At 35.2% G+C, this 57671-nt stretch carries 49 protein-coding genes and 8 pseudogenes (1 of these 57 running past the window's edge); 44 read left to right on the plus strand and 13 right to left on the minus strand.

Going from position 1 to position 57671, the window contains the following annotated elements; translation table 11 throughout:
- Nucleotides 1-235: 235 nt before the first annotated feature.
- From AC1MGI_RS14785 to AC1MGI_RS14800, 4 genes are all read left to right on the plus strand, one after another.
- A complete protein-coding gene (locus AC1MGI_RS14785; RefSeq protein ID WP_480345905.1) occupies nucleotides 236-724 on the plus strand; it encodes a VOC family protein in 489 nt (162 codons plus the stop codon).
- A gap of 250 nt (nucleotides 725-974) precedes the next feature.
- The gene (locus tag AC1MGI_RS14790) at nucleotides 975-1400 is read left to right on the plus strand and encodes a YhfM domain-containing protein (RefSeq protein ID WP_480345906.1); all 426 of its coding nucleotides are present in this window, start codon (nucleotides 975-977) and stop codon (nucleotides 1398-1400) included.
- 154 nt (nucleotides 1401-1554) lie between these two features.
- Nucleotides 1555-2295, plus strand: coding sequence for a type I methionyl aminopeptidase (gene map / locus AC1MGI_RS14795; RefSeq protein ID WP_480345907.1), 741 nt, complete (start codon nucleotides 1555-1557; stop codon nucleotides 2293-2295).
- A gap of 711 nt (nucleotides 2296-3006) precedes the next feature.
- Nucleotides 3007-3381, plus strand: a complete 375-nt coding sequence (locus AC1MGI_RS14800; RefSeq protein WP_480345908.1) for a hypothetical protein — start codon at nucleotides 3007-3009, stop codon at nucleotides 3379-3381.
- 817 nt (nucleotides 3382-4198) lie between these two features.
- On the opposite strand, the gene AC1MGI_RS14805 is transcribed toward AC1MGI_RS14800, so the two are convergent.
- Nucleotides 4199-4570 (minus strand): hypothetical protein, encoded by a 372-nt coding sequence (locus AC1MGI_RS14805; protein ID WP_480345909.1) that lies wholly within the window; start codon nucleotides 4568-4570, stop codon nucleotides 4199-4201.
- 101 nt (nucleotides 4571-4671) lie between these two features.
- On the opposite strand from AC1MGI_RS14805, the pseudogene AC1MGI_RS14810 reads away from it, so the two are divergent.
- The 8 genes and pseudogenes from AC1MGI_RS14810 to AC1MGI_RS14845 all read left to right on the plus strand — a co-directional run bounded on the left by AC1MGI_RS14810 (nucleotide 4672) and on the right by AC1MGI_RS14845 (nucleotide 9595).
- Nucleotides 4672-5873 (plus strand): annotated as a pseudogene (locus AC1MGI_RS14810) (IS110 family RNA-guided transposase).
- Nucleotides 5874-5933: 60 nt separating this feature from the next.
- Nucleotides 5934-6319 (plus strand): annotated as a pseudogene (locus AC1MGI_RS14815) (DUF5071 domain-containing protein).
- Nucleotides 6320-6492: 173 nt separating this feature from the next.
- Nucleotides 6493-6705: a hypothetical protein gene (locus AC1MGI_RS14820; protein ID WP_480345910.1), complete on the plus strand. Its 213-nt coding sequence runs from the start codon at nucleotides 6493-6495 to the stop codon at nucleotides 6703-6705.
- Nucleotides 6654-7187 (plus strand): class I SAM-dependent methyltransferase, encoded by a 534-nt coding sequence (locus AC1MGI_RS14825; RefSeq protein ID WP_480345911.1) that lies wholly within the window; start codon nucleotides 6654-6656, stop codon nucleotides 7185-7187. The genes AC1MGI_RS14820 and AC1MGI_RS14825 overlap by 52 nt, the downstream gene beginning before the upstream one ends.
- Before the next feature lie 164 nt (nucleotides 7188-7351).
- Complete coding sequence (locus AC1MGI_RS14830) at nucleotides 7352-7828, plus strand: hypothetical protein (protein ID WP_480345912.1); 477 nt, start codon at nucleotides 7352-7354, stop codon at nucleotides 7826-7828.
- 158 nt (nucleotides 7829-7986) lie between these two features.
- Entirely contained in the window at nucleotides 7987-8499 is a 513-nt protein-coding gene (locus tag AC1MGI_RS14835; RefSeq protein WP_480345913.1) for a hypothetical protein, read from the plus strand.
- 94 nt (nucleotides 8500-8593) lie between these two features.
- On the plus strand, nucleotides 8594-8788 hold the full coding sequence (locus tag AC1MGI_RS14840; protein WP_480345914.1) for a DUF6366 family protein: 195 nt from the start codon (nucleotides 8594-8596) through the stop codon (nucleotides 8786-8788).
- Nucleotides 8789-9058: 270 nt separating this feature from the next.
- Nucleotides 9059-9595, plus strand: a complete 537-nt coding sequence (locus AC1MGI_RS14845) for a glycerophosphodiester phosphodiesterase family protein (protein WP_480345915.1) — start codon at nucleotides 9059-9061, stop codon at nucleotides 9593-9595.
- A 340-nt stretch (nucleotides 9596-9935) separates the two neighbouring features.
- Here AC1MGI_RS14845 and AC1MGI_RS14850 read toward each other — a convergent pair whose 3' ends face one another.
- Entirely contained in the window at nucleotides 9936-10577 is a 642-nt protein-coding gene (locus tag AC1MGI_RS14850; protein WP_480345916.1) for a glycosyltransferase, read from the minus strand.
- A gap of 971 nt (nucleotides 10578-11548) precedes the next feature.
- Between AC1MGI_RS14850 and ltrA the strand changes: the two genes are divergently transcribed.
- From ltrA to AC1MGI_RS14930, 16 genes and pseudogenes are all read left to right on the plus strand, one after another.
- Nucleotides 11549-13345: a group II intron reverse transcriptase/maturase gene (gene ltrA, locus AC1MGI_RS14855; protein WP_480345917.1), complete on the plus strand. Its 1797-nt coding sequence runs from the start codon at nucleotides 11549-11551 to the stop codon at nucleotides 13343-13345.
- A 296-nt stretch (nucleotides 13346-13641) separates the two neighbouring features.
- A complete protein-coding gene (locus AC1MGI_RS14860) occupies nucleotides 13642-13935 on the plus strand; it encodes a hypothetical protein (protein ID WP_480345918.1) in 294 nt (97 codons plus the stop codon).
- Nucleotides 13936-14197: 262 nt separating this feature from the next.
- Nucleotides 14198-14447, plus strand: a pseudogene (locus AC1MGI_RS14865) (NADP-dependent phosphogluconate dehydrogenase); the annotation flags it as partial.
- A 553-nt stretch (nucleotides 14448-15000) separates the two neighbouring features.
- Nucleotides 15001-15906 (plus strand): AEC family transporter, encoded by a 906-nt coding sequence (locus AC1MGI_RS14870; protein ID WP_049684104.1) that lies wholly within the window; start codon nucleotides 15001-15003, stop codon nucleotides 15904-15906.
- A gap of 59 nt (nucleotides 15907-15965) precedes the next feature.
- Nucleotides 15966-16727, plus strand: a complete 762-nt coding sequence (locus tag AC1MGI_RS14875; protein WP_480345919.1) for a sugar phosphate isomerase/epimerase family protein — start codon at nucleotides 15966-15968, stop codon at nucleotides 16725-16727.
- A gap of 465 nt (nucleotides 16728-17192) precedes the next feature.
- Nucleotides 17193-18071: pseudogene (locus AC1MGI_RS14880) on the plus strand (serine/threonine-protein kinase).
- 184 nt (nucleotides 18072-18255) lie between these two features.
- Entirely contained in the window at nucleotides 18256-18453 is a 198-nt protein-coding gene (locus AC1MGI_RS14885; protein WP_480349901.1) for a hypothetical protein, read from the plus strand.
- Nucleotides 18454-18711: 258 nt separating this feature from the next.
- Nucleotides 18712-18825 (plus strand): annotated as a pseudogene (locus tag AC1MGI_RS14890) (IS3-like element ISBce13 family transposase); the annotation flags it as partial.
- 389 nt (nucleotides 18826-19214) lie between these two features.
- Nucleotides 19215-21797 (plus strand): DEAD/DEAH box helicase, encoded by a 2583-nt coding sequence (locus tag AC1MGI_RS14895; protein ID WP_480345920.1) that lies wholly within the window; start codon nucleotides 19215-19217, stop codon nucleotides 21795-21797.
- 407 nt (nucleotides 21798-22204) lie between these two features.
- Nucleotides 22205-23401 (plus strand): M20 metallopeptidase family protein, encoded by a 1197-nt coding sequence (locus tag AC1MGI_RS14900; RefSeq protein ID WP_480345921.1) that lies wholly within the window; start codon nucleotides 22205-22207, stop codon nucleotides 23399-23401.
- 15 nt (nucleotides 23402-23416) lie between these two features.
- Complete coding sequence (locus tag AC1MGI_RS14905; RefSeq protein WP_480345922.1) at nucleotides 23417-24232, plus strand: VOC family protein; 816 nt, start codon at nucleotides 23417-23419, stop codon at nucleotides 24230-24232.
- An 80-nt stretch (nucleotides 24233-24312) separates the two neighbouring features.
- Nucleotides 24313-25305 carry an aliphatic sulfonate ABC transporter substrate-binding protein gene (locus AC1MGI_RS14910; RefSeq protein WP_480345923.1) on the plus strand — a complete coding sequence of 331 codons (993 nt, stop codon included), beginning with the start codon at nucleotides 24313-24315 and terminating at the stop codon, nucleotides 25303-25305.
- A gap of 15 nt (nucleotides 25306-25320) precedes the next feature.
- Entirely contained in the window at nucleotides 25321-26088 is a 768-nt protein-coding gene (locus AC1MGI_RS14915; protein ID WP_480345924.1) for an ABC transporter permease subunit, read from the plus strand.
- Between the two features lie 18 nt (nucleotides 26089-26106).
- Entirely contained in the window at nucleotides 26107-26862 is a 756-nt protein-coding gene (locus tag AC1MGI_RS14920) for an ATP-binding cassette domain-containing protein (protein ID WP_480345925.1), read from the plus strand.
- 335 nt (nucleotides 26863-27197) lie between these two features.
- The gene (locus AC1MGI_RS14925) at nucleotides 27198-27461 is read left to right on the plus strand and encodes a hypothetical protein (protein ID WP_480345926.1); all 264 of its coding nucleotides are present in this window, start codon (nucleotides 27198-27200) and stop codon (nucleotides 27459-27461) included.
- A gap of 137 nt (nucleotides 27462-27598) precedes the next feature.
- Nucleotides 27599-28735: a 5-methyltetrahydropteroyltriglutamate--homocysteine S-methyltransferase gene (locus AC1MGI_RS14930; protein WP_480345927.1), complete on the plus strand. Its 1137-nt coding sequence runs from the start codon at nucleotides 27599-27601 to the stop codon at nucleotides 28733-28735.
- A gap of 236 nt (nucleotides 28736-28971) precedes the next feature.
- Here the strand turns inward: AC1MGI_RS14930 and AC1MGI_RS14935 are convergent, their stop codons facing one another.
- The gene (locus AC1MGI_RS14935; RefSeq protein WP_480345928.1) at nucleotides 28972-29394 is read right to left on the minus strand and encodes a VOC family protein; all 423 of its coding nucleotides are present in this window, start codon (nucleotides 29392-29394) and stop codon (nucleotides 28972-28974) included.
- Nucleotides 29395-29677: 283 nt separating this feature from the next.
- On the opposite strand from AC1MGI_RS14935, the pseudogene AC1MGI_RS14940 reads away from it, so the two are divergent.
- The 4 genes and pseudogenes from AC1MGI_RS14940 (at nucleotide 29678) to AC1MGI_RS14955 (ending at nucleotide 34061) form a co-directional block, all read left to right on the plus strand.
- A pseudogene (locus AC1MGI_RS14940) lies at nucleotides 29678-30678 on the plus strand (PTS sugar transporter subunit IIC).
- Nucleotides 30679-31147: 469 nt separating this feature from the next.
- Complete coding sequence (locus AC1MGI_RS14945) at nucleotides 31148-32500, plus strand: methyl-accepting chemotaxis protein (protein WP_480345929.1); 1353 nt, start codon at nucleotides 31148-31150, stop codon at nucleotides 32498-32500.
- A 45-nt stretch (nucleotides 32501-32545) separates the two neighbouring features.
- Nucleotides 32546-32830 carry a hypothetical protein gene (locus tag AC1MGI_RS14950; RefSeq protein ID WP_480345930.1) on the plus strand — a complete coding sequence of 95 codons (285 nt, stop codon included), beginning with the start codon at nucleotides 32546-32548 and terminating at the stop codon, nucleotides 32828-32830.
- 499 nt (nucleotides 32831-33329) lie between these two features.
- Nucleotides 33330-34061 (plus strand): polysaccharide deacetylase family protein, encoded by a 732-nt coding sequence (locus AC1MGI_RS14955; protein WP_480345931.1) that lies wholly within the window; start codon nucleotides 33330-33332, stop codon nucleotides 34059-34061.
- A 452-nt stretch (nucleotides 34062-34513) separates the two neighbouring features.
- Here the strand turns inward: AC1MGI_RS14955 and AC1MGI_RS14960 are convergent, their stop codons facing one another.
- The gene (locus tag AC1MGI_RS14960; protein WP_480345932.1) at nucleotides 34514-35002 is read right to left on the minus strand and encodes a low molecular weight protein-tyrosine-phosphatase; all 489 of its coding nucleotides are present in this window, start codon (nucleotides 35000-35002) and stop codon (nucleotides 34514-34516) included.
- A 214-nt stretch (nucleotides 35003-35216) separates the two neighbouring features.
- Between AC1MGI_RS14960 and AC1MGI_RS14965 the strand changes: the two genes are divergently transcribed.
- The gene (locus AC1MGI_RS14965) at nucleotides 35217-35375 is read left to right on the plus strand and encodes a hypothetical protein (RefSeq protein WP_480345933.1); all 159 of its coding nucleotides are present in this window, start codon (nucleotides 35217-35219) and stop codon (nucleotides 35373-35375) included.
- A gap of 339 nt (nucleotides 35376-35714) precedes the next feature.
- Here AC1MGI_RS14965 and guaC read toward each other — a convergent pair whose 3' ends face one another.
- A complete protein-coding gene (gene guaC, locus AC1MGI_RS14970; RefSeq protein ID WP_480345934.1) occupies nucleotides 35715-36698 on the minus strand; it encodes a GMP reductase in 984 nt (327 codons plus the stop codon).
- Between the two features lie 182 nt (nucleotides 36699-36880).
- Here guaC and AC1MGI_RS14975 point away from each other — a divergent pair.
- Nucleotides 36881-37015 (plus strand): annotated as a pseudogene (locus AC1MGI_RS14975) (spore photoproduct lyase family protein); the annotation flags it as partial.
- Nucleotides 37016-37276: 261 nt separating this feature from the next.
- Here AC1MGI_RS14975 and guaD read toward each other — a convergent pair.
- Both guaD and AC1MGI_RS14985 read right to left on the minus strand, forming a co-directional pair.
- Nucleotides 37277-38644, minus strand: a complete 1368-nt coding sequence (gene guaD, locus AC1MGI_RS14980) for a guanine deaminase (protein ID WP_480345935.1) — start codon at nucleotides 38642-38644, stop codon at nucleotides 37277-37279.
- Nucleotides 38645-39211: 567 nt separating this feature from the next.
- Nucleotides 39212-41182 carry an alkaline phosphatase family protein gene (locus tag AC1MGI_RS14985; RefSeq protein WP_480345936.1) on the minus strand — a complete coding sequence of 657 codons (1971 nt, stop codon included), beginning with the start codon at nucleotides 41180-41182 and terminating at the stop codon, nucleotides 39212-39214.
- A 432-nt stretch (nucleotides 41183-41614) separates the two neighbouring features.
- Between AC1MGI_RS14985 and AC1MGI_RS14990 the strand changes: the two genes are divergently transcribed.
- Nucleotides 41615-42172, plus strand: a complete 558-nt coding sequence (locus AC1MGI_RS14990) for an integrase (protein WP_480345937.1) — start codon at nucleotides 41615-41617, stop codon at nucleotides 42170-42172.
- Nucleotides 42173-42519: 347 nt separating this feature from the next.
- On the opposite strand, the gene AC1MGI_RS14995 is transcribed toward AC1MGI_RS14990, so the two are convergent.
- Together AC1MGI_RS14995 and AC1MGI_RS15000 are read right to left on the minus strand one after the other, a co-directional pair.
- Nucleotides 42520-43197, minus strand: coding sequence for a DUF421 domain-containing protein (locus AC1MGI_RS14995; RefSeq protein ID WP_480345938.1), 678 nt, complete (start codon nucleotides 43195-43197; stop codon nucleotides 42520-42522).
- 657 nt (nucleotides 43198-43854) lie between these two features.
- On the minus strand, nucleotides 43855-44352 hold the full coding sequence (locus AC1MGI_RS15000) for a YflT domain-containing protein (protein WP_480345939.1): 498 nt from the start codon (nucleotides 44350-44352) through the stop codon (nucleotides 43855-43857).
- A gap of 1442 nt (nucleotides 44353-45794) precedes the next feature.
- On the opposite strand from AC1MGI_RS15000, the gene AC1MGI_RS15005 reads away from it, so the two are divergent.
- The 4 genes and pseudogenes from AC1MGI_RS15005 (at nucleotide 45795) to AC1MGI_RS15020 (ending at nucleotide 49906) form a co-directional block, all read left to right on the plus strand.
- A complete protein-coding gene (locus tag AC1MGI_RS15005; RefSeq protein ID WP_480345940.1) occupies nucleotides 45795-46448 on the plus strand; it encodes a YcnI family copper-binding membrane protein in 654 nt (217 codons plus the stop codon).
- A gap of 230 nt (nucleotides 46449-46678) precedes the next feature.
- Nucleotides 46679-46831 (plus strand): YfhD family protein, encoded by a 153-nt coding sequence (locus AC1MGI_RS15010; protein WP_480345941.1) that lies wholly within the window; start codon nucleotides 46679-46681, stop codon nucleotides 46829-46831.
- Between the two features lie 543 nt (nucleotides 46832-47374).
- Nucleotides 47375-48874, plus strand: coding sequence for a xylulokinase (gene xylB / locus AC1MGI_RS15015; RefSeq protein WP_480345942.1), 1500 nt, complete (start codon nucleotides 47375-47377; stop codon nucleotides 48872-48874).
- A 117-nt stretch (nucleotides 48875-48991) separates the two neighbouring features.
- Nucleotides 48992-49906, plus strand: a pseudogene (locus tag AC1MGI_RS15020) (tetratricopeptide repeat protein).
- 311 nt (nucleotides 49907-50217) lie between these two features.
- On the opposite strand, the gene AC1MGI_RS15025 reads toward AC1MGI_RS15020, so the two are convergent.
- Both AC1MGI_RS15025 and AC1MGI_RS15030 read right to left on the minus strand, forming a co-directional pair.
- Nucleotides 50218-50418, minus strand: coding sequence for an alpha/beta-type small acid-soluble spore protein (locus tag AC1MGI_RS15025; RefSeq protein WP_480345943.1), 201 nt, complete (start codon nucleotides 50416-50418; stop codon nucleotides 50218-50220).
- A 94-nt stretch (nucleotides 50419-50512) separates the two neighbouring features.
- Nucleotides 50513-50728: a helix-turn-helix domain-containing protein gene (locus tag AC1MGI_RS15030; RefSeq protein ID WP_480345944.1), complete on the minus strand. Its 216-nt coding sequence runs from the start codon at nucleotides 50726-50728 to the stop codon at nucleotides 50513-50515.
- Between the two features lie 1152 nt (nucleotides 50729-51880).
- Here AC1MGI_RS15030 and map (AC1MGI_RS15035) point away from each other — a divergent pair.
- From map (AC1MGI_RS15035) to AC1MGI_RS15045, 3 genes are all read left to right on the plus strand, one after another.
- Nucleotides 51881-52630, plus strand: a complete 750-nt coding sequence (map, locus tag AC1MGI_RS15035; protein ID WP_480345945.1) for a type I methionyl aminopeptidase — start codon at nucleotides 51881-51883, stop codon at nucleotides 52628-52630.
- Nucleotides 52631-52782: 152 nt separating this feature from the next.
- The gene (locus AC1MGI_RS15040; RefSeq protein ID WP_480345946.1) at nucleotides 52783-52926 is read left to right on the plus strand and encodes a hypothetical protein; all 144 of its coding nucleotides are present in this window, start codon (nucleotides 52783-52785) and stop codon (nucleotides 52924-52926) included.
- A gap of 179 nt (nucleotides 52927-53105) precedes the next feature.
- Nucleotides 53106-53264 (plus strand): hypothetical protein, encoded by a 159-nt coding sequence (locus AC1MGI_RS15045; RefSeq protein ID WP_480345947.1) that lies wholly within the window; start codon nucleotides 53106-53108, stop codon nucleotides 53262-53264.
- A 479-nt stretch (nucleotides 53265-53743) separates the two neighbouring features.
- Here the strand turns inward: AC1MGI_RS15045 and AC1MGI_RS15050 are convergent, their stop codons facing one another.
- Both AC1MGI_RS15050 and AC1MGI_RS15055 read right to left on the minus strand, forming a co-directional pair.
- Entirely contained in the window at nucleotides 53744-55108 is a 1365-nt protein-coding gene (locus AC1MGI_RS15050; RefSeq protein ID WP_480345948.1) for a cytochrome P450, read from the minus strand.
- A gap of 260 nt (nucleotides 55109-55368) precedes the next feature.
- Entirely contained in the window at nucleotides 55369-56190 is an 822-nt protein-coding gene (locus AC1MGI_RS15055; RefSeq protein WP_480345949.1) for an alpha/beta fold hydrolase, read from the minus strand.
- Nucleotides 56191-56544: 354 nt separating this feature from the next.
- On the opposite strand from AC1MGI_RS15055, the gene AC1MGI_RS15060 reads away from it, so the two are divergent.
- Both AC1MGI_RS15060 and AC1MGI_RS15065 read left to right on the plus strand, forming a co-directional pair.
- Nucleotides 56545-57312 carry a helix-turn-helix transcriptional regulator gene (locus tag AC1MGI_RS15060; protein ID WP_049681480.1) on the plus strand — a complete coding sequence of 256 codons (768 nt, stop codon included), beginning with the start codon at nucleotides 56545-56547 and terminating at the stop codon, nucleotides 57310-57312.
- 4 nt (nucleotides 57313-57316) lie between these two features.
- A protein-coding gene (locus AC1MGI_RS15065; protein WP_480345950.1) for an MBL fold metallo-hydrolase crosses the window boundary here: on the plus strand, nucleotides 57317-57671 show its beginning. The gene runs 572 nt beyond the window's last position; the window shows 355 of its 927 coding nt (coding positions 1-355); it begins with the start codon at nucleotides 57317-57319; the stop codon falls past the right edge of the window.

Raw genomic sequence — 57671 nt, forward strand, 5'->3', positions numbered from 1 at the left:
GTTTGAAATAAAGTCGCGATGCTTTACCTCTTTGGATATGGTTATCTAAAGGGGCATTTTTATAATGAAGGGAAAGAACATCTAAATAAGAGGTGGATTAATGAATTGTTAATTGAAAATAAATTGTTCCGTTAAAGGGACAGTTTGTTGAATAAAGAGGAAAAGCTATTAAGCAATCGAGAAGAAATCTTTAGGAGACATATGTGATAAAATTAGGAAAAAGGAGGTATGAAATATGAAAATCCATAGAATAGATCATGTGGGTATAATCGTCAATGATCTTCCTGCCGCGAAAGCGTTTTTTCTTGACTTTGGCCTTGAAATGCTAGGGGAAGGAAAAGTGGAAGGCGAGTGGGTGGAGCGGATGAAGAGGATAATAGGGCTTCAAGACGTTAAAGAGGAAGTTGCAATGTTGCGAACGTTAGAAGGTGACGCAAATATAGAACTAGTAATGTTGCGAACGCCAGACGGTGACGCAAATATAGAACTAGTAAAATTTCACACGCCATCAGATGAAAATGGCATACAGCGTCCTTTATCAAATACTCTGGGTATCCAGCATATTGCCTTTGCTGTTGAAGATATTGAAGCCCTTGTTACCAAATTGACAAAGAAAGGCGCAGGACTTATTGGTGAGATACAAAACTACGAAAACGCTTATAAATTATGCTACGTTCGTGGGCCAGAAGGAATTATTTTGGAGCTGGCTGAGGAAATTAAATAAAATATCCAATCTTTTTTATCAAAACAGCAAAATCGTTGATAAGAAAAGAAAACACTTTGATCAATCTTTTTTCAAAATGGTTTCTTTTCTTTGGCTGCTAAATAAGGGTTGGTCCAATACTTTTACTCAAACTTTATTCAAAACCTACACATGTTCAATTAAAGGGCCAGATTGCGGAATAAGTGTCAGGGTTATTAAAGATCTATTTTGATTTACATGATTGTCGAATTAGAATGGAAGGAGTAAGATTTTGCCGAGAAGAATTACTTTGTTGCTATTTTTATCTTTCTGCACGTTCCTTTTGTTTGGTTGTCAATCCCAAGATAAAGAAATGACACTATTAGATAATATTTCATCTATTTCTATTTCCGACTCTAATGGTTATCGTGGAATGAATGAAAATTATTTTATGACAATTGATGAAGATACGCGTATATCAAAGATTGAGGAAGTTTTAAAGGATGCAAAAGGCAAAAAACAAAAAGTTGATGTTGTTAAAGAAAAACCAGATTATGATATATTAGTCCGTTATAAAAATGGGGAAATCCACGGATTACATCTTGTACTTGGAAACACAGGGGAGAAAAGCAGTATAATGTATGTTGGACACGAAGACAATGGATTCGATATTTCTTCTGAGGATACAAAAATATTAACGGACATGTTAGATAAATAATATTCCGTAATCGGGCGCTTTTCCCTAATAAGGATTAGCACCAATATCCCATATAAGGGCCATATTGTTGAGGAAAACGCGTTCCTTTTATGCTAGAAACTAAATGGAAAATGGAATACAAATCATAAAATACTTTAAAAAGTGAGGATATACAATGGTTGCAAAGACTGAAGAGGATTTTAATGGATTAAAAGTAATTGGAGAAATTTGTGGAGCGATTCGAGATGAATTAGTCCGTTGTACGAAACCTGGAATTACCACAAAAGAACTCGATGAAATTGCGAGAGAGATGTTTGAAAAAGCAGGAGCCCAATCTGCCCCAAAAGGAGAATACGATTTTCCTGGCTTTACGTGCATTAGCATAAATGAAGAAGTAGCGCACGGGATTCCAAGGAAACGGACCATTCAAGAAGGGGACATTGTAAATATTGATGTTTCAGGTTCAAAAAACGGGTATTTCGCAGATACTGGAATTTCCTTTGTAGTAGGAAAAGGAGAGACAATTTTACAGAAAGTATGTGACGTTGCTAAAGAAGCATTCGACGCTGGACTTAAGAAGGCAAAACCAGGTTCGAAAAAAAGCGCGCTCGGAAAAGCTGCACACAATGTAGCAAAACAGCATGGCTTAACAGTCATAAAAAATCTTACTGGACACGGTATTGGGCGCTCAATTCATGAAGCACCAGAACATATTTTCAATTACTACTCTCGCTGGGATGACGAAATTTTAAAAGATGGTATGGTAATTGCCTTTGAACCTTTTATTTCTACATTTGAAGAGGAAGTTTTCCAATCCAAAGATGGCTGGACCTTCTTAACCAATGAAAGCTTTGTGGCTCAATACGAACATACGATTATTCTTACCAAGGAAGGACCGATTATTACTACATTGTAAGACCATTAATACCACAAACGGACGCTTTAATTTAACAAGCAGCTAAAAGGATCTTCCAACCGAAGATCCTTTTTCAGTACCGATAAGCGTGATTATGGTAACTAGATTTGTATAGAGTATGCATATAATCCTTCGGGATCTTCTTCAACTCCCATGAAAATAAAAAAAGCTCAAAATCCAGAAAAAACCACAACAAAATAAACCCAGTAAAAACGCTTTTTAAAAAAAGGCTGAGCCTTATGAGTGATCAGATTGAGTTTGGTAAATCGTTAAACAAGAACTTCCAATCATAGCAAATTAGGTAGAGGCTAGCGCGACGACCGAAAAAGGATTAATCTCCCATGAGTGCTACCCATAAAGGGCGCGACAGTCGGTGGTACACCGTGGTCGTCGGAGTCAGACTAACGGATGGGCTCAAAGGCACCATAGTTCAACGACCTTCTTCGCCAGCTAATAAAACATTATCGACATAGAGATCAATTTTCATTCTCTGTGGTGAAGCGCTGATTTTTGCGCTTCATGGATGGCTAACGGGGCAGGTTAGTTTAACTAGAATACCTAAGCCTATATTTTAGAAATTCGGAGGGGGCTTGAGCACAAAAAACGTATTATATGGAAAATCATATAGGAATAGTACCTTACTAGATTAAATAAAATGATAATAGGAAGAAATGAGGTGATTTTATATTAGAGAAACTTAGAAAAATTAATATGAAAACTGCTGTATTTATGGGGATTATTTTTTACTCTTTGACTATCTCAATCCATGTTCTAATTATTAGCGGCATTATTCCATTCACATGGGTTAATGGCGGACGCTCTGAATCCTTCGCTACGCAGCTACCAATATCTATTATCAGTATAATTATTTCTATTATTGGAGGAGTGTTTACGCTGATTGTTGGCAGAAATATACTATATACATACAAAAGAGGAATAACCGTTATATGCTGGTTTTTTGTTGTACTTTGGTCTTTTGGGTTTATACAACAATTGTTTGGAACACCTTTTGAAAAAATGGTTTGTTCGTTAATATTGTTCCTTGGAGTCATCTCGAACTTACGTATGGCGATTGTAAAAAGATAGCAGTAACACTAAAATAAAGAATGCACTTAAACTAACGGGAGCTTGTGCGGCCGAGCCTAGGTCGTATCATATAGCGGGTGGGATTCCCGTCGAGTAAGAACTAGCCATTCACTCATAGCGAGTCTTGGAGGGTTAATGGTAACATTAGCCTTTAAGCGTAGACAGTTAGGTGGCGGGCCGAAAGCCAAATGGTTGGAGGGATTGAGCTCCATAATGTTAGTAAATCGAGAGGGCTGATGCCTTAAGCACAGCAGAAAGCTACATTTTATCCATCGTTAAAGGCAAGAAGGATAGAACCTCTCTGGAGTCAGAGACCTTGGCACGTCACACATTGATATGATACGGAGACCCTACCGGTCTTTTCTTTTTTAGAAGAGTATGGTGTACAAGCGATAATAAGCAAGGAAGCCAAATGCCGTTGTAGGGAGTCGGATAGCAGCGTAGTACCAATGAAGTTGGGTAATGCTGATGGAGGAAAGGCTAGCTACCAGTTATCACCCTTATTAGGGACACATTCACTACACGCAGAGGTAGGCATAATAAATGGAAACAAAACTATTAAGGATAGCAGAATTAGCAAAAATCTGAGCGAAAGAGATTAGCTATATTTTGTGAATGGTGACTAGGAGGAGGCGTGTGCGTAAATAGCGCAAGCACGGTTCTGTGAGGGGGGAGGAACACAATCTACCGAAAGGTAGAAAGGTTCCCTTCTACTCGACTACTACAATAAGGAGTAGGACCATTAATGTGTTTCCATCCTAATGGAGAAATATGTTTCAATAATTTTTCATTAGGATGGGAATTAAATAACTATAAACTAATCTTTTTTAACTGTATATCTAACTTGTTTAAAGGTTACTATGTCTCCAGTTTCAGTATCATCTTTAGTTTGCATAAGTTGAACTTTTGGCTTATAGTCCGTCCTATGAGCATCTTTGATACCCTTAATGTTAAGTTTGTAGGATTCATCATTTTTTATTTTTTGTTCAAATACTTTTTTATTGGCAACAACGATAAAGGTCATTTTATTTTCATCAATTCCCTCAGTTATAAATTCTAATTGATTATCTTTTGTTGTAATTGTTGGTGTTAATAATTCAATACTTCCGTTTCCAGTTTCTTGTTTAGTAGCAATTTCATAATCAGCTCTATCACTTGAATCTAAAGAATTTTCTATTTGTAGAAACATGTTTGAGGCTGGTTGGGACGTAGATCTCGTATAACAAGCGAAGCTATGACACTACATGGAGGACTAGGGGTACTGGTTAGTAAGTAGAGGAGGAGAAGACAATGAATCCAGTAGTTGGTCTGAATATGGCAAAGGGAGAAAGCCAAGTTCAGGCATTTTTAGATCAATCAAAACCGTATGGAAAGAGTTTCTCAATGAAGCATACGAGAGAGGAATTAGAACAATTTATAGGCTTTTTAAAAGAGATTGAAGAGGTGACAGGGCAAGTTCCTATGGTCATTTTAGAATCTACAGGCCATTATCATTCCCCCGTTGTTCAATGCATGGAGGAACACGAGATTTTATACATCTTGCTTAATCCTATTATTTCTTATCAGGCAAAGAAGTCCAGTTTACGAAAGGTAAAAACAGACGCGATCGATGCGTATCAGTTGTGTGTGCTCTATTACAAAGAAGATTTTGAACCCCACAAAAATAGAGGGATTCAGCTTTTAAACCTTCGGAATTTGTCAAGACAACAGGAGATTGTAACGAATATGTATGTGGAAGTTAAACTTCATTTTCACACCATTTTAGATCAAGTGTTTCCTGAATACCGGAAGGTTTTTGGAGATCTATATTCAAAGGTTTCTTTATCGATGTTAAAGGAATATCCCACTTCAGAGGCGGTATTAACAGGCGGGGAAAGTAAACTAGTAGAGAGTATTATGGATTTCTGTCCGAGGGGGTCTGGTCAATGGGCGAGGGAAAAAGCCAAAAAAATAATGGACTCTGCATCTCGAAATCCATTTCAAAAAGTCGTGTATGAAAGTCACTTAATCAATCTGCGCATGTATATTGATTTGCTTTTTCATTACCAAGGGCACCTTTCTGATTTGGAAGGTCGTATCGTTGCCTTGGCAAATGAAGTGGAGGAATACAAGATCATCCAATCGATTCCGGGAATCGGAGAAAAAATCGATGCAACGATTATCTCTGCGATTGGTGAAATCGATCGGTTTAATCATCCAAAAAAACTCGTTGCCTTCGCTGGAGTCGATCCTAGTGTTCACTCATCAGGTAAGTTTACGGCAACAATCAATCATATTACTAAAAGAGGTTCGAGCAGACTACGCCATTCCCTATATCTTGCCGTATTATGCGGTATACGGAGTTCAAGAAACAAAAAGCTTAAAGCATTCTATAATAAGAAAAATCAGAAGGAAAGCCCGCAAAAGTGACGATTGTTGCCTGTATGAATAAACTTCTTCATTGGATTTATGCTTTATTAAAGAGAAAAGAAACATTCCTTGATGTAGATTAATTAACGGTTTTGTGAAACAAAGAAAAATGCACGAAAGACAAAAATAAAGGAGTGATAAATATGAAAGGCTTTGAAGGTCTCCTGCCAAGAAATAAATATGATGTCGATAGTGCTGAAAAAATTAAAAAACTGGATAGAAATTTAATATTGCCTTTATTGTCTGACCTACTCATATTTACTCAGGATATGAACTGGCCAGTTGCCCAAGTGTATTGGAAATTCTATTAACTTTCCCCATAGAAATTGTCCCCCATGTACACGATGTTTTATCTTCAGATGATGATAACTGGAAGTGGTTTATTCTGCACTTTTTGGTTATTAAATTGCCAGTAGAGTCAAAAGTTCAGTTTAAAGAGTATTTAACAAAAGTGGCCGAAACACCTACGCAAAATGAACTCGCAGAAGAACTTGATAAAATTGCAAAAAAAAATTTAGAAACAATATAATCTAAAAGCCCTTCTTCAACTAACGAAGCAGTTTAGTTCAAAAGGAAATAGTAAAATATAGGTTGATCGAAGTGGATAAAAATAATAGAATAGACAAAATATTCAAAATTAAAATCAGTTAATTAGGATGATAAGCTTTTCTATTTCTAAACTTTTATTAAGGGGGAGAAAAAATGGAAACAACAACTTGGCAACAACAAGATGTTACACAGCATTATCTTGAACAGGTTCGAGGGGGAATTCCTTTTGGAGCTGAACAAGCCAAAATCATGCTTCAAGTCGTCAATCATTTTACTCGTAAACCGAAAAGAATTTGGGATGTGGAAACGGGTTTTTGGCTGAAATTTTGCTTAAATCTTATCCAGAAGCTTCTGCCGTGTTATTAGACCATTCCGAACCAATGATTGAACATGCACGCGTCCATATGAAAGATTATATGAATCGTTGTGAGATTATACTTGATGATTTTAGTCATGCCATTGGGAAGTATGCTGAACCAGAGACAGTGGACTGCATTGTTTCTGGGTATGCCATTCATCATCTTCCTCATACAAAGAAAAAGGAACTGTATCGAGAAATATACAAAGTTTTAGCACCAGGCGGAGTTTTCATAAATGTTGAGCATACAGCTTCTGCTACTCCTGAAATAGAAAAATTGCATGATAAGCTTTTTATTGACCATCTTTCAATTCATAATAAAAGAGATAGACAAGAAATAGCTAAGGGATATTATAACCGCCCTGATAAAGAAGATAATATACTGGAAAGAGTAGATATACAGGTTAATTGGCTTAGAGAAATTGGCTTTAAGCATTCGGATTGTTATTTTAAGTGGATGGAACTTGCTGTTTTTGGTGGAGTAAAATAAACAGAACTCAAGATTTATTATTACATTAAATGGGTGTTTTAGTTAAAAATCATGGGGTTGCTTAGGCAGCTCTTTTTTCTTATTGAACAAACGGGGCAGTTTAGTGGAAGAAGGGTTGCAATGTATATAATTGAAAATATAGAAAAAAAGAGGAGGTGTGTACAATGAAAATTGCAAAGATTACGCTATTCGTTGTTAGCATCTTAGCATTAGGTGTCTTCCTACTAGTTAACCAAATGACTCCAATTCCAGGAACTTCATCTGGTAACGGTAATCCAGCTTTGTTGATAGCTTGGATTTTAATTCCATTACTCATTTTTATTGTAATATTATGGGTTCGGGTTTTTCGTGTGAATTCGATTAACACCACTGTTTTTATCATCAGTATATTTGTTATTCTCGTTCACTTAACTGTTGCCTTTTTTTATCAAAAAAATAAATTGAATGAATACCGCCAAGTCATAAAAGAGGCGTTAATCAATAGAAATGGTGTTGCAAATGCGGAATATATTCAAAGCATTACTTCAGGATTGAGTATTCATGTGAACAACCAGTATTTTAATATAAATACTTATTTTATGTTTGTAACCTTTTCGATTTTCGTTGCTATTGTATATACTCTTTGGTTGGGACCTTTGTGAAAAGAAAGAGAAAAGCCAGAAGTGTTATCAACGATTTGAATTTACGAAAATATCTAAAATCATACATTCAAAAAAACTTTTTGTTCAACTAAAAAGGTAGGATTGTTAAACAAGGAAATGATAAAATGGAATTATACGGAAAAAGAGGCGACTGATAAATGAAGAAAGTCTTTGCGATTCTTTTCATTCTTTTGCTAACTGGGTGTAATTCAAATGGAGCAGTTGAAAAATTAAAAGAAGAATATCCCAAAACGGTAAAAGAAGTGGCTGAGAAATTACCTGGTAAAATTCAAGAAGAGTTAGCAGCACCGACAGAATTACCTTTTCCTGTTGATAATGTGATTTTACGTTTCTCTGCGAACCCTCCCGAAGACCCAAAAGGAGATATTTTTGATACTGAATTTATGTATGGAGGCGAAGGTATAAATCTTCATATCACTACTTATCACTATAAAAACACAATTTTTTCTTCTGATGATAAACAATTCAAGACAGTAAAATTAAAGAACGACATAAAGGCTCTTATAGAAGACGATGACGAGAATTCAAAAGAAATTCGTTGGAAAAAAGGCGACCTTTATTATTCAATAATGCTTATTAAATCTCCAAAAATCGAGAAGAAATACACAATCGAAGATATTGTAAAGATTGCCGATTCGATGGAATATTAAATGAGAAACTAAGAAGCTTTCTTCTGAAGGAGAACCCGTTACCCTGCTGGGAGTAAAGCTTGTGCAGCTAAAGGTCGCTTAAGGGGGATATTCTATGAGCCAAGATGAACAAGATAAAATGCTAAATAAAGAACGTCAAAAAAATCCAATGGGCGATTTAGCTGACGCTGTTAACCGTTCTATGGTTGGTGATCTTGGGGCATTAGCGAGAGGGGGTTGTCTTACAAAGATTTTGATTTTAATAATTATTATTGCTGGATTTTTTATTCTTTCACACTGTTCTTCTTGATCTAAGGGGGTGCGTTAGCTCCATAAAAAGGCTGCCAAATGACGGCCTTTTTCATGTATGATTCTATACAAAATCACACATTCATAAAAACACTTTCTACAACTAAAGGGCAGGTTAGTTGAATTAGCAGAAAAAGGATTTAATTTTTCAGATAAACGTTATCTAAATTACATTTTTCATACATTGCACTATATTAAAAGTTCAAATACTCTTATAAAAGGATATAACATTGTAAATTCATTTTAAAGTAAGAAAAGAAAGGATAAACAAATGAAAAAAAGAAAAGATAAAAGGACATATATCATTTTGAGGGTATTACCCCTTTTGGTTGTTATGGTTTGGATGAATAATACCAGTCTATTTTATTCGAAAGATACAAATTATAAGATTCTAGCTCATAGAGGGTTGGCTCAAACCTTTGATATTTCAAAGGTAGAGAATGATACGAATACAGCTGAAATCATTTATCGACCTGAGCACCCTTATTTAGAAAATACAATTCCTTCTATGAAGGCAGCATTTGATACTGGTGCTGACGTAGTAGAATTAGATATTCAGTTAACGAAGGATCATCAATTAGCTGTTTTTCATGATTTCACTTTAGAGTATAGAACAAACGGTAAAGGTGAAGTCAAAGATTATATAATGAACGAATTGAAGAAACTAGATGTCGGCTATCGATATACGGCTGATAATGGAGAGAGTTATCCGTTTCGTGGCAAAGGCATTGGTATGATGCCAAGCTTAGATGAGGTGTTTGCAGTTTTTCCTAATAAAGAGTTTATTAAACCTTATCAACCTTTATAGGTACCATAATATTTCCAGTTAATACGTTTCCATGCTAACCTCTTATAATCATTACTACAATACAAACAAAAATACTTCCTAAAATTCATTATTATTAAACTCTTCTTGAAATAAAATGAGAGGAGTTTTTTAATCTAGCTTATTAAGCTAATGGGTGCAAGAGTTGAAGAATGAAGGTTGCTAAGGTAGCCCTTTTCTTATTCAACTAAAGATGCAGTTTAGTGTAATAATGCTGTTACGCAACCAGGGCGTGGTAATTGCTTGAACCAGTTGTATAAACGTATGCAAATGCCCCCCAAAATTTTAAGAATCTCCAACAGAATGCTGGAGATTCTTAAAATTATTTTTTGAATTTATCCGGAAACTGCTTTACAACTCCCGCAGAGATAATATCTGCCATTAGGATTATATGTGTGACCCCTTCGTCAATTGAAACGATTCTTGCATTCCAATCTTTTGCTAAGCTTGCAGATAAATCATTTGTCACTAATTTCAGATGCATATACAGCAAATTTTTTAGATCTTCATTTTTCAAATAGGGGTTGGCACCGCTAAGGAAAGCTGCTATTTCATCAGCATTTCTATACCATTCTTTGTTTAGCTGATTCACCAAGGCTTCATTTTCGCTTTTAGCCGCATCTACAATCTTTCCCGCAATAACAATATGCTCCTTAAGCAAATCCGTAAGTTTGCTCCCAGCTTTCTCTCCGTATACTGGCTTTACAGCATTACCAATATCCTCCTGATTTTTCAGAAGCCTGGTCAGTACCTGTTTTTGATCCTCCGCACCTGCTGTTGTTGCACTTGTAATATAATTACTTGTCCACAATACATGATCAATCCAAAGTCTCCTGAATTTATTTTCGAACTTTACCTCAGATTGGCTAATGCATTGTACCTGCGGTTTAGCGTAGGCACTTGTTCCAGCCACCATATTTAAAGGAAATAACAAAATAAATCCCATCAATAATAATTTTTTCAAAAAACCTTCTCCTTTCAAAGTTAAAGAGTGTCCTTTTTATTATTGATATATGGGATTTTTTTATTCCTAAAAATTGTTCTACTTACCCTGTTGATCTGTAAATCTATCCTTTTTTTAATGAACTGCAGGCCAGCTGTGGATTTAAAATAAAGTTCGATAATTTATAAAAAAGTCTGATCATTTATAATAAAAATTGATCATTTGTAAAAAAGTTTGATAAAAATATCTATTTAGTAGGGTATTTCTTTGTTCAACAATTGGGCCAGCGCGACAAGTTCTGTGATAAACGCCTTATGGCGTGAAAACACAGGAAGTTTATGAAATTAGCTTCAACTTTACAACGGAGGATAGGAATGACGAAGCCATGTTTTCTGAAACTATCTCATCAAGACTCCTGCGTGCGTCATGAAAGACAGTTCATGGGGTTCGAAGCACAGGTAGAGTCGGCAGAAGGAAAGCTAAAGCCATTCCTATGGAAAAGGTATGCCAACCGATATGCCGGGTGGCTGAAAAACTAGATAGGGTGAGGATGTTCCCCTCTAAAGGAACTGACGAACTTCTGAATTTAAGGGTCTATAGATTGAACATAGTGAAAGCTATGTCCCATCCTACGATGGGGTGAGTGGTGTAGAGTAAAATTTGGCCCTCTGAAATACATTATACTGAACAATGGCGGTATCCAGCTCACAGGTTTAAAGGAAGCACCTACGTCTAGAACGGATAGCTATGTTGTAAGGTACTTGGGAACCAAGAGACGTTGAAACAAGGACTGTCATCCTTAACGGTTGCTATAAGGTGAAAACCGAAATGCATTTGCTCTTGTGAAGGTAGGGGTACGACCGACGAAACTTCTGTAATGGGAGTGGAGGAACAGCCCCAAGTCTAACGAATGAGAACGATTATTTTCTTCACGTGAATGACACCGATCGGGTAAGAATGTGGGAACATCACCCATTAGGAGGGATGCCACAGTGTCAACTTTGAGATATTGGGATTACTACAATATGACGGAAACCTTTACGGATTTATATGAAAAAGCTAGTAATAAGGATATTTTCAGCCATATCTATGAAATCATCACATCCAGAGAGAACATCCTATTGGCTTTTCGTAAAATTAAATCTAACAAAGGGGCTAAAACACCTGGTACAGATGGAAAAACCATCAATGATATCAAGGAGCTCACGGAAAATGAATTAGTGAGTGTAATTCAAACAAAACTAGAGAACTATCAACCTAAGAAGGTCAGAAGAAAATGGATTGAAAAGGAAAATGGTAATCTAAGACCGCTTGGAATTCCATGTATTCTTGACCGTATCATTCAACAGTGTTTTAAACAGGTTCTTGAGCCAATTGCTGAAGCCCATTTTTACAAACACAGCTATGGCTTTAGACCGTTAAGGTCTACTCATCATGCCATGGCAAGAGTACAATTTTTAATTAATCAAGCGCAGCTACATTATGTAGTTGCGCTTGATATTAAAGGGTTTTTCGATAATGTGAATCATACACTTCTTATCAAACAATTATGGAATTTAGGCATTCATGATAGAACAGTGTTAGCCTGCATATCTAAAATGCTAAAGGCCGAAATTGATAAAGAAGGTGTACCATCTAAAGGCGTCCCTCAGGGTGGGATTTTATCAACTCTATTATCGAACGTGGTACTAAACGACCTAGACCAGTGGGTTGCTGACCAATGGGAGTTCTTCCCTCTCTCGAAAAACTATAAATCTAAGGCTGGAGAAAGGTACGCTAAGAAACGCACAAGTCTCAAAGAAGGGTACCTTGTCCGCTACGCGGATGATTTTAAAATTCTCTGCCGAGATGGGAAAACGGCTCAAAAGTGGTATCACGCGGTTAGATCATACCTCAAGGAACGGTTAAAACTAGACATTTCACCGGAAAAATCGCAAATCGTAAATTTGCGAAAAAGAGAATCCGAATTCTTAGGTTTTACAATTAAAGCGAATAAGAAGAGAAGTAAAAGAGTTGCCCACACGGGCATTAAACGGAAGAAGCGGGAGAAACTCAAAGAACAAGCTAAAATCCATATCCTACGGATAAAAGCATCCCCTACCACTCAAAATGTTTTACGCTTTAACAGTTTTGTTTTAGGCATTCACAATTATTTTAACCGAGCTACACATGTCAATCTAGAATTCTCACGTCTTGCCTACGAATTAAAAGCCTTTCTGTATAATCGCCTTCGTCCCGTGGGGAAATATGGACATCCAATCAATCCTAGTACTGCTTACAAAAAGTTCTATAGCACACAAGTTAAAACGTTCAAAATCGCAGGAGTCCACCTGTTTCCGATTGGGGACGTTAGAACAGTAAATGCAATGAACTTTAGTCCAACCCTATCCCTTTTTACGGAGGAAGGCAGAAAGAGAATTTACGATAAACTGAAGCCGAATGTCAGCCTAGAAATCAGCAGACTAATGAAGGCAAATCTTCCAGGTAGGACGGTTGAGTATATGGATAATCGCATCAGCCGTTTTAGTATGAAGATTGGAAAATGTGAAATCACAGGTTGGAATCTAACCGCTAATGAAGTTCACTGCCATCATTATGTACCAACACATCTTGGAGGAACGGACAGATTCAACAATCTTCGCATCCTTCATAGGGACATCCATCGGCTAGTGCATCGTAAAAATACAGAAATAATCACATCAGAAATACAGAAATTCGGTTTAAATTTTTCAATGATAAAGAAACTAAACCAATACCGAATGGAATGTGGGCTTGAAAAGGTAGATTAATCTCACGTCTAAGGGTAACGAAGAACTTATAATCCAGTATACATCGATAGATGGAGCGCCGAATGCTGGGAAACTAGCACGTTCGGTGCGGAGCAGGGGAAAAGCTGGAGATGACTTCAAAGGCTTACCTATTGCTACTATTGTGGAACAAAACATCCGAATTTAATTGGATATTTATGTTGATATTGGATTTAGATTGTGAAGTAAGTATTAAAACAAATGGCAGTTTAGTTGAATGGGATAAAATGGAACATTTTTATCTGTTAACCGTATATCTCTTTTAAGGAGATGATTGGATGATTAGTGAAATATTACAGACCTTAATAACACTTTGGGGTGTAAAAGACAGTTTTCCTACGGAAGAAAAAATGAATCAGAATTTAAAACAGCTCAGAAACGAACATTGGTTTAAGCTCTTATTTTCTGAACACACCGAACTATTTTTAGAAAATAAAGAACTTCGTTTTTTTATTGGGGCCGTTGAATTAGACCAAGTTTTAATGAACCCTAAGAAGAAGCAAAGATTCGAGGATAATTTAATACATCTTATAAAGATAAAAAAAAACACAAATAAAAATACATCATATTAAAAATCTGTTTGATTAACGGTTGCTTTGGTGCAGGGCATTTTTTATTCAAGTAACGGGTGCTTCGTATTATAAGGTTAGCCAGTTTTTACTGGTTGATCTTTTTTTAATAGAAATTAGATGTAAATAATTAAGAAACCCAGCTAATCTTCCGAAGGTAGCTGGGTTTTAACTTTGGATATGCAAAATAATACTTAAAATACGCGCAAAATATCTCCTGAAATGACAAATGGGGAAGACTTCCGCGTAGGCAACCTTATTACTTTTATTACTAGATCCTTACTTTAAAGATATCATTGAGAACTATCAGCAGCCATTACGCTAAGTTCTTGCTGTGGCAATTGAGCGTGGAATCCCTGTTCCATCCTTTGCAAGCGCAATTGCTTATTATGACAGCTACCCGTACAGAAACGCTTCCAGCGAATCTATTACAAGAACAATGTGACTATTTTGGTGCACATACGTACCAACGTATTGATAAAGAAGGTATTTTCCATACAAACTGGATGGAGTAAGATTCCTTGTTTTCTTAATATGAGACAAAACTGACAGTAAAATGGTTGGTTTTGTCTCTTTTTTTGCTGGAATTATTAATCGGAAAGCATTATTAGTCAAAAACATTAAAAATGAAAGCAGTTCCAGAGAATGTCTTTTTTATGCTGCAGGGGTAAAATATATGTAAGCTTTACAACGCTTAAGAAAGGCGTGAGGGCTGTGGAAGATCGAAATAATTTGTCTTTTGATGAATGGATTATTGCATCTTATCGTATGCAGAGAGTGGATTTCTATCCTTTTCAATTTCACTCATATCACAAATTTGAGATTTATTTCTTCTGTTGATTAAAACCGTTCTAGCGAATGTTTTTTGCGTCAACACGCAATAAAATTGAATTGCGCCCAACCAGAGGCGTTCGTGATTCTTGCATTACCCAAAAATAATATAAGCGAGGAGTGTTTACATTACAATAGTAAATGGTGTTGCTACCATTCTTCTTGATATCACTAAAGAGACAAAATTTTATCATTTGCTTTTTAAAAACTACAATTTTGCAGAGGAGCAACTTAGAAATGAATCAAGCATTTATAAATATATTACTTATAATTTGTTTAGGTTATCTATTAAAACGTATAAATATTTTAAAGGAAAAAGATGGAGCAGTAATTTCAAAAATTATTTTTAATATTACCCTACCAGCTTTGGTCATTGTGACATTTAATTCTGTTAAAATTGAACCTTCTTTAATTTTGTTACCGGTCATCGTCATTATTTTTGGACTAATTTCTGCGTTTCTTACTTTTTTTGTATTTAAAAAAGAGGAAAAAGAACTTAAAGGCACTTTACTAATGCTTGCCCCTGGAGCTAACGTTGGATTATTTGCATATCCTATTGTTCATGCTATGTGGGGAACAGAAGGTTTAATGTATTTTGGAATGTTTGATGTAGGAACTGCAATTGTTATTTGGGTAATTGGCTATATATTAGGTAGCTATTTTTCAGAAGAGGGGCTGACACTTAAGCCTGTTGCAATTCTAAAAAAACTCGGAAATTCCATTCCCTTAATGACTTATATCGTTGCTAGTATTCTAAATTATAGCCATATCCAATTGCCTTCTACGATAATTGATGTTGCTACTACTATATCTAAAGCAAATATGCCGTTGTCATTATTATTATTAGGACTATATTTGAATTTTACATTTGACAAAAAATATTTTAGACCTATTATGAAATTTTTAACTTTCCGATACGGTTTAGGGCTACTTTTTGGTTTAGCATTATACTTCTTCCTTCCTTTCGATCAAATGTTTCGATATACACTCTTAATCGGACTATTACTACCAGTTGGAATGACAGCTTTAGTATTTGGAATTGAATTGAAATATAGGACCACTCATTTAATTGCCATGATCGCAAATATTACAATTTTGATTAGTATTGTAATATTATATGTTTTTGCTATCTTTATACTTTAAATTATTGGTTTCAGGTACGGAGTTAAAAACGAATACATAAGGAAATAAGGGGGACAACTATGACAAAACTAGGCATACAGATTTCAAGCGTTCGGGAATATCTTCAAACCCCTGAGGATGTCTTGGCATCGTTCAGAAAATTAAGTGAGATCGGTTATAAAACGATTCAGATTCAATGGATCAACCCTGAAATCCCAATGGACTTCATTCACGATGCCTTAAAGGAAACGAGGTTGGAATGCATAGGGACACAGGACCATTATGATGTGGTCATTTCTCATTTGGATGAAGTCATAGAAATCAACGACCTTTGGGGAGGTTCTTACATTACCGTCAGCGGGATTCCAGAGCGCTACCATTCTTATGAGGGCTGTCTGGAGTTTGCAAAGGAGTTGAATAAACTTTCAGAATTCCTTGAAACAAAAGGAAAAATTCTGAACTTCCATCCAAGATATAAGGATGTGTTTCAATATGATGGGCAAAATTCACTTGACATCATATTCGAAAATACCAGAAGGGACTTTCAATTTTTATTAGACATCTATCAAATCATCTATGCAGGTCTAGATCCGATTGAATGGATTTATAAGGTGAAAGGACGAAATGATTTAATCCACTTCAAGGATGGATTGATCGATTCGGATGGAAATGAAGTGCTCATGCCTGTTGGGCAAGGCGCAATCCAATGGAAGAAAATCTTCGATGCCACGATCGAAACTGGCGTAAAATATGCTTTCGCGGAACAGGAGAAATGGCGGAAAAATCCATTCCAGTGTTTAAAAGAAAGCTACCATTATATTATGATGAATGGAATAGAGTGAAACATATGAACATGTGAGACCACTGGTTTCAATAAAAAAATCGCCCTCTTTTGTAAAACGAAGTAGAAGAACAGCTAAAAGAAGAAGTTCAAACGATAGAAGCCCAAATGACTCCGCAATAGTTTGTGAACTTTCCTACTTAAAGTAACTGGTGTTTTAATTAAACAATCAGCTAAAAGGATCTTCGACTGGAAGGTCCTTTTTCAGTACCGATAAGCGTGATTATGTAAACTCTTCTTAATAAAATAAGAGGAGTTTTTTAATCTAGCTTATTAAGCTAATGGGTGACAACATTTCAAGAAGAAGACCCTTTTTAGTGGTCTTTTCAATGTACGTAAATATGTAATATCGTACATTCAAAAAAACCTTATTCAACTAACGGGGCAGGTTAGTAAAACAAAAAGGTTTTATTTAATGGTTATAGAACATTAATGTAGAAAACAAGTATGTTTTTGGAGGTATTAAATGAACGATACGCAAATAATCAGTTTAGATAGTGTTTCATTCCAATTAAAAGAAAAACATGATTTCCAATGGCTTAGAAGTCTTGGTGAAGTGTTTTGTGTCTTTGATGAACAAGATTCTGGAAATATATGTTTTGGTATCGAAAAAGGCGGTATTAAAAAGTTTGTGAAGTATGCAGGGGCAAAGACTTTAGAGTATTCAGGACAACCTGAAGATGCAATAGCAAGATTAAAGCAGTCAATTCCTCTTTATGAAAAGTTGAAACATCCACATTTGATAAAATTAATAAATCATTTTCAAGTTGCTGAGGGATATGCATTAGAATTCGATTGGTTTGATGGGAAATGTCTTCATTCTCATTGGTCTTTTCCTCCGCCACAGAAATAGACACACCCTGATTCACCATTTTTTTGATTTAAACAATTACCTATTGAATTTCGTATAGTATCACTGAAATGTATTTTTGAATTCCATGTATATGTGGAGAAGCAGAACTATGTAGCTATTGATTTTTATGATGGAAGTATTTTATATAATTTCGAGAATAATAGCACAAAGATTTGTGATATTGATTTTTATAAGCAGAAACCATTTATAAATACGATGGGGAGACTAAGGGGTTCATCAAGATTTATGTCGCCTGAAGAGTTTGAATTGGATGCTGTGATTGATGAAAGAACTAACGTATTTAATATGGGGGCAATCGCATTTGGATTGTTAGGTAGAAAACTTGACCGTTCAATTTTAAAGTGGGATGCAGGTCAGGAACTTTACGAAGTAGCGATGAAGGCAGTTGAGTAAGATAAAAAAGACAGATATTCAACAGTAGAAGAATTCTACTTAGCGTGGGAATCAGCTTCTAAAAAGTATCTATTTTGAACTAAGATGATTGTGAACAAATGTACTTAAACTAATGGGTGCAAGAGTTGAACAACGGAGTTATTACGTTATCTCCTTTTTCTTATTGAGCTAACGAAGCAAGTTAGTGGAAGAAGATAACAAAGAATTATTAAGTTATATTGTCTGATATAATTGGCTAACAAGCTAATAGGAGTAGGATTATATGGAAACGCTTATTTTGTTTTATAAATTAGATAGTTTAATACCAATCGGAATGCTCTTTGGTTGTGCTATCGGTGTAATTTCTGGCATATTTTTACCGATCCCTTCAGTACTTACAGTTAGTTTAGGTGCTGGAATAGGCTGTTTATTTGGCTTTTTGGCTTATGAAATTTATAGCAAGAGAAACGATTATTCTTAAATGGCTATTCCAGAAACGGGCGAAATTCTGGAATAAGAAGGCACTTTTTTGTTGATCGGGGAGCAGTTTTATAAGATCTTATTAAAATGATAGAGAAGAAGTTTATGGGATAAAGATACTAAAAATTTTGATAGAAGGAGGAGAAGTATGGGCATTCAAGAGATAATTAAAGAATTAAACAATAAAGAAATAATTCATCTAAATACCATTGAGTATGAACAATTAAATGGAGGAACTATAAGTAAGCATGTAAAATGAGTCGCAGATATTACGTATATTCACATTTTAAGGGATGGTTGGTGTTATTTAGCTTCGGTTATGGATCTGCATTCAAAGAAAATTATTGGGTATTCTTTTTCACGAAATATAACAATAATATCGTTTAGATCAAAGGATTAGTCTATAAAGGGGCACTTAGTTATTAAAACAAATCGTTTATTAATAATATCGAAATCGAATTTTCCCCTATTTTCGAATTCTAAGGACTGTTACGTTACCTCCTTCTTTATTCATTCATCTCCAGAAGAATTTCAGAACTTTATTAACACTTACCATTATAAAAACCAGTCTTTAAGGTCAATAATACCAATTATCTTTAATATCGAGCATTATAGGCAAAATATGATTTATAATAAGATAAAGTTCCTTCACTGCTAAATAGCCACAATACTTGGATAAAAGGTCTATTGTGGAGATTATTAATATAAAACAATGTAAAATAGAAGACAACAACATACTGTAAACTATAAAAGGGGTTCAACATGGGAAAATTAGAAGAGATATACCCGATTGCAGTCGAGCATACGAAACAAAAAGTTGTTCAAGATATTGAACGCTATTTAGAAGTGCAAGAAATGCTTCCTGCTTATGAGACATACATAACTGACAGACTGAACTATATCGAACAAATTTGGATAAACGTCTGGTTGAATAAAGCTTCAAATGATGTGCCAAGAAAAGAAAAGAAGGCATTTTTGAAAGATAAGGGTTATGAGACCGAAGGAGTAGCTCATAAGTTGATCAACAATCTGTTTCGCAACGAGTTGCGAAGTATTAAACCATTCGATGTAATTCCTTGGATCAAACAAACTTTCTCTCAAAATCAGCAAGACTGGGAGCTAAGATATAGAAAAGCAAGGGAAACCTACTTTAAAAGACAGGAAGAACAAAAACAAGCTGAAGAGCGGTGGAAAGTAAGAGTCAAGCTTCAAGAAACAGTTCGTGAATTTTTTGAAGAGAATACACTGATTTTATATTTGCATGTTCGTCATCATATTGCTGGAGTTTTAGCAGATGATCTTCAAAATAAACCGAAGTACCATTATACCGAGCCTTATCTACTTGAAGAACGATTGGTTGAACAAGGATCATTTGACAAAGCAGCCTATGTAATGGCAACCGATTTTTTTAAAGAACTGACAGGTGATATTCATTCCCTATTTATTTGGGGGAGAAGTGAATTTGAATATGAAACGTATTACTATCGCTACGAAAAAATGGTTTTGGAATTCATTTCAGACATTGCACCTAAACAAGCAATGGAACATTTACCTGGCAAGCTAATTAAGGATTTCTCAAAAACTTATGGAGAAAAATTGACCGCTGGAACTCTTAAAGGGTTGCTGCGTGATGAATGGGCTGATTTGTCGGAAGCTTGTTTTGACGAACTTCAAGAAGAATATTTGGCTGATTTGCTAAAACTTGCGGAAATTCCTTTTGACAAAGTATTGCATCAAGAAATTTTTGAAAAGGATGAGACGGAAAGGGAGCGAAAAATAGCCGAAGAAATTGCGGAACAAGCTAGAAGGAAAGATGAAGAGGAACGGATTATTGATGATATTTTTGGTAAAGCTTATACTCCATCCTTAGGTCAAAGTAAAAAATATGTATTACATATTGGTGAGACAAATACAGGAAAGACTCACCAGGCACTACAAAAAATGAAAAAAGCTAAAAGTGGTCTGTATCTTGCTCCGCTCAGACTTCTTGCACTTGAAGTTTATGAAAAGCTAAATGCAGACGGTGTTCGTTGTTCATTAAAGACTGGTGAGGAAGAAAAGCTTGTGGAAGAAGCAAACCACATTTCCTCAACGGTCGAAATGTTTCATGAGAAGGACTATTATGATGTGGTCGTCATTGATGAAGCGCAAATGATTTCTGATAAAGACCGTGGTTTCTCTTGGTATAGAGCCATCACGAAGGCGAATGCAAAAGAGGTCCACGTTATCGGGAGTCAGAATATCAAAATGATGCTTATCGATCTTCTAGAGGAAGCAGATATTGAATTACACGAATACAGCCGGGAAATTCCCTTGGAGGTAGAAACTAGAGAGTTTAGCCTAAAAAATACGGAAAAAGGGGATGCCCTTGTTTGCTTTTCTAGGAGGCAAGTACTTGAAACAGCGTCCAGGTTGCAACGGAGTGGACATAAAGTCAGTATGATATATGGAAGTATGCCGCCAGAAACTAGGAAAAAACAAATGGATCTGTTTAACCGTGGTGAAACATCCGTTGTTGTTGCAACAGATGCCATTGGTATGGGGCTAAATTTGCCGATCCGCCGCATTGTTTTCCTAGAGACTGAAAAATTTGATGGGATACGCAGAAGAAGGTTGACTTCCCAGGAAGTCAAGCAAATCGCAGGTAGAGCGGGAAGAAAAGGAATTTATAATACAGGAAAAGTGGCATTTACATCTGATATAAAAATAATGAAAAGGCTACTTGAACAAGTAGATGATCCAATTCAGACTTTTGCGATAGCACCTACCACAGCTGTATTTGAACGATTTTTGAAATATTACCGACATATGGGAACATTTTTTGAAATGTGGCAGAAGTTTGATCCGCCAAAAGGAACGCAAAAAGCGTCTCTTTCAGAGGAACGAGAGCTTTATGAGCTGATTTGCGATACCGAAATCGAAGTACGTTTTTCCTTAATGGATTTATACGGATTTCTCCACCTACCGTTTTCAACAAAAGAATCAGGTCTCGTTCGTCAATGGCTTGACACAGTAAAAGCCATTGCAGAAGAAAGAGAACTTCCTGAACCAATCATTAAAACGAGAAATCTGGAGGAACATGAACTTTCTTATAAAGCCATTGGTCTTCACCTTTTATTTTTGTACCGTTTGGATAGAGGAACTGAAGCCGTTTATTGGGAACGTGTTCGTGAAGAAATCAGCGATGGTGTTCAAGATCACTTAAAAGATGAAGTGATCAATTATCAGAAAAAATGCAAGCGATGCGGGAAAAAGCTGCCGGATGATTCACGCTTTCCTATTTGCGAAGCTTGTTATCATAGTGGGCATAGAAGAACATTTCGATCCAATAATCGCTGGACTTAAATAAGTTAAAAAACCTAATGAAAAAGACCTTATGTAAATAGTTAAAAAAGCATTTAAGAAACAACAACCTATTTAATAACCTACTAATAAGAGGGTAGCAAAAAGGTTGATCTCACAAACTAAATCCAGTATAGTTACAAACTTTTAATTTATGCTGCATTTAGGAAGAGTTAGAGATCTGATCTTTTATTGCACCCTCTTTTTGAATTGTTTGAGCGGGAATAACAAAAGTGATTGGTTTCATTTTTTAAAAAATAACGTACGAATCATTATCTCTGGAAAGATTTTAATAATAATTGATACGGCTGTTGAATTTTCTGAATTAAAAGACTATAATTAAAATACATTATTCCGATTAATTTACAGTGGTTAATAAAATTCAATGAATAGAAGGAGGCAGGAGACTAGTGGGAACTGTACAGTATGGTGAAGTTTTAGCATCTATTTTTAGTGAACTTGACAATAACTTTGAGCAAACTGTTAATTGGAGAAGATATTTACATCAACATCCCGAGCTTTCTTTTCAAGAAATACATACTGCCGAATTTATTGCCGGAAAATTACGTAGCTTTGGTCTGGATGTAATGGAAAAGGTTGGAGGGAACGGTGTTGTTGGAATTTTACAGGGAGAAAAAGCTGGGAAAACCATTGCATTAAGAGCTGATTTTGATGCCCTCCCGATTATTGATGAAAAGGAAGTTGCTTACAAATCATTATACCCTGGCGTTATGCATGCGTGTGGTCATGATGGCCATACTTCTGCTTTATTAGGTGTTGCCCAAACATTGAGTAAATTTCATGATTGCTTAAAAGGGAAAATTCTATTTATTTTTCAACATGCTGAGGAACTTCCTCCTGGTGGCGCGAAATCAATGGTTGCTGAGCGCATTTTGGATGATGTGGACTATGTATTTGCTGCACATTTGGCTACTGAGATTCCCCTAGGAAAAATAGCTGTAGGGGAAGGATATAAAATGGCTGCTGTTGATAAATTTGAAATTATTATCCAAGGAAAAGGTGGACATGGGGCAAAACCGGAAGATTCGATTGATTCGATTGTAATCGGAAGTGAAATTGTTAGTTCTTTGCAAAAAATAGTCAGTCGGAGAATTAGTCCATTACAATCAGCCGTTGTTACAATAGGCGTTTTTCAGGCAGGGACAGCGTTTAATATCATTGCGGATTCTGCCAAATTAGAAGGAACTGTTCGGACATTTGATGCTGATGTACGAGACAAGGTTGAAAATGAAATCAATACGATTGTAAAAGGAATCACAACCGGATTTCACGCTACTTATAAAATGGATTATCTCAGAGGTTATCCCGCTTTATATAATCATAACGAGGAAACAGAAACAGTAAGGAATATTTTATCAGAAACTTTTACAGACGAGGCGGTTATCCCTTTAGAACCTTCCATGGGCGCAGAAGATTTTTCTTATTTTTTACAAGAAAAACCGGGTACGTATTTCAAAGTAGGTGCAAGAAATGAACGGGATAATACGCATTATCCGCACCATCACCCTCGCTTTGATTTCGATGAAAGAGCATTATTAAATATAGAAAAAAGTTTCGTGAAAATTGCTTTACATTATTTATTGTAAAAAGATGGAGGGGTAATGATGAGTTTTATTTTCGATCACTTAGTTCATTTTGTAGAGGATCCTAAAGTAGCGATTAAGGAATTAAAGGTACAGGGAATTCATGCAGTTGAAGGTGGAGTACATGAAAATCGCGGTACATACAATGCTCTTAGTTATTTTGATTTAAGTTATATCGAATTTCTAAGTACATATGATCGAACCTTAGTTGAGCAAACTGAGCATCTTAAATATAGCTTGCCTGAAACAGTCGTTTTAGACCAATTTGTTGAAGGTTTTTCTCGTTTTTCAGTGCGGACAGCAGATATTGATGGAGCAGCAAATCGGTTTCGTGAAAAAGGATTGATTGTCAATGGACCCATTCCTTACAGTAGAAAAAGGCCAGATGGAAGTTTGATAGAATGGCAGTTATTATTTGTTGGTGACGAAAGTGATGAATTACAATTACCATTCATTATTCAATGGAATGAAAGTGATGAGGAAAGACGAATTGAACAAATTAATAAGAAAGTGATCGTAACACACCCTGCTAAGGTCGCCTTTTCACATGTAATGTTTACAGTAAAAGATGTAAATCATACTGTGAAAAAATGGTCAAACTTGCTAGATTTAAAGGTCGGGAATGCGTATATCGATGAAAATCTTCAAGCGAGATGCCAAACATTAGAACTTCCAGGAGGTAATTTAGTGTTCTGTAGTCCGATTGGCGAAGGCATTGTATCGGAAATACTTGAGAAAAGGGGAGAGAAACCTTTTCAAGTGAACTTTTCAGGTGGTAGCCGTGATGTTACATTTAACTTATTAGGAGGAATTTATAACATTATCAAACGTTAAATAAAATAGCTGCATTCGTATATTCTTTAAACTTAAAACCAAGTAAACAGATAAAAATAAAATATATAGAGGTATAAACGATGAAAAATAAAAGAAATTTATTTTCCTTAATTAGTATGATTATTGTATTTGCTGTGGTGTTAGCTGGTTGTGGTGCTGCATCTAATTCTGATTCAACTTCGGGTCAAAACTCGAAAGGAAATACAGATAAAACGATTCGAGTTGGGTATCAAAAAGGAAATACGATTAATATCTTAAAAGAAAGTGGCATCTTGGAAGAAAAACTGAAAGAAAAAGGTTATTCAGTCGAGTGGAAAGAGTTTGTCCATGGAAATGCAGTAGTAGAGGGTCTCGTTACAAGAAATATTGATTTTGGCCACGCAGCCGATGGAGCAGGGATAGTGGCCCAAGCAGGTACTAAGCCACTGGTTTATGTTGGTGCTGATTTACCGAATCCTGAAGGTGTTGGCGTATTAGTTCACAAAGATTCTGGTTTTACATCAATAAAAGACTTAAAAGGCAAAAAGATTGGCGTTTTAAAAGGTGGAAACCATCATTATTTAGCGGTTCTTGCCTTAGAAGATGAAGGTTTAAGTGCTGATGATGTAGAGTGGGTCTATTTAAATGATGCAGCCCAAGGTCGAACTGCATTTGAAACGAATAAAATTGATGTACTCGCCTCATATGATCCTTTCTTAGCAGGTACTGAAATAGACTTAGAAACTGTAAACTTAACAGAAGGTAAAGATTACGGCTATCCAAATAGAACGTTTTATTATGCTAACGAAGATTTTAATACAGAACATCCTGAATTAGTCGAACTAATTCTAGAAGCAACAGATGAATCTGATACTTGGGCAAATGAGAATAAACCAGAAGTCGTAAAATTAGTATCTAAAATGTTAGGAATAGATGAAGCCATTATCGCTAAGGCAACAGATCGTCGTGAATATGGTGTTAACAAAATAAATGAAGAAATCATTGCTGCCCAGCAAAAACAGGCAGATGTTTTTTATGAACTTGGACTCATTCCAACAAAAATAGATGTAGCTGAATATATGCCGATTAAATAAGCTAGGAGAATTTCAATGAATAATAAACTGATACCAAAAATTATCCCTTGGATCATCCCGATTGCCACGGTTATAGTATGGCAATTTGTTTCTGCGAACGAATGGATATCAACCCGACTTGTACCAGCTCCTTTTACCGTGTTAACGAGCTTTTATCATTTAGTTATGTCGGGCGAATTATTTTATCATATGGAAATAAGTTTAGCTAGAGCTCTCATTGGTTTGCTAATTGGGGGAGGTATAGGGTTTATTCTAGGAATTGCGAATGGATTGTCTAAATTCTCATACCTGTTTACAGACACGTCATTGCAGATGATTAGGAATATTCCGAACTTAGCACTTATTCCACTTGTAATCATTTGGTTTGGAATAGATGAAGGAGCAAAAGTCTTTCTCGTTGCTATAGGTGTAATGTTTCCTATCTATATTAATACCCTTCATGGCATTAAAAATATTGATGCAGGATTTATTGAGATGGGAAAGATGTATGGATTAAAAGGGTGGGCACTGTTTAAAGAAGTATTATTGCCAGGTGCGCTACCATCTATTTTTGTAGGACTGCGCTATGCCTTAGGGATCATGTGGATTACTTTAATTGTTGCTGAAACTATAGCAACCTCAAGGGGTGTTGGTTACTTGGCTATGACAGCTCAACAATTTATGCAGTCAGACATTATCCTAATTACGATTATCTTATATGCGTTATTCGGAAAAGTAGCCGATTTAATTGCTCAATGGGGAGAACGAAAGGCACTAAGGTGGCATAAAAGTTACATTAAGTAATGTCTGGAGGGATTTATTATGGGTGTGCCATCTTTGGTGGAAAAATCTATAATTAATGATAAAGCTATTCAAATTCATCTACAGCATATTGATAAATCTTTTGGAGATAAAACAGTATTAACAAATCTTTCTTTAGAAATTGAGTCAGGAGAGTTTGTTGTAATCGTTGGTAAAAGTGGAAGTGGAAAAAGTACTCTTTTACGTTTAGTGGCAGGTTTAGAGGAACCTACATCTGGTCAAATCACCTTTAATGATAAATCTATTAAAGACTCTAAATCAAGCGCTACTATGATGTATCAAGATTCTCGTCTCTTACCTTGGAAAACAGTATTAAATAATGTAGGTTTAGGGTTAAAAGGGAAGTGGAAGGAAAAAGCAGAAAAAACCTTAGATTTGGTTGGATTGCTTTCTTTTAAAGATCAATGGCCATCGACACTTTCTGGTGGACAACAACAGCGGGTTGCACTTGCTAGAGCTTTAGTGCACAAACCATCCTTATTATTATTGGATGAACCATTAAGTGCGTTAGATGCGCTAACTCGCATGGATATGCAAAATTTAATTGAAAAACTTTGGCTAAGTCAGAGTTTTACAGCATTACTCGTCACCCATGATGTTCGTGAAGCTGTGAAATTAGCAGATCGAATTATCTTAATTGAGGACGGAGATATCACTTTAAATATAAAAAATACAGTAAAGCGACCGCGTGAATTTTCTGATGTGACGTTAGCGCAAATAGAGAAGAAAATTCTTGATAAAATTATGGAATCATAAAAGAGAAACTTTCCAATTATATAGTTTGTGAAAGGAGAGAGTAGGAGGTATCATCCCTGCTCTCTTTTTGAATTGACAATAGCTAAATAAAGGCCTTCGTCTACTAAATATAATCCGAATGTTATGTTTGGTAAGAGAAAAAAAGTAAAAATTATTTGAATTGATTTTATTCAGTTGCATAGTCTTGGTAATATTCTCATGTATTTTTGCTCGTCTATTTAAAGAAAAAATGTGTTAGGGTCACTTCAGTTGACCCAGAAATAGCTCTATGAATTTTTTTAATTTTGTCATAATTCTAATCTTTTGTTATCCTATATTCATAGGAGATGATTCATTTGAAACTTACATCGTTAAATATAACGAATATTGATGAGTTATACATCGCATTTGAAGGCTACTTCTTAGATCATGATATTTCATTTACATATACTGAAATGATAGAAGAGAACGGAATTATATCGTTTATTTTTTGTAATGATCTTGAGAAAGCCCGATCTGTAGAATTTGATGGGCAGCATTGCATCGGTTTGGATACAGACTATATTGCTAAAGAAGTATTGGATCCTGTGCTGCCAAGGCTAAAAACTTATGCAAGGTGAGTCGTGTTCTAACTAAGGTTGTAAGCTTTAAAAAAGTAGATACAAAATAAAAATGTAAATAAGCAAAATGATGTTGAAAATATTTTTTTATATAAAGGAATAAGGAAATTCTTCATTGGGAAACGAGGAGAGGTAGTATGAATCAGATAAACGTAAATACAATAAAAACAAAAATTCCCCTTTTTCGAGCAGATCAGGTAGGTAGCTATCTTCGTCCACAAGTTTTAAAGGATGCAAAAGAAAAATATCAGCAAGGTCAAATTTCTAAAACAGATTTGCGCTCAATTGAGGATATCGAAATTGGAAAGCTTGTTGAAAAGCAGAAAGAAGTTGGCCTTACTACTGTGACGGATGGTGAATTTAGACGGAAATGGTGGCACTTGGATTTTATAGAGGCGTTAGAAGGTATTAGAGTTTATGAAATTGAGGCATCTGGGTTATTTCATGGAGCGATGAAGAAAGCGACGTTATATACTGTTGATTCTAAATTAAACTTCCCTAAAAATCATCCGTTTTTGGAAGACTTTAAATTTTTAAAAAATATCGCAGGAGACCATGTTGCCAAATTTACGATACCAGGACCTAATATGATTTTTTACTCAGGTGTGATCAACAGTCAAGTTTATTTAGATAATCCTTCTTATTCATCACTAGATGAGGTTGCACAAGATATTGTCAAGGTATATAAAGAAGCGATTCAAGCGTTCTATGATGCTGGATGTCGTTATTTACAACTAGATGATACGAGTTGGGGCGCTTTATTCAGTGATGATTTCAGAGAAAAGATTAAAGTAAAGGGTTTTGAACCCGATGAATTGGTGAAAAAGTTTGCGGATATTACCATTGAAGCGGTTGCGAATAAACCAGAAGATATGGCCATTACTCTTCATATCTGTCGAGGGAATTTTAAATCATCTTGGTTATATCAAGGTGGATATGAGCCAATTGCAGATGAATTGTTTTCACGTGTAAATGTGGATGCCTTCTTTTTAGAGTTTGATAATGATCGTTCAGGTGATTTTAAGCCATTACGATTTATTAAAGATCAGCATGTAGTTTTGGGGTTAATCACATCAAAAACTGGTGAACTTGAAGATAAAGAGGAGATCAAACAGCGTGTTGCAGAAGCAGCGAAATATGTGAAGATTGATCAACTTTGTTTAAGTCCACAATGCGGATTTTCCTCTACGGAAGAAGGAAATGTAATTGCCGAGCAAGATCAATGGAACAAGCTAGGATTAGTTGTCGAAATAGCTAATGAAATTTGGAAATAATATTGATTTCTTATTATGAAAAATCATCTAATCTTTAGTAATACGTTCATAGCCCCTACTGGAGAGAGAAGAAGGGAAGAAACCTCCACCTAAGATTTCCCCTCGCAAGAAAGTACCTATTCTTGTACATAGGTTATTGCACAATCCGAAATTTCACAAAAAAAAAGGAAATGGACCTATTGTTTTAGAAGAAGGGTTCCATTTCCTTTTTTTATATCATAGTTTTTTTAATAAAATTACATTTCATTCATGCCATTGTTAAATTGCCAACCAATTCCAAATTTATCTGTTAATTGGCCGTAGCATTTGCTCCAGAATGTTTCTTGAAGTTCCATACCAACAGTGCCGCCTTCTTTTAGTTTATCAAACTGAGATTTAATTTCATCCAAATTCTCGCTTACAATAGCAAGACTAATGTTGGTACCTTCAATAAAAGGCATACCAGGAAAAACATCAGAAAACATAACATTACTGCCACTAATTTTAAGGCGTGCATGCATGACTAAATTTTTTGCTTCTTCTGGAAGAGGATATTCTGGATTAGGCGGCGCCTCTCCGAAAGTCATAATTTGTGGCTTTTCTGTTTCAAAAACCTGTGCGTAGAATTCTATTGCTTCGCGACAGTTTCCATTAAAATTAAAATAAACATCAACAGACATTTCCTTCACTCCTAAGTGTTTACTTGTTAATCAGTGATAAAGGATTACATTTTATCCCGCATTAACGGGCAGTACCCCCACTGATTGAAGTTTCACTTTATATTGTATCATTTACCAGTGTAATCACAAAAATACCTACTCCGAAAAATAGCGGAAACTTTTCATTTAACACACAAGGATATTCTTTTATACACATTCGCGTTAAAGTGTTAAAAAACGTTGAATATTATCAGAAAATTACTTGTAATTAACATCATTAATAGATTAGATTGGAGAGTACAACATGAAAGGGTTTTTCAGTAAATTGTTAAATGGAATGAGTATTGGGATTGTGGTTTCATTAATTCCAAATGCTCTGTTAGGGGAAATTCTTAAGTTATTGATTCCTCATTTTCCTGCATTACAGCATCTATTCGATATCACAGTATTTGTGATGAGTTTGTTACCTGTGATGATTGGTGTAATGGTAGGGGTTTCGTTTAAATTAACTCCCATTCAAACAGCAAGTGTTGGGATAGCTGCAATGGTTGGAAGTGGTACCATTCAAAAAAACGGCTGACGGGATCTTTGCCCTGAATGGTATAGGAATTGTAATTAACACGGTAATTACTGCTACATTGACAGTGATTTTCGTTCAATTTATAGGAGACCGATTAAAAGCTTATTCTATTCTATTAATGCCAACTCTCGGTATTTTAGTTCCAGGTATGATTGGTTATTTGATTTTACCGTTTGTGAAAAGTTCTACAGGTTTACTCGGTGTCGCTGTTTCAAATGTGACGACTTTACAACCCGTTTTAATGGGCGCAATCATTGCTGTTATTTTCTGTCTTATTATTCTGTCACCCATTTCCACGGTTAGGGTCGCAACTGTGATTATGTTTTCAGGTATAGGTTCTGGTGCAAGCTAATCTAGGAATTGTTGCAGCAGGTGTCGGTTTATCCTTTGCAAGCTATAGAGCAAATTCTCTTGGGACGGCACTCGCGCATGTGTTAGGAGCGCCAAAAATTCAAATGAGAAACTTTTTTATGAAACCAAAAATCGCGTTTCCAATGTTGATTACAGCAGCGATCCTTGGAGCATTAGCTGGTATGTTAAATATTCAAGAAACACCTTTAAATTATATCAATTTAGCTGAGGGCGGTTGGACATCTAAAAATGTTATGATTATGCTTAACACATTCTTTATTCTGTCGATTGTGTTGAATCTCAGTCTGATTTATTTATTCGCTAGAAAATTAAAAATGATTAAAGCGGAAGATTATAAACTATATTTTGAGTAATCACTCAAACTACACACCTTGAACAGATATTAGCTGTTCAAGGTGTTTTTTAGTGGGAGAATGTAAAGTGAACGGAGTAAATATGAACGAATTATTTTCAACACCTTTCAATCATTCTATTATCCGCTCGATACTATCAGTAAGCACCTGTTTTAAAAATAGTAATCATTCTTATAAATCAATATTTTAAAAAACTACTAGAAGAAAGGCGTCGAAATATGTATAATAAGGATTTAATAATGGAATTGTGAAATTAGATTCAATATAAAGCTAAGTAGATGATCCAAGTACTAAAATGGAGGATGTAATAAAAGTGTTTGATCCTTTCGTTATGGGAAGGCTGTACATACATTTGCACTATTTTGCTATTCATGCTTGATAATTTCAATAAGATATACCGAAAAAGGTGGGATTATAAACACTTTTTAAAATTATTTATGGTAGCGATTACATCGTTTTGGAGGAATTTATGTTTAAATTTAGCAAAAGTAAAGAACTTACTCAGGGGAATTGTTCCGAAAATCAATTGATTGTTGAATTAGAAAGAATTTACGAAATGAATGCAAATTATGAATTATCTGGTGATGCATATTTACAAGGGAATAATGAAGTAGAAATCATGATTAATAAAATACTTGAATTAAAGAATTCTCAAGTTAGAGAACAATTTTTGCTCAATAGTGAATTGATAGAATTTGTTACTCAAATGGACTATGTGAAAGATATGGTAGACCACATATCTATTCAAAAAGAATCCGTGGAAGAAGTAGCGGCTAGTAGTGAAGAGATGAGCCATGCGATTGAAGAAGTAGCGAACCATGTTCAAACTTCATTAATCACAACTAAAGAAGCGGTTTCAATATCAACAAATTCTCTTGAAACGATTCATGAATCATTTACATATGTTAATCAATCATTTGAACAAATTAATAAAGCTCAGGATAAAATGCAACAAGTAGTAGAAGACACAAAAGAGATTGATACAGTAGTTAATATCATTAACGAAGTAGCAGAACGAACGAATCTATTATCTTTAAACGCAAGTATAGAAGCGGCTAGATCAGGAGACGCAGGTAGGGGTTTTGCAGTAGTTGCAAATGAAATCAAAAAATTAGCGGAGAGTACGAAAAGTTCTGCAAACTATATAAAAGATATGGTAAAGAAGTTAAGAACTGAAATTGGTGTTTCAGAACAAGCGATATCTGAAGCCGTAAATGTGTTTTCAAAAGGAAAAGAACATATTAATCAAGCAGTAGAATCAATGGATAAAATGGAAGTGTCTTTAGAGGGAATTAATTCAGTCTTTGAAAATATTACAGCCAATGTAGAAGAACAATCTGCGACTACGCAAGAAGTCACAGCAAGATTAAGTGAAATTAATCATCAAACTCAAATGCTAAGTGACATATGTATGAGAACAGGGCAGGGTATTTATACGATAAGTACGATGGCAGAAAATCAGAGAAATACTGCACTTCCTTATTTTAAGGATTTTAAAGGAAATCAACGATTAAAACCAGTTGCTGCCGAACATCTCTTATGGAAATGGAAAGCTTATAATGCAGTATGTGGTTTTGTAAAACTCGATGAAAGTAGTATAGGGGATCATACTTCGTGTACACTTGGAAAGCATTTAGAAAATACGAAACAATCTAATCCAACCGATGATATGGTCGTAAAAATCTATGAACCACATAAAAAAGTACACTCACTTTCAAAAGAAGTCATTCGTGCAGTAAATAGTGGGAATAGAACTAATATTGCAAGTTATTTAAGAGAGCTAGATGAAGCTACAGTAGAATTAATGAAAGGTCTAAAATAATATAGAATCAAGTGGTATAATATGTACAGCAGAAGGAGGACGAATATGGGAAATAATGAAAAAGAATATGAAATATTGGTTGAAAAAGCCATTGAATTTACCCCAATTTGGTTAAAACAAGATATTGAAAGTATCATGCAAAAGACGGGCGAGACAGATAGAATAAGTTATATCATTAGCGAGCTTTATAAAAAATATACGTTTAATGCTACGCATATTTTAGCAGCTATGGGTCAAAATCCAGAATGGACAGTTGTTTCCCGTGAAAGATTGAATTTTATTGATAATAATATAGACTTAATCCAAGTGATGTTAAAGAGAAGTTGGTAAATAACGAGTGATGAACTAAAAAGGGTGTCCAAAAAAGGGTACTTCATACTCTATACATCGTTTATCGTGTCAGATGCACGCCGTATAAACGATAGATAGTAGAGGTGAGGTCTGACTCTTCGTTTTGGACACCCTTTTAATTTTATCCCGGTTTAACAGGCTGTAATATCGCCACTGATGGAATTTTCACTTTATCTTTGTTTCGGAGTTAGCTGATTATTTGGGTTTATTTCACATTCTGGAAAGTCTTTTTACATTTTCAACATTATTAAATATTTCTTCAGCTTTTCCATTGCCGTATAAGCTCCAGGATTCTGCACCTTACATCAATAGAGGATAAAAAACTCTTTTTCAAACCTAGGTTTGAATTTTTTGTGATGATCAAAACTGATTCAAATAGTAGAAGGCATAAAATCTAGGTGAAATTATTATAGAACCAAGTTGTTTTGGAATAATAGTTGAGAAAGGTATAAATTAGGACGCAAAGCGGGGGAGTTTTATGAAAAAAATTACAGTGATTTACTTGTGTCTGCTGATCTTATTTCTTCCATCACAAATATTTGCAGAGCGGAAAGTTCCTATCTTAATTTATCATTCAATCGATGAGTATAAAGGTAACGGTGCGAAAGATTTATATGTAACCCCGGAGAATTTTGAGAAACAAATGATGCATTTACGAGATCAAGGCTACACATTATTAACTTTTGATCGGTGGCAAGATATTTCTCAAGTAAATAAACCCATTTTTATTACCTTTGATGACGGATATAAAAATAATCTTAATGCATTCGAAGTATTCCTTAAACTGGAAAATAAAAAATTTAAACCTACTGGCACCATTTTTGTTATTTCCGACTTCATCGGTCGACCTCATCGATTAACGAAATCGGATTTAAAAATGTTGACTGATTCAGGTATAATCTCAATTCAATCACATACTGCTACTCATCCTGATTTGACGAAAATAAAAAATTATGAATTTGAACTGAAAGGGTCCAGAGATAAAATTCAACAAATAACAGGAAAGCCAGTTATTGCTCTTGCGTATCCGTATGGAAATTTCAATGATAAGGTCGTATCAGAAACGAAAAAGTACTATTCGTTTGGTCTTACGACAACCCCTACATCATATACTGAAATTGGTTTAAAAGACGAACTTTTTCTTTTACCCCGAATCTATGTGAAGTATTCAACGACTATTAATGAATTTGCCGAGTTAGTTGACGGATAATGAAAGTAGTTGCTGTATTGCGTAATCGCTTTTCTATTGCGTTAAGGCCATAAGTTTATAGTGTTGAAAATGTTAATTGGTAAAAGAAAGAGAAAATCATTAGGTAGATGTTAACAGGAACACTCCAGCAGAACATAGTGGCTAAGTGATGATTTGGATGGAGTCGATGGAAGGAATAGATATGGATTTGAGCTAGATGCCAAGGGAGTAAAATTGAATTTAGAAGTGATGCGTAACAGCTAAGACAACACCATTTACTTTAAAAAGATAACCAAAATATTCGCTTAGAAGCCAAGTGAAAAACAAACAAAATATATCGTGAGTCTAAAAAGGATCTTAGTAGATGGAATGGAATCGAATATTTAAATTTAACACGATGGAGGGGAAAGGGGATACTAATATGTTTAGAGAGAAGTAAGCAAATAGGAAAGAGGACAGCGACCACCCGATCATCACACTCGGTGGTCGCTTATTTTGTTAAGTTGATTCTCTTTACTAATTTTCACAAGTAATTCTTTGCAACCGTCCATGATGAGGTTATATGTTTCCTGAAAGTCACCTGTGTAATATGGGTCTGGGACATCGATTTTATGATTTGTTAAGTCGAGAAGACGGATAATCTTCGGATGATTAGGTTGTCCTGTCATTTCATATATGTTTTTTATATTGCTATTATCCATGCCTACAATGTAGTCGAACTTCTCAAAGTCTTCTTTTATCAACTGACGTCCTGCAAGACCTTTTGATGAGATTTTGTATTTTTCTAAAATGGAAAGTGTGCCTTTATGCGGTGGGGCGCCAATATGCCATGAACTTGTTGCAGCGGAATCCACAGTAACTTTTTCGAGCAGATTCTCTTTTTCAAGTAAATTACGGAATAATGCTTCAGCCATCGGAGAACGACAAATATTTCCAAGACAAACGAATAAGACCTTAATCATATATATGACTCCTTTTTTAATTTAGTAAAAATGGGGATGGTTTATAAGAAGAATTTCTTTTATTAAATAATTAATTTGTTCACAATATTATACCACAATTTGAAAAAATAAGAAATTAAGCGATATTTAACTAAAAAAGTATTGATAATGATTATCAATTTCAATATAATGAGTTTTGTACATTAAGTAAAAATTATACAAGAGAGAGAGATTAATGAAAAGGTATTGGGCTTTTAGTGCAACTGTTTTACTAGTATTTGCATTAGCTGGTTGTGGAGAAAAAGAAAAGACATCGACGGAAACTAAAGAAAACGTAGTTGAAGAAACAAGCAGAGAAAGCAAAGCAGCTGAGAAAGAAGCAGCTATATTATAGTTCATCATGCTTATATTGAGATTATTGGTAGTTAGATAGAATCCTAACGTCGATAGAGGAGGATAAATTATGGGATTGATACCTGTTGGTATAATCCACATCTTAAGGAAAACAATATAGGAATTCAGCGAGCTGTTGGATCTTATAGAAATTGTAGGCGTCGGGGAGATGAGGAGTTAAAACTAAAAACAATTCTTCTACGGCCGGAATAAATGAAATTACTGTATTAAAAGGGATCCCTTTTAAACTAAAAGGTGAGCAAGTACCAAAGTAACTTGCTCACCAATTCGCGGAATAGAATATTCTAAATCCAATTAATTTCAAAATGATTTAGAATTATTAATAGACCTTATCACCGTTAAATATTGAATTCTTAACTACGACATAATCGACATTGCGGATTGCTTCTAACTTATTTCCACCAGCATAAGAAATAGAGGATTGAAGATCTTGTTCCATTTCTTTTAGCGTATCTTCTAAAGCACCTTTATGCTCCATTAACATTTTCTTGCCTTCTACATTTTTCTTTTCACCTTTTTGAAACTCTGAAGCTGAGCCAAAGTATTCTTTATAAAGCTTGCCATCTTTCTCAATTGTTTGTCCTGGTGATTCTTCATGTCCAGCAAATAATGAGCCAATCATGACCATCGATGCACCAAATCTAATTGATTTAGCAATATCACCATGCGTACGAATTCCTCCGTCAGCAATAATCGGCTTGCTTGCTGCCTTTGCACACCAACGTAGTGCCGCTAATTGCCATCCACCAGTTCCAAATCCAGTTTTAATTTTAGTGATACATACTTTACCAGGTCCAATTCCCACTTTTGTCGCATCTGCACCGGCATTTTCTAATTCTCTTACTGCTTCTGGAGTTCCAACATTTCCTGCAATAACAAAACTTTGTGGTAAGTGTTTCTTAATATGTTGAATCATCTCAATCACCGCATTGGAATGACCATGTGCGATATCAATCGTAATATATTCCGGTGAAAGCTGTTCATCGGATAGTTGTTGGATGAAATCGTATTCTTCATCTTTAATACCAACACTTATAGATGCGAATAATCCACGTGATTTCATATCTTTAATAAAAGAGCGTCGTTTCTCTGGTTCAAAACGATGCATAACATAGAAGTAATCATTTTCCGCTAAGTAAATTGCAATGTTTTCGTCTATAATAGTTTGCATATTTGCAGGTACAACCGGCAACTTAAATGTATGTTCACCTAATGTTACAGTTGTATCACATTCAGATCGGCTATTCACTATACATTTCGCAGGAATTAATTGAATATCTTCATAATCAAACACATTTTCCATGGTTTACACCCCTATATACGAATATTGAAGTTTGTATAAAATAAAATTGTTCGTCCAAATGGTAATTTACCTCATTTTTATCAGTATGTCAAATGTTTTATACCATATTATGTACATGACATACAGAAAGTAATAATCTATATGAAAAAAGTATTTTTTGAGATCTAGAGTAAAAATTTTAGAGAAGGTATAAGTGGAGGAAATATGGAATCGGAAAATACATCTATCAAACAGAGGAAGAAGAGGATATAAAAAATCATCTTTATATCTATATGGTGAAATTTGTTCTAAATATCAAATTAGAATATTTCACATAACTAATAAGAAAGCCAGCAGCTTAAATTGGGCCATGTACAGGTTTTCTGGAAAATAGAAATAAGACAAGAAATATAAAAGATAAAGAGCCGCCAAGACAGTTTAGTCTTGGCGGCTCTTCGATGAATTACCTACATAATTGTTATCATTCAAAATGAGAATGTGTTAAAATTTTCACTCGGAATTTATTTAGCACAAGAGAGTTTTTGCAGTAAGTCTTACTTCTTAAAATTGCGCAAAGTTCCAAATAAAATGGAATTAACTCACATACGTGAATGAACTTTTTCGCCTTGTACCCAGACTTCACGAATGTTCTCAGGTCGAACGAGATACATGATCTTTTGGAAGACATCATGTAAATCTTCATTTGCATGAAAAATAGGTAGTTTTGCAGAATCTAATGTAGTGTCGATGATTTGTACATCCCAAGCATAGTTTTCTGTCAAGCGACCGATTGGCAAGCTTAAACTTTCACCACCACCAGCAGTTGCGAAATAAAACGCTTCATTAATGGTGATGCGTGAATTTGATACACCTCGTTCATTGGTAGGAAGAACTGTATTAACACCATCTTCTAACATTCTTGATGACATTACAGCCTGCCTAGCATTATCGAAAAGACTAGGTGAAAAACCGCCAGAAATATCGGATCCTAAACCAATTTCAACACCTTTTGAATGAAAATGAGCGATCGGAATGACGCTATTAGCAAAGTAAGCATTTGAGATTGGACAATGACAAATAGCAGTGCCCGTTTCAGCAAATAAATCTGCATCATCATCATTTAAGAAATTGCAATGCGCCATGACAGATTTATCACGTAATAGACCGAAATCATGTAAAGCAAACGCATCGTTCTTTTTGAAGCGATCTTGCACATAACCATGTTCCCAATCACTTTCACTGCAGTGCGATTGGACGTATGTATCATACTTAGCAGCTAATTCACCTAAACCTGTTAGGGCATCATCCGTACAACTTGGAATAAAGCGGGGCGTAACTACTGGGTAGACACCCTGTTTCGATGATTTCGCTAATTCTTTGACAGCTAAAATAAATTCTTCCGTATCCGCTAATGCTGTTTGCGTATCAACGTCACGATAATATTCTGGATTTTGTTCGGAATCATCCATAACAACTTTCCCAACTAAACCGCGTTGTCCCTTTTCAGCGCATATTTCAGCAAGCAATAAACTTGCATCTTTATGTACAGTTGCAAAATAAAGTGCCGTAGTTGTTCCGTTTGCTAGTAGAGTGCGAACTACATCTTGATAGACATCTTTTGCAAAATTTAAATCCGAAAATTTAGACTCAAGCGGGAAAGTATAAGTGTTTAACCAATCATAAAGTGGGATGTCTAAAGCGGTTCCTGCTTGAGCCCATTGCGGCGCGTGAACATGCAAATCAACAAAACCCGGTAAGAAATACTGACCTTCAGCTAAACAATGGAAGTTTTCTTCGCCTTGATAGGCATCTAATAAGATTTGATAGTCGGCATCTTCTGGAGCAACAACTTTTTCGATCATTCCTTTATCATTAATGCAAAAGAGATAATCTTTTAAAATTTGTACTTCTTTTGGTGACTGGCTGGAAAAAGCAGTCCCTTGGAAAATTTTCGTATATTTTTTCATATTTTACACCTTATTGTTCGTATTTTGGAAATATATTTGCTATTATAGGACATTTGAAATGTGAAGTCTATTAAAAAAGAAACAAAAAGACAAGGTAGTGTTCGTATCTATTGGGTATAGTAAGATTTGGTACCTACACCGAACAAATCCTCCCAAAATTTCGTGATCCTATTATTCTGCTAGGAATCAGGTCTTGGATACAAACGGAGTAGGTAATGAAAAAATAAAACTTAAATGATAAATGAGTGTCTAAATAAATAGTAAAGGGAGATAGAACTGCCTTTAGTGAAGTGATAATTTTGAAGAATACAAAGTTAAAATAGTTTGGTTTATTTCTAGAGTGTTTTATTTTACTATTTCGCTTATCCAATTTGGGGAGTGAATAATGGGGAAGGGATATAAGTCAAATTCCGTTATATTAATAATTTTTCTTTACTTAGTGTAGCCAGCAACCGAATCTGTTTCTGAGTCTTAGTCATAATTTTCAACCTATTTATTAAGAGATTCATCGTTGTCCATTCAACGATGAATCTTGCTAACTATAATTCGCTAATTTAGAAGCTCATGTTAATTTCTTCGAAACGCTTCCTCTATCACGTTTCCCTCGACGAAAGTAGGGGCTTCTAGTCCAAGTAGACGATAAATCGTTGGGGCGATATCGAGGTTGGAGGTTGAGCCGATTTTCTTCCCTTTTTTCAGTTCTGGCCCGGCAGCGATAAAGATCGGTTTCAGTTCACTTCTTTTCGGATTTCCGCCGTGGGTTCCTAATTCAATTGGTGAATCTATTCGTTTTGAAGTAGCGCCCCCCATAACATAGCCGGAAGCTCCCATCAATAAGATGTCGCCGGCATTCGCATGCTTGATCCCGACATCTTTTGTCTCTGTGATGTTTATGACTTTTTCATATGGGTGGACCTTTACGTTGAAAAGATTTCCTATAATCTTTTTTGCTTGTTTTTTTACTTTTGAAAAAGAGAAACCATTATTATTAACATCTTGGGTCATTTCTTTTAAGTTATACATGGCCATTTTCTTTCTGTTTACGTCGTTCACTTGAATATTTTCGAAAATCCGAGTGATTTCGTTCGTAAGGCCTACATAATTATCCATGGGAACGATGCCTCCTTTTTCCCTAGATGTCAAGTTAATATAAACGTGAGCGACAGATCCGCTAGGTACTGCGTAGGCTTTTGTTTTTTTCATATTTATCTCATTATTTTCATCTAATACTAATAGTCCGGCATCCTTCAATTCTTTATTCGGATTAAGAGTGGCATGAGCTGGCTCCATGCCATGATCGGAAACGATAAATAGATGATCTTTATCGGAAAGATCTTTCATAGTTTTACCCACAACCCTATCTGCTAGTTTGTATGACCATTCCACATACTGACCATATTCTTTGGCTTTTTCTTCTGTGTATCCTGGTTGTCGCGGATCGGTCAACAGGTATTGATGGTTTTCATGATCGATTTGCGGTCCATAAAACATGAGTAGGTCAGGTTGATACCTATGTTTTATATAAAGTGATACATTGGTCACCCACATGACAAATCTCGTACTAATTTCTTCGTATTCTGATCTGCTGATCCAGCCTTTTTGCAAAGCTTTGTCATCGTCTTGAACAGGAAAAAAGCCGAAATGATTCTTGATATCATCAGCAAACCCTTTAGGACCACTTATTGTACCGGAAGTCACAGCCGTACGATACATCGTGGCTCCTTCACTCAAGTTAGTTTGATTGGTTCGAATTTTAAACCAAAATCCCGCTGCGTATATGTCATCGATATCAAGAGGAAGAGATCCCCAATTCTCTTTCTTTATGTATGGTTCGTTTTTTCTTATTTTCTTATCTTTGGATACAGTAAAGCTGTCATAATTTTGAGTTTGATCATTTGTAGAATCAACAGCCAAAATATAAATCTTTTGTTTTTTTTCCTTTTGTAACGCAATGGTTAGCTCAGCCTCTTTAAGTGGACTGAAGCTTTCGGGAGGATTGGTCCATTCAGTTGCTTCTTTAAAGAATAATGAATCCTTACTACTTGGCGCCCATGTTTTCCCATAAAAAATAGAATAATCCGCTTGCTTTCCTACCTTGGGATTGGCTCCTGGAAATGCAACGGTTGCAGTTACTTTGCCTGATTTTCTTGCTTCCACCCATAGCGGAGGAACTTCTATTTTTGTTTGAAAACCATCATCAATATTTTTGATTGATTTATTTTCTTCATGCCACTGGTTGCTGACGATTCCTGTTTGATTTGGTTTTGCTCCCGTAGCAATAGCCGCATGAGAAGGTGCGGTAAGTGAAGGTGTAATCGTCTGTGGATTCTTCGCCCAGACTCCCTGTTTGATTAGTTTTTTTAGATGAGGTAATTTCTCTTCTTTTATATACTTTTCTGTTAAATCATGTCCCATACCATCGAATGAAATGAGAATGACATTTTGCTTATCACTTTGTCGGGTCTCAGCTTGTACTGTACTAGTTAAATGTAGAAATAAAATAAAAGTTGCAGCGAAAATAAATAATTTCCTAGCCATGTCATGCCTCCTAAATTACAAATCTTAATAGTAAGATATACCCGTTGTATATCAATCAAAACAGACGGAATATTGGAATAATTTTGTATATCTTCGTTCATCATCTAATTAAGCGAAGAAGCCTAATTTAATGTGTAGCAGGCATTCCTATTAACGAAAAGGGTGCTTTAGTTGAGTAAATAAAAAAGTCGATTCCTTTACGGTTTACGAACAAAAGAATGCTTTTTCATATTTATAACAAGAATGATAGGCCGAAATGATTACTTATTGAAACGGAACTAATTTTGTTATAAAATAGTCTGGTTTAGGGAGTATTCCCGCATATTTTTTTGAATATCTCATATCGTTTAATATACTTCTTCGGTGACAGTTTACGGTCAAATAAAGGCCATAAACTTGTAATATAAATCCATAAGAAAGCAAGGGGAAATAGTGAAAGAAAAAAATAAAGAACATTGGATTCAGAAATTGATTCAGTCAACTATAGAAGTTGTTGGAATGGACATTGAACTAAAGCAAGATCGTACTGGGGTGAATATGAGTTATAACTTTATCGGGGATTATGTAAGTTATGACATTGAACGTGTGCAAGAATCCGTACGGGAGATGCAGACGCCCGTTTCACTTGAAACATATATTAAGGCATTAACTTTGCATGAATTGGGTCATGCTGTTGACCGGAAATCTCTATTGAATTCACTTGAAAGAACAATCGAGATTTTTAAAATGAAAAAAAGATATTCTCAGTATGAACAATACACTGATCGAAAACTGCTTGCCATGTTGATTGAAGAGCATGTGATGAATATTGCTTTTGAAGAGACGGCCTGGGAAAATGCGAAAAAAATGAACCAGGACTATAGTATTGTGGATTGGGCTAGCTTCGAACTTGTAAAAGCGCATAGCTTAGCAACCTATATTCATTTATATCAAGAAGATCTGCATCTCTATAACAGGCTTGTGTCCGATCATAGCAATCAAATTGCTTAATGAAAGACGAACTTCTTTATGCATTATAACAGTGTAATTGAATAGAAAGTTACGAGCATTATCCTTATCACCTAAATGATGTAACCGTCAAGTAGAAATGAATACTTACTTACCCAAAAATGCTGAAAAAGATTGAACACTTTTTTCAGTAGATATTTGAAGAGGCGGCCATGATAGCCTAACTTCGACTTAATCAGATTCCTTGATACATCTGGCTTCATGGCTCATAATTTTGCTCGCATAGGCTCCAGATAAAGTGACAAAATGACTGCACTAATTTCCAGTAAAGCGCTCAAAGTTATCGAGTGGTTACAAACAGACTTTGGTGTTGAGCCATAAAAATTATATTAAAGATACGGTTGAATATAAAAGCCTTCTGTCTCAGACCATTCTCCATATAAAATTTCTTCTATTCTATCGTAGCCCTCTCTCGCCAGTTGATCATAAAGCCACTCTTTTGTCTTGCCAGCAAATCGAAGCATTTCTTCTTTAACATCTCCATCTTCAATTAGCAATATGGAGGGTGCTTCGTCCTTTGATTCAATACCAAGCAAACCAGGTGTAACTGGATCTGCTTCTGCGTGTTTTTTTACGCTGATTGTTCCACCAGGTTCCAGATATAAATCACGTACATCCCGTAGTGTAAAAATCCCCTGTGCACGAAGCATGGTCCGAATCTGCTCGATCTCTAGATGATTTTCCCTCATCGCCTTCAAATTCAGTTCACCATTGCGAATAATAAGAGAAGGGCTTCCTTTTAATAATTTTCTTATTAGTTTATTTTTTTCGGTTAATACCTCGATAATATAGATGAAAATTCCCCAGATGCTAATGGCGAATAGTATGTGCCAGATCGTCACTTTTTCATCATAGATGCCTTCTTCTAATATGCCACCTAGAATCAAAGCATAGATGAAATCAAAGGGGGTAAGCTGGGACATTTCTTTTTTTCCAAGTAGCCGCGTTACAATGATAAGACCAAGTAGTCCCAACAATAGTTTCAATGCTATTTCTACATAAACCATTCCTATACCCCCAACTCTTTTTCTCCTTATCTTCCCTATTAGAGGATTCGTAACCCAAGAAAAGAATTTCTTTTCATTAAACAGTAAAAAGGACTATACAACTTTTAGGAAATTCAACGATAGGGGAGAGAATTTTCCAAGGTAATCTTTTGAATGTCCTAAAATAACTAAATCATACTCTAAATAAAAGACTTTTTCTTTTCATAAAACAAAATAGGCAAAGATCATAAGTATTTTTAATATTGAAATTTAATTAACGCAACGCTCGTGATATTAAGTATTACAAGATATTAGCGAGAACACCTTTCAAGTTATCTAAAGTAAAGAGGAATTTCCAATTCAGAGATTTTAAGATGTTGGCTTGGCAAATACCTGATTGTGATACTGAGAAATATATAGAAGAATTATATAAAATACATCATCATTTCTTTATAAAAGGAGACGCGATATAGAAAATTGAAATCTTTCCTTGAGGGAGACTGCTCTAACTGAAATTCTTAAAAAGTGGGATGTAAATGTCAAAACGTTTATTATAAGGGGATGTAACCTTATTTAAGAAGTATTTCGACGATCTTCTTTTTGAATTACATATTCACAAAAAAATGAGAGGAGGAGGTGTAAACCTCCGTTCCCCTCATTTTCTAACTGTCTATTAGTTTACTTTCGATTAAATTCAGCGCCCCTGCTATCCCCTACACGCACCGTGCCATGAAATTCAGGATCCTTTAATTTACTGGGTTCAACAATAATTTCACCTGACGGACCATTTTGATGATTGGTTGAATGCTTTTGATTTAACCCGATGCTAATGTTACTGTTTTCTTCGATAAGAACCAGGATTTTTCCTGCTTTTACATCACCCGAATAAACAGCTGCATCGCGATCAGTTAATCCCATACTTACAAGTCTCTCTAACAGCGAATCATCTTCTCCTGTAAAGAAGTTCTTTATTTTTTCCATGAATGATTCATCTTGATGCTCGGCCTTCACAACATTCACATTCGTTGTCGGATTGTTGGTAACAAAGTTCAATTTCTCTTCCTTATCTGCAACAACTAGAATTTCGTTTCCATCATACCCTTTTGCTTTCAGTTCATTAATCGCCGATACTACTTCTACACGCGAATCGAAAATCCCATATACTTTTTTTCTCATCTCTATTCCTCCAATCAGCTATTTATACTGTTAATACCCCTCACTATGCTTCTTAAAACAATAATGTGAGGTAACGAGGCTTATTATTCGAAGGGGAAATGGAAAAAGCTCACTAGATAGTGAGCTGAAATATCAATTTTATAAAGTAAATATAACTGTACAACTAGAAACCTTTTTTCATCACAGTAGTTAATGATAATTTTATAATGTGGTTAGATTGAAGAGGGTATTTTGAAGGAGATGATTAATTTTTTTGATTTAATTCCTATTGTATATGTAGGATTTTTTCTTCTCTACCTAACGGGGAAAAATAGTTATAGAAGGAAAGGTATAATATAGGATAGAATGAAGTTGAATCTGAGTGTTACCAGTCGGAACGGATCCTTTCATAGCCTTGATAGTCGCATCTTCTGGAGCAATAAATTTTTCGATCATTCCGTTAATATTAATACAAAAAAGATATTCTTTTAAAATTTGTACTTCTTTTGGTGACTGGCTGGAAAAAAGCAGTCCCTTGGAAAATTTGCGTATATTTTTTCATGAATTACACCTTAATATTCGTATACCAAAACCCACTAAATCTCTCTATAACAATAAAAAATAGAGTATAAAACCTTTGCGACTTTATACTCTATTTACTATGCTATTTCTATTGTTTATCCACATTATCCGAACTACTTAGCTTTTTTACTTGTTTCCATTTTCCTTACTATTACCCTCTCGCGTATCTGGATCATAGTTTTCTGTTTCGAAACACGAACGAACCAACTATTTTTTTATAGTAGACTGACGACTTTTGGCGTCGTATGAGTAGTTATCGAGAACGCTACTTAAAATTACTTATTGTGATGAATTTTGTTATAAGTTATCACTATGTACCGTTTTTTACAATCATGTAATGGGTGATTCAGATACTATGAATGTAATTCAATTGTACTTTACAAAACGCTGTAAGAATGGGTAGTTCATTGCAATGAGGAGTGAATTAGCTGGTTTTAGGATTCGAATGTAATCTGTATTAATAATGAAGAGTGAAATCCCAATTACTAAGTGAACAAAAAGTAACAAATTTTAACACACTTAGGGTAGGGAGGTGCTTTTGGGTATGTCTACCATGGTACAAAACGGAGGTGGGTAAAACATCAAATATTAAAGATTCAAATCAACCGATTATGAAAAAATTGAAAGATGCCTAAAAAAAGAGATTTGCGTGCTATTATAATTTTTTGTTTCTGAAAGAGGGAGTAAATAATAAACGGATTGAGCTATATCTAAAATATAGAGACAAATCTGATGTTCTTCAGATTCAAGCACGAAGAAATTTTAATACATGTTGGTAGTCTGTGATTACCATTTAATTAAAAGAGAACATTAGAGATTCAAAGCCATATTCGGATTTTATAGTTTATTAAAATAATTTAAAAGCGATTGGAGATTCTATAATGAAAAAATTATTAACATTAACGGTATTAATGATTGGTGCATTCTCTCTTTTTGTTGGTGTGGCCAGTGCCCATGTTACTGTACAGCCGAAGGAAACTTCACAAGGAAAATATGAGGTGTTTACGGTCCGAGTTCCATCTGAAAACGAAGTGATTCCAACAACAAAAATAGAAGTTAAATTTCCAGAAGATGTAGATATCACTCGTTTCGAGCCAAAACCTGGCTGGGTCTATGAAGTTCAAAAAGATGAAGCTGACAAAATTACGAGTGTTACGTGGATAACGGAAGGAGAAGGCTTATCACCAACTGATTTCGGACAGTTTAACATGCAAGGAAAAGTAGCCGATGATGCGACAGAAATTGTTTGGAAAGCATATCAAACTTATAAAGACGGAAGTGTAGTAGAATGGGTTGGGGCACCGGATGCTGAAAAGCCTGCCTCTGTGACAGTAGTAAATCCAGCTGATGGATCTGCCCATGCACATGGAGAAGTCTCAACTGATTCTACTTCTAATGACCAAGGAGGCATTAAAGAACATGCGACTGTAGAAGAAACAAAATCAGGTTCGAGCAATGCCCCACTTATTCTATCTATAGTAGCTTTAATTGCAGGGTTGTTATCAGTGGTAATATCCTTCAAAAAAAGAAGCTAAATAATACCTCTAGGCAAGAGAATGGATTCTCTTGCTTTTTTGTGCATAAAAATAAAAAACCATGTCTTTTTTTCTATATTTCATAATAAATTTCTACTCAAAGTTTATGTAAAAATGCTATGTCTTATAACTGAATTTAAGGTGAAAATGTTAGGGACAAATCATGGGATATATAAATGTGATTTATAGCCATACTAATAAAGATTAAAATTTTGTTAGGAGGCTATATTATGGGAAGATCAAACAATCAAAAATCATCTAGCAGGAAAAATTCGTTACCTCAAACTCCAAAAAACTTAAAAATAGAACCGGAACATGTGGCTGAAGAATTTTCTCGTGAGATAGGTGTAAGTGGGAAAATAAGAGCTACAAGACCTAAATGAAACTTTTAAAAAAAGAAAGATACGGATTGATTACACTTCTCTGTAGATTTTAGTGAAGCAGATAAGCGTGTTAAAAAGTGTTGATAAGTTCGAATAAAAAATTCTCTCCGTGAAGTTAGGAGAGAATTTTGTTTTTTTCTAATTTTGTTCTCCTATCAAAAAAAATAGCCCAATGGGACTTTTCATCAGTGCGGACTTATCTCGGTATTAAGGACTTTATTAAGGCGAACGGGATAATAGGACAAAATATCGTGGGGACAATAATTTCAATAATTTGGGCACTTTCAATTAGGCTGCCGCACCAGTGGGAATGTCATATTTTAAGTGTTGACATAATTTTTAACATTCAAATATCAATTGTAAAAAGTTTATCCTATTTCAACAGAAACCATTAAAAGAGATAAGATAGTGTTTTAATTTCAGAAAAATTGCTAAAATCCTATTATATACTCTAACGAATAGGAAGAAATTAAGTTTAATCTGAGTGATACCAGTTGGAAAGAATCCTTACATATTATATTTGATTGGAAGTGAAGGGATAAAATGAGCTATTTAATGGGGATAGATTTAGGGACATCCAGTGTAAAAACGGTCATTATCGATATCGATGGAAATATGAAAAGTTCTGCTCAAGCATTCTATGATATTTCCATACCAAATAAAGGATATGCGGAACAAGATCCAAAAAGATGGTGGAGATCAACTGTACAGACGATAAAGGAGGCCTTGATCAATGCTCATATTCAATCACAGGAGTTAAAAGGAATAGGCTTCTCTGGGCAAATGCACGGTATGGTACTTATCGATAAACAGTTACAAGTAATTCGCCCAGCTATTATATGGTCAGATCAAAGAACGCAACGAGAAGTAGACTCGATTTACGAGTTGTTAGGGAAAAATAATGTAGGGGAAATTACTTTAAATCCACTATCTACTGGATTCCAAACCCCTTCCTTACTATGGATTAAGCAAAACGAACCTGAGGCATATGAAAAAATTTATAAAGTACTGTTGCCAAAAGACTATATTCGACTAATGATGACTGGGGAAATTGGAACAGATGTGACCGATGCATCTGCAACGCTGGCGTTTAATACAAAGAATTTGGTTTGGTCGGACGAACTAATTTCAGCAATAGGGTTGAATCGTGATATCTATCCAAATGTGAACAATCCATTTGATATTGCTGGTGAAGTAACAGAAGAAACCGCCAAAGAAACAGGATTATACAAAGGAACACCAGTCGTTTATGGGGGAGGGGATCAACCGATGCAATCGGTCGGAAACGGCATTGTAGAAGCAGGTCAAGTTTCTTTAACAATTGGTACCGGTGGGCAAGTTTTTTCAGTGATCGCAGAACCTAAATATGATAAACAGATGAGAACCCATACTTTCTGTAATGCCGTCCCTGGGACCTGGAACATTATGGGGGCAAGTTTGGCTGCTGGTTTATCTTTAAGCTGGTTAAATGAAAAAATACTGTCGAATATGCCTTATCAGGAAATAAATGAGTTAGCGAAAAGCGTCAATCCGGGAAGTGAAGGGTTGTTATTTTTGCCATATTTGACAGGTGAACGTACTCCACATATGGATTCTTCGGCGCGTGGAACATTTTTAGGACTAGTATTAAATCATTCTCAAGCACATCTTATCCGTGCAGTGATGGAAGGAGTAGTATTTGCTCTAAGAGATTCAGTTGAAATTATCAAAAGTCTCGATACAAAAATGGATACCTTCATTGCATCTGGTGGTGGGGCACGTAGTGATGTTTGGATGCAAATACAAGCTAATATTTTAAATCAAGAAATTTACAAAGTAAGTCAAGAAGAACAAGCCTGTGTAGGTGCAGCAATCATTGCAGGGGTTGGTGTTCAAGCATATCCATCTATTCAAGAAGCGTGCCGAGAAATTATTCGATTTAGTGATGAACCTGTCGTTCCAGATCCAGAAGATGTTCGTATGTACAACGACATGTATCAATACTATAAATTAGCTTATCAACAGAACAAAGAGCTATTTCATCGCCTTTCGGATTTTTCTTAAACATTTTTTGGAAATACGCGACTTGTTTTGTTTCAAATAGGGAAAGATTAACCGCAACTTCGAGGTTGGTTAATATGTTATATAATATAAATTATCAAAAATAGGGGGGGAGCACAACTGAATATCAACAAAAAGGCTCTTGATTTTTTTGAGAAAAATGAATATGAAGAAGCCTTAAGCTTTTTTCAAAAGGCAGTAAAAGAATCGAGAAATATACAATCCCTAAATAATCTTGCCTGGATGTACAGCTATGAAGAAGAGGATGATGAAAAGGCCCTTGAATTAATCAAAGAAGTCATTCATATGAATCCGCTCTCTTATTTTCCTTATAACTTATTAGGGGAAATTTATAGTAAACAATAAAAGTGGCAACTTGCCTCAGACGCATTTCAGAAGTCCATATCGATTCATCCATCTAATGAAGCTTATCATAATTTAGCTGTAGCAAGATATCGTCTTGGGGACGTGAAGGAAGCTTCAGACTATTTCCTACGAGTTGCTGGTAATTCTGATTATGCCATGTACAGTCATGTCAAATGTTTAATTGAGCTTGGAAAGAAAACAGAAGCGAGAGAGAAACTAGATGCATTCATGGTAGAAGCGGATGAATTTGTAGGAGAAATTGAGATTGCCGACTTGTATGTTGAGTTGGATTGTTTCAAAGAAGCGATATATTGGTTTGAACAAGGGTGGAAAGATTACTGGAAAGATCCTTATTGGGTTAGTAGATTTGTCTATTCCCTTTTCAACACAAAAAATATCACCCGCATCTATGAAGTCGTAAATGAAGCCATTAAACAAAAAGACGAAGAAAGTAAAGATGCTCGTGAAGAAGAATGTGAAGAAAATTGGACAAAAAACGATAAAGAAGCACACATTACACAATTACTTGAAGAGAAAAACAAATACGAAAATATGGTTGAACTCATTTCATCTGGCCGTATCCCTTTGATAGAATTTGAAACTTCAATAACTGGGGCTTGCTATTTGTTTGGATGTAAGCGACATAATCATCCAGAATACCAAGAATAAACAAAAGAGCAAGACAACTATAGTAAGTATTTTAGCACATTCTAAAAATTTGCGACCCTACAATCTTGCAATGAATTAGGGCCTTTTTTACATAAAGAAAACCTCTTTAGATATGCTAAAAGACAAGAGGGCTGATTATCTGTTTAATTTGACAGAAGAGAAGGAAATAACAGCGTATTTTAAGAGAATTGGGTAGTTTTTATTAGTAAATTTACTGAATAAGACCAGTGTTTCTATAGGTATATACATAAGAGGAGAGAAGGTCAGAAGCAAGTCTCTCCTCATCAATAACATTTTATATCAGTTAAATATTAGCGGTTATATCCACCAAGTTGTTGTTCAGCCATTTGTACTAAACGTTTTGTAATTTCTCCACCTACAGATCCGTTGGCGCGTGAGGTTGTTTCAGCTCCTAATGTAACTCCGAACTCTTGTGCAATTTCATATTTCATTTGATCTAATGCTTGTTGTACTCCCGGAACAACTAAATTATTACTGTTGCTACTTGTCATGATGTACATCTCCTTAGAATTTTAGAATATGGTGTTGCAAGAGTAGTTTGTGTTAGTAGGAGTGTTTTATACATAAAAAAAAGAATGAAATTAATCATTCTGTTTTCGTCCATTTATATAGATCTTCCATCGTGCAGCCGATTTCTTTTGAGACCGTCATTGCTGTATTAATATTCATCACTGTCTTGTTGTTAAAGTCTGATAACTTCTCAATAGAGATACCTGTATTTTCAGAAAGTGTTTTAAAATCTATATTACTTTTGTTTAAAAGGGCCGTAAGATTGCTTTTTCTTGCTTTATAAATAGCCAATAATAACACCTCGCTTCAATCAATTCTAACAGAGTGAAGCTAGAAAAGATAGGAAACCAAGTATTTTAGAAGAGATGAAGATGATATTACTTAATAAACAGGAGTGAATGTTTGTCTAATGAATTTAAATTAAATTGAGGTTGAGGATTTCTACCTCTTGTTCCAAACGTAGTTTTCCCTTTTGAATGGCAACTACATCTTAGTAAATTAGAACCCTTAGCTCGATTCGATAGTATAGGATTCACGATAATCAATTAATACCCTCAGATGGATTGCTGAATGCTTGGAAACTGGCACGTTCGAAAGGCGGAGATAATTTCAAACGCTTCCCTATTGCTAACGATTAGTACTATAAAGGTAAGCGTAAAAAACAAGAAAGGATAGACGGAACAAATAAATCGATTATAAAACGCAGTAAAGATAAATAAGAAAATATCTAATGATGATGGTTTAAAACATTTAAGAAATTTAGATACTTTTTGGACACAGATAAATCATGAAGAAGGAATAAAAAAGAATACAAAAAAATAATCGCGCATTAAAACAATTGAATAATGAATTTTTTTAAAAGGAAAGGAGCGGACAATATTCGCTCCTTTTTCATTTCGTCTTGTCATCCATCATCTAAGAAATATTCTTTTTGAGCAAGATAATATTATATATTTAATAATTAACCTTGATAGAATATGCAAATTACACTTAAGCAACAAATATAATAAAAATCGTAGTATGTAACATTTAAGTATAGTTAGGTGGTTATTCCAAGTGCTTGTCATTGATGTCATGCCATGGAACGAGAAAGTTTTGAAGTTTAGTAATTTACTTAAATGAAAGTGGATCGTGAGGAGCGGGCTGGATATTGATGCGGTGCATATGGCTTATTTGTCAGAGGATAGCGGGTCATGTTTATTTGACTTCACAAATGAATATTAAGGAAGTTGAAATTTTAACAGGAGATAAAGAAGCCATTTATATATGTGAGAATTTTGTCTGTCATTATCCTGTTATAGAGCTTGACGAGGCCGTCAAATTATTAACCCGGTGATATTTTCACCGGGGTTTTTGTTGCTTTTTATAGAAGAAAAAGCATATGATAAGAAGGGATTGCCTGAGCGGCAACTGAAATAAGACTTTAAATGAAAGAGGATTGTCATGATTACATTAAAAAGTGAACGTGAAATAGAAAAAATGCATGAAGCTGGTAAGTTATTAGCAGCTACTCATAAAGAAATTGCAAAAATGATGAAACCGGGCATTACACCAATGGATATTGAAAAATTTGTTGAAAAATTCCTAGCTGATAATGGGGCTACACCCGAACAAAAAGGCTACCAAGGGTACCCATATGTAATCTGCGCTTCTGTAAATGATGAAGTCTGCCACGGTTTTCCTACAGATAAGCCATTAGAGAACGGTGATATCGTTACGGTTGATATGGTTGTACGATTGAACGGTGGCTTAGCTGACTCTGCTTGGACTTATGCAGTTGGAGAAGTAACTGAAGAAACACAGAAATTATTAGATGTGACAAAAACGGCTTTATATAAAGGGATTGAAGCGGCTGTAGTCGGCAACAGATTAGGGGATATCGGCCACGCTATTCAATCGTATGCAGAAGGGGAAAAGTTCTCTGTCGTACGCGATTTTACCGGTCATGGTATCGGAAAAACAATGCATGAAGAGCCGACTGTGCTTCATTACGGAAAACCAGGTAAAGGAACTCGTTTAAAAGAAGGCATGACCATTACGATAGAACCAATGCTAAACGCTGGAACATGGCATTGTAAAATGGATAGCAATGGCTGGACAGCAAGAACAGCTGATGGTAAGCTATCCGCTCAATATGAACACACGATTGTCATTACAAAAGAAGGTCCAGTTATTTTTACAAACCAAGATTAATGTGAAAAACGCGAAGGGATTATGACTTCGCGTTTTTATTTTTTTGTGGATGTGTCCATTGGGTTATTTATGTTAATTAAGTTTAACGAATCCATCTTGTCAGAGCTTAAATTTCATCTAAGGTTTTTGCCCTAATCAGCGGATTTATGTCCATGTCTGATCGATTTATTTTGAAGATTATGATGGTTGTCCAATCCGATTTAATAAGGAAACATATTTTAGTAGAGGTGTTATTAGTGCCGAATACTTCAGAATATAGAGTTGGACAAGTTGTCGTGGTGTTTATGCCTCAGTAAGCCTTTCTACACGTAGGAATAAAAGAATAAATTGGGCTTCTAAAAGTGGCTATACAGCTCTAAGAAACACCTGTGATGTATCTGATCAAATTACTAAATGGCTGCCAGTTATTTATTAGCCACTAAGTCTAAGGCATATATGATGAGGTTCTGCCAATTAGCAAAAGGAGGGCTGATCCATGTATATGCTATATACAACGAGTAAGAGTCACGTCGATCCTGTGCTGGAATATCTAGGGATGGGAATACTTGTATATTACGATTTCTTTGTATATTTAAAGGAACTTGATGATTATTCAGAAAGCGATTTTCCACATGATGAAATAATTAAGAGCTGAATGTGAACAAAACTTATCACTAATCCTGCAGTAAAACTAAAGAAAAAGGCTCTGAAGTTAATAATGTAAATAATATGTATCGAACAATCGCATATAGAAAAAAATGGTTGTCCTAAAAGCAATAAGTCAGACTATTAAGCTCTAATAAATAGTTTTCATTCAAGTGTATGTAACACGATTTACTGTTTATTAAGAGCAAGGTCAGATTTGTGTTTGGGACAGCCTCTATTTATGTTCATTTTTAAAAGATGATTGATGAACCTCGATGTGAAATGGCACAAAATGAAATGAATGCATGCTACAAGTGTTGAATTTCTGACAGGTAATAAGCAGACTGATCAATTAAACGGCTGTCCATTCATGGCAGCCGTTTAATTGATCAAGGATAAAAATGTTAGCTGACTGTTACTAAGTACAATTATATTTAAAGGGATAGATGTTTCTACTTTTAAAAATCAATAGAGGAACTCGGAAGTGTTTCAATTTGATTTTCTTTCTTCTACTACCATTCGTAATCCACGCCTTGGCCTGAGTGTAATAGTAGGGAAAGGGGTTACCTCATGATGGTCTGGCGCAAGTTTTATCCGGTACTTTTGGGCAATGCATACTAGGACAAGCACCGCTTCCATTAAGGCAAAATGATTCCCAATACAAACTCGCGGACCTCCTCCAAAGGGAAAGTAGGCGTATGACGGGATCGTTTTCAAAAAGTTGTTTTCAAATCGCTCCGGAATAAAGGAATCTGGATTGTCAAAATACTCTGGTTTGCGGTGCATCACATACTGACTTACCATAACCATTTCTCCTTTTTTAAACTGATAACCTCCTATCATTACATCCTTTTCGACTTCTCGTTCTACAATAAAGGAAGGTGGGTATACGCGAAGAGATTCCCAAATAATATTTTGTGTATACGTTAAATTTTTGAAATCGTCAGGAGTTGGGGGACGATTTCCAATTACGGTATCTATTTCATCAAAAAGTTTCTTTTCCACTTCAGGATGCTGAGAAAGTAAATACAAGGTCCAGGATAGCGCGTTTGCAGTCGTTTCATGACCGGCAAGGAAGGTGGTCATTAATTCATCACGTACTTGCCTGTTTGTCATACCCAATCTATTCTCGTCATCTTTGGCATCCATAAGAATTCTAAGCATGTCATCATGGCCATTTGGATTTTCCCTACGTTTTTCAATCATGCTATAGATGACTTGGTCGAGTTCTTGGATTACCTTTTTATATTGACGGTTATTTTTTGTAGGAATCCATAATGGAAGTTGAATAATAGGTCTCATCCTTTTGACGGCCATTTTAATTACTGTTTCAACTGATTTACCAAGAAGTTCATATCCTTGTTTCAAATCCATGCTGAACATCGTCTTACAAATGATTCCGAGAGTAATGCTCATCATATCCTGCGTAATTATTCGTTCTTCCCCATTTTTCCAAGTTGAAAGATAATCCGTCGTAATATCAATCATATTTTGGCCATAACTATTAATATGTGACTTTCTAAAAGCGGGCTGTATAAGTTTTCTTTGACTCATATGAAATTCTTTTTCACTCGTGAAAAGGCCGTTGCCCAAAATGTCTTCTAAAGAATGCATGGCCTTTGATTTTATGAAGAATTTCTGTTTTGTTACAAGTACTTCCTTTATTAAATCCGGATTGGATATCAGATATGCATTCTGAAAAGGTCCAAACCGAAATTTTGCAACGTCTCCATATTCGTTTGCTAAATGAGTAAAATAGGCAAGCGGGTCAGCTTGAAAATCCTTTGTATGACCAGTAAAGAGTCTTCCTTTTGGTCCTTGTGGAATATTAAGTGAAACATTTGAATCAGCCAATTGGGTGTTTCCTCCTTTTGTGAAATACTCCTATTATGCTATGACAATTATGTATATAAGCTTGGACTAAGTTTGAAAACATAGATCAAATTAAATAAAATGGCTATTTCCTCAAGTAAATAATAAAAAGGATGCCTAATAGAGACAAAGTCTGAACAAGGCATCCTTTCTTCATTTTATTTATTCTAAAAAAATGAAGAAGTGTTAAAGGTAGTGTAAAGAGTTGAAGGGTAGGGGCAGATAAAACAAAATACCTCATTTTATACGTTTTGAAAATGCTGTTGAATATAAAAGTTTACTTCATCAGGAACTTCGATTTGGATGAAATGACCTACATTTTGAATAATATAAACGTTTGCATGTGGTAGACCTTCATTCTGAAGTTTGTAGGCAAACTCATTAGGGATATATGGATCATTTTCTCCCCAAATGATGGTGATTGGTATTTTGATATGATTGAGTTTTTCATTGTACGTTTTTACTTTTTCTAAATTTCCCGAACGGTATAAATCTAAGATTACTCTGCTTGATTCAGGTGTTTGAAAGACACGATAGAAGTCTTCCACAGTTTCGTCCGGTATGTTCGGAATGGTCTTTTTCATTTCATTTTGAAAATGTAAACGATTAGCCATCAGTTCCATTACTTTTTCTCCGGTCCTAGGTGTTCGCCAAATCTGTGCAAGCGAGTGCCATTTATACTCTTCTGATAATGTAGTGTTGGAAACAAACAGACTTAGAATGTTCTCTGGATGATCACATGCCCATTTCAAACCAATTAGACCTCCCCAATCATGTACAATTAAATGGAATTTGTCCAAATTTAATTTAGTTGTGAAATCCGAAATAAACTGCTCAAAACGCTCCCATGTTGAGGGTTCATCAAATCGGTCACTGTCACCGAATCCTGGGAGATCCGGTGCAATGGCTCTATACCCACAAGACGCAATACACGGGAACATTTTTCTCCATACTAGGCTTGATTCAGGCACCCCATGCAATAGAAGAACAGGTGGGGCATTAACGCTACCCCTCTCAATATACGATACTTTTTTGCCATGTAAAAATAGACTTTGCTTATCCAATCTTCATCCCCTCCAAAAATACTGTATTGTATTAGTTCTATAGGTGATAAAATAGGTTCATAAACAGTAAATAACTTCAAAATCAACAGATTATAAATCTCTCTGATTGAAAGTGAATACTATCGAGCTCCTCATTTTATTTTTATGTTAAAATGCAATTAACTGCTTGTGGTTTTTAATAAATTTTTAATAGGAAAGTATTAAAAAACACATATCTTGATACATATTGATTTTGAAACGTATTAGGCATATGTGAGGTAAGAAAACCCTATTTACGTGCTATTTACCAGTAAATGTAGGATAATAGATTACAAGAACCGAACGAGTATTCTAATAAATTAAGGGGGCTTTGCCATGAAAAAAAGTGATACTACTACTGTAACACTGGAGACAGTTGGTTTAAGTCAACGTGAGTTTTTAACGATGTATTTGCTGCAAACGCTATCCAACCATTCAAATTACCCGCGTGCGATTCATCAGGAACTGCAAAAGCTATTTACAGGTAAAATTCATAGCTATGATTATTTATGTAAAACATGCAAACAACTTGTGGGTTCCGGTCATTTAAAGTTTCACACAGTAAAAGGTAGGCATTATTATCAAAATACGGAAAAGGGTAATGAGCTTTATAAATGGTATCAAGATAATTTCTCAGAACGATTTCGTGAAGTTAAGCACGTGATTGATCGTTTCATGTTTGATTTAAAAGGTTCAGGTGAAAACCCACCGGTGATCCATGAACTTCCTGAAGAATATCGCTCTTATTTTTCAAAAATTATTTCCGTCAAAGATCTGGTTCGCTATGTTACTTTAAAAGCGGCTTTTACGAAAAGACCAATTTATATGGGTGAGATTGGTGATTTATTGAAAATTAAATACGGCTGGATTGCTAGTAATGGCTATTTGTATGATCTTTCTCATGAAATGGAGGAAGGGGGACTAATGGTTGGTCGATGGGAAAGTGAAAAACGGACAAAGCGTTATTTGAGAATAACCGATGAGGGTCAGCATCACTACAAACAAATTGCTGATTCTGCTGCCTATCAGGTTCAAGAAGTTCAGAAATATTTGGGAAGTGTTCTTTCTTTTTTAGAACGAGAAAGTACGAATGTGAGAGGCTAATCAAGTGAAAATCAAATATGAAAATTTAGATGGTGTTATGAATACGAAATCGGTAAAGGAATTGCTTCAATGGGGTAAAGAACGACGTGCAAAGAAAAAGGATTTAAACACATTAATTCCTCAAGCAATTAACAAACAAGTAACAGAGCTTAAAAGTAATCGAAGCAAACCTAGTATCACTTGGATTGGACATTCAACGTTTCTGCTTCAATTAGGTGGGGTGAATATCTTAACAGATCCTGTTTGGGCAAAATGGCAGGGTACACAAAAGCGGATGACAGAGCCTGGCCTTTCTTTTGACCAGTTACCGGATATTGATATCGTGATTATTTCACATGGTCATTATGATCATCTTGATT

This window comes from Peribacillus sp. BM1 (assembly GCF_056679975.1).

Coding starts and splice junctions, on each gene's coding strand:
- AC1MGI_RS15005 (WP_480345940.1), top strand. CDS start 45,795: ATGAAAAAATTATTAACATTAACGGTATTAATGATTGGTGCATTCTCT.
- guaC (WP_480345934.1), bottom strand. CDS start 36,698: ATGGAAAATGTGTTTGATTATGAAGATATTCAATTAATTCCTGCGAAA.
- AC1MGI_RS14960 (WP_480345932.1), bottom strand. CDS start 35,002: ATGATTAAGGTCTTATTCGTTTGTCTTGGAAATATTTGTCGTTCTCCG.
- xylB (WP_480345942.1), top strand. CDS start 47,375: ATGAGCTATTTAATGGGGATAGATTTAGGGACATCCAGTGTAAAAACG.
- AC1MGI_RS15045 (WP_480345947.1), top strand. CDS start 53,106: ATGTATATGCTATATACAACGAGTAAGAGTCACGTCGATCCTGTGCTG.
- AC1MGI_RS14895 (WP_480345920.1), top strand. CDS start 19,215: ATGGGAAAATTAGAAGAGATATACCCGATTGCAGTCGAGCATACGAAA.
- AC1MGI_RS14965 (WP_480345933.1), top strand. CDS start 35,217: ATGAAAAGGTATTGGGCTTTTAGTGCAACTGTTTTACTAGTATTTGCA.
- AC1MGI_RS15010 (WP_480345941.1), top strand. CDS start 46,679: ATGGGAAGATCAAACAATCAAAAATCATCTAGCAGGAAAAATTCGTTA.
- AC1MGI_RS15060 (WP_049681480.1), top strand. CDS start 56,545: ATGAAAAAAAGTGATACTACTACTGTAACACTGGAGACAGTTGGTTTA.
- AC1MGI_RS14930 (WP_480345927.1), top strand. CDS start 27,599: ATGAATCAGATAAACGTAAATACAATAAAAACAAAAATTCCCCTTTTT.
- AC1MGI_RS14985 (WP_480345936.1), bottom strand. CDS start 41,182: ATGGCTAGGAAATTATTTATTTTCGCTGCAACTTTTATTTTATTTCTA.
- map (WP_480345945.1), top strand. CDS start 51,881: ATGATTACATTAAAAAGTGAACGTGAAATAGAAAAAATGCATGAAGCT.
- AC1MGI_RS14785 (WP_480345905.1), top strand. CDS start 236: ATGAAAATCCATAGAATAGATCATGTGGGTATAATCGTCAATGATCTT.
- AC1MGI_RS14800 (WP_480345908.1), top strand. CDS start 3,007: ATGAAAACTGCTGTATTTATGGGGATTATTTTTTACTCTTTGACTATC.
- AC1MGI_RS14830 (WP_480345912.1), top strand. CDS start 7,352: ATGAAAATTGCAAAGATTACGCTATTCGTTGTTAGCATCTTAGCATTA.
- AC1MGI_RS14955 (WP_480345931.1), top strand. CDS start 33,330: ATGAAAAAAATTACAGTGATTTACTTGTGTCTGCTGATCTTATTTCTT.
- AC1MGI_RS14950 (WP_480345930.1), top strand. CDS start 32,546: ATGGGAAATAATGAAAAAGAATATGAAATATTGGTTGAAAAAGCCATT.
- AC1MGI_RS15025 (WP_480345943.1), bottom strand. CDS start 50,418: ATGACAAGTAGCAACAGTAATAATTTAGTTGTTCCGGGAGTACAACAA.
- AC1MGI_RS14995 (WP_480345938.1), bottom strand. CDS start 43,197: ATGGTTTATGTAGAAATAGCATTGAAACTATTGTTGGGACTACTTGGT.
- AC1MGI_RS14870 (WP_049684104.1), top strand. CDS start 15,001: ATGAATCAAGCATTTATAAATATATTACTTATAATTTGTTTAGGTTAT.
- guaD (WP_480345935.1), bottom strand. CDS start 38,644: ATGAAAAAATATACGAAAATTTTCCAAGGGACTGCTTTTTCCAGCCAG.
- AC1MGI_RS14935 (WP_480345928.1), bottom strand. CDS start 29,394: ATGTCTGTTGATGTTTATTTTAATTTTAATGGAAACTGTCGCGAAGCA.
- AC1MGI_RS15000 (WP_480345939.1), bottom strand. CDS start 44,352: ATGAGAAAAAAAGTATATGGGATTTTCGATTCGCGTGTAGAAGTAGTA.
- AC1MGI_RS14820 (WP_480345910.1), top strand. CDS start 6,493: ATGGAAACAACAACTTGGCAACAACAAGATGTTACACAGCATTATCTT.
- AC1MGI_RS14835 (WP_480345913.1), top strand. CDS start 7,987: ATGAAGAAAGTCTTTGCGATTCTTTTCATTCTTTTGCTAACTGGGTGT.
- AC1MGI_RS14840 (WP_480345914.1), top strand. CDS start 8,594: ATGAGCCAAGATGAACAAGATAAAATGCTAAATAAAGAACGTCAAAAA.
- AC1MGI_RS14945 (WP_480345929.1), top strand. CDS start 31,148: ATGTTTAAATTTAGCAAAAGTAAAGAACTTACTCAGGGGAATTGTTCC.
- AC1MGI_RS14910 (WP_480345923.1), top strand. CDS start 24,313: ATGAAAAATAAAAGAAATTTATTTTCCTTAATTAGTATGATTATTGTA.
- AC1MGI_RS14805 (WP_480345909.1), bottom strand. CDS start 4,570: ATGTTTCTACAAATAGAAAATTCTTTAGATTCAAGTGATAGAGCTGAT.
- AC1MGI_RS14860 (WP_480345918.1), top strand. CDS start 13,642: ATGATTAGTGAAATATTACAGACCTTAATAACACTTTGGGGTGTAAAA.
- AC1MGI_RS14915 (WP_480345924.1), top strand. CDS start 25,321: ATGAATAATAAACTGATACCAAAAATTATCCCTTGGATCATCCCGATT.
- AC1MGI_RS14885 (WP_480349901.1), top strand. CDS start 18,256: ATGGAAACGCTTATTTTGTTTTATAAATTAGATAGTTTAATACCAATC.
- AC1MGI_RS14905 (WP_480345922.1), top strand. CDS start 23,417: ATGATGAGTTTTATTTTCGATCACTTAGTTCATTTTGTAGAGGATCCT.
- AC1MGI_RS15040 (WP_480345946.1), top strand. CDS start 52,783: ATGTCTGATCGATTTATTTTGAAGATTATGATGGTTGTCCAATCCGAT.
- AC1MGI_RS14920 (WP_480345925.1), top strand. CDS start 26,107: ATGGGTGTGCCATCTTTGGTGGAAAAATCTATAATTAATGATAAAGCT.
- AC1MGI_RS14875 (WP_480345919.1), top strand. CDS start 15,966: ATGACAAAACTAGGCATACAGATTTCAAGCGTTCGGGAATATCTTCAA.
- map (WP_480345907.1), top strand. CDS start 1,555: ATGGTTGCAAAGACTGAAGAGGATTTTAATGGATTAAAAGTAATTGGA.
- AC1MGI_RS14845 (WP_480345915.1), top strand. CDS start 9,059: ATGAAAAAAAGAAAAGATAAAAGGACATATATCATTTTGAGGGTATTA.